Origin of the sequence: Botryobacter ruber (assembly GCF_003347595.2) — a bacterium.
In the GTDB taxonomy this organism is placed as follows: domain Bacteria; phylum Bacteroidota; class Bacteroidia; order Cytophagales; family Hymenobacteraceae; genus Pontibacter; species Pontibacter ruber_A.
Genome location: NZ_QCZK02000057.1, coordinates 57,672 through 110,165, shown reverse-complemented (window position 1 = coordinate 110,165; position 52,494 = coordinate 57,672). Strand labels below are relative to the sequence as shown.

Annotated in this window: 39 protein-coding genes; 14 read left to right on the top strand and 25 right to left on the bottom strand. The window is 51.6% G+C overall.

The genetic code is table 11. The features are described from left to right. Positions 1-259 precede the first annotated feature (259 nt). Complete coding sequence (locus tag DCW36_RS20185) at positions 260-1,129, top strand: DUF2911 domain-containing protein (protein WP_114782612.1); 870 nt, start codon at positions 260-262, stop codon at positions 1,127-1,129. Positions 1,130-1,182: 53 nt separating this feature from the next. On the opposite strand, the gene DCW36_RS20180 is transcribed toward DCW36_RS20185, so the two are convergent. The 6 genes from DCW36_RS20180 to mnmA form a co-directional block, all read right to left on the bottom strand. After that, positions 1,183-2,004, bottom strand: a complete 822-nt coding sequence (locus DCW36_RS20180) for a glycerophosphodiester phosphodiesterase (protein ID WP_114782607.1) — start codon at positions 2,002-2,004, stop codon at positions 1,183-1,185. A 204-nt stretch (positions 2,005-2,208) separates the two neighbouring features. Continuing rightward, positions 2,209-4,647, bottom strand: coding sequence for a TonB-dependent receptor (locus tag DCW36_RS20175; protein ID WP_114782606.1), 2,439 nt, complete (start codon positions 4,645-4,647; stop codon positions 2,209-2,211). Positions 4,648-4,665: 18 nt separating this feature from the next. After that, complete coding sequence (gene rpe / locus DCW36_RS20170; RefSeq protein ID WP_114782605.1) at positions 4,666-5,325, bottom strand: ribulose-phosphate 3-epimerase; 660 nt, start codon at positions 5,323-5,325, stop codon at positions 4,666-4,668. Positions 5,326-5,380: 55 nt separating this feature from the next. After that, positions 5,381-7,042 (bottom strand): S8 family serine peptidase, encoded by a 1,662-nt coding sequence (locus DCW36_RS20165; RefSeq protein ID WP_114782604.1) that lies wholly within the window; start codon positions 7,040-7,042, stop codon positions 5,381-5,383. 4 nt (positions 7,043-7,046) lie between these two features. Beyond that, complete coding sequence (locus DCW36_RS20160) at positions 7,047-7,784, bottom strand: hypothetical protein (protein WP_125185411.1); 738 nt, start codon at positions 7,782-7,784, stop codon at positions 7,047-7,049. Further along, entirely contained in the window at positions 7,781-8,908 is a 1,128-nt protein-coding gene (mnmA, locus tag DCW36_RS20155; protein WP_114782602.1) for a tRNA 2-thiouridine(34) synthase MnmA, read from the bottom strand. Before mnmA ends, DCW36_RS20160 begins: the two co-directional genes overlap by 4 nt. A 363-nt stretch (positions 8,909-9,271) precedes the next feature. Here mnmA and trpF point away from each other — a divergent pair, with 363 nt between their 5' ends. Together trpF and DCW36_RS20145 are read left to right on the top strand one after the other, a co-directional pair. Continuing rightward, positions 9,272-9,895, top strand: a complete 624-nt coding sequence (gene trpF / locus DCW36_RS20150; protein WP_240676255.1) for a phosphoribosylanthranilate isomerase — start codon at positions 9,272-9,274, stop codon at positions 9,893-9,895. A 17-nt stretch (positions 9,896-9,912) separates the two neighbouring features. Continuing rightward, complete coding sequence (locus DCW36_RS20145) at positions 9,913-10,893, top strand: alpha/beta hydrolase (protein WP_114782600.1); 981 nt, start codon at positions 9,913-9,915, stop codon at positions 10,891-10,893. Positions 10,894-10,969: 76 nt separating this feature from the next. Here DCW36_RS20145 and DCW36_RS20140 read toward each other — a convergent pair whose 3' ends face one another. Next, on the bottom strand, positions 10,970-11,458 hold the full coding sequence (locus DCW36_RS20140; protein ID WP_114782599.1) for a flavodoxin domain-containing protein: 489 nt from the start codon (positions 11,456-11,458) through the stop codon (positions 10,970-10,972). 451 nt (positions 11,459-11,909) lie between these two features. On the opposite strand from DCW36_RS20140, the gene DCW36_RS20135 reads away from it, so the two are divergent. Then, positions 11,910-12,788: a lytic transglycosylase domain-containing protein gene (locus DCW36_RS20135; RefSeq protein ID WP_240676254.1), complete on the top strand. Its 879-nt coding sequence runs from the start codon at positions 11,910-11,912 to the stop codon at positions 12,786-12,788. A gap of 196 nt (positions 12,789-12,984) precedes the next feature. Here DCW36_RS20135 and DCW36_RS20130 read toward each other — a convergent pair whose 3' ends face one another. Next, the gene (locus DCW36_RS20130; RefSeq protein ID WP_114782597.1) at positions 12,985-14,490 is read right to left on the bottom strand and encodes a Do family serine endopeptidase; all 1,506 of its coding nucleotides are present in this window, start codon (positions 14,488-14,490) and stop codon (positions 12,985-12,987) included. Between the two features lie 356 nt (positions 14,491-14,846). Between DCW36_RS20130 and DCW36_RS20125 the strand changes: the two genes are divergently transcribed. From DCW36_RS20125 to DCW36_RS20105, 5 genes are all read left to right on the top strand, one after another. Then, a complete protein-coding gene (locus DCW36_RS20125; RefSeq protein ID WP_114782596.1) occupies positions 14,847-15,560 on the top strand; it encodes a fasciclin domain-containing protein in 714 nt (237 codons plus the stop codon). 217 nt (positions 15,561-15,777) lie between these two features. Further along, the gene (locus DCW36_RS20120; RefSeq protein WP_114782595.1) at positions 15,778-19,170 is read left to right on the top strand and encodes a UvrD-helicase domain-containing protein; all 3,393 of its coding nucleotides are present in this window, start codon (positions 15,778-15,780) and stop codon (positions 19,168-19,170) included. A gap of 203 nt (positions 19,171-19,373) precedes the next feature. After that, positions 19,374-21,620 carry an ATP-binding protein gene (locus DCW36_RS20115; RefSeq protein ID WP_114782594.1) on the top strand — a complete coding sequence of 749 codons (2,247 nt, stop codon included), beginning with the start codon at positions 19,374-19,376 and terminating at the stop codon, positions 21,618-21,620. 16 nt (positions 21,621-21,636) lie between these two features. Next, positions 21,637-22,056 (top strand): VOC family protein, encoded by a 420-nt coding sequence (locus DCW36_RS20110; protein ID WP_114782593.1) that lies wholly within the window; start codon positions 21,637-21,639, stop codon positions 22,054-22,056. A gap of 333 nt (positions 22,057-22,389) precedes the next feature. Further along, positions 22,390-25,296 carry a PD-(D/E)XK nuclease family protein gene (locus DCW36_RS20105; RefSeq protein WP_114782592.1) on the top strand — a complete coding sequence of 969 codons (2,907 nt, stop codon included), beginning with the start codon at positions 22,390-22,392 and terminating at the stop codon, positions 25,294-25,296. A 103-nt stretch (positions 25,297-25,399) separates the two neighbouring features. On the opposite strand, the gene DCW36_RS20100 is transcribed toward DCW36_RS20105, so the two are convergent. The 6 genes from DCW36_RS20100 to DCW36_RS20075 form a co-directional block, all read right to left on the bottom strand. Beyond that, on the bottom strand, positions 25,400-26,518 hold the full coding sequence (locus tag DCW36_RS20100; protein WP_114782591.1) for an ABC transporter permease: 1,119 nt from the start codon (positions 26,516-26,518) through the stop codon (positions 25,400-25,402). Continuing rightward, complete coding sequence (locus tag DCW36_RS20095; protein WP_114782590.1) at positions 26,515-27,621, bottom strand: ABC transporter permease; 1,107 nt, start codon at positions 27,619-27,621, stop codon at positions 26,515-26,517. Before DCW36_RS20095 ends, DCW36_RS20100 begins: the two co-directional genes overlap by 4 nt. Positions 27,622-27,698: 77 nt before the next feature. Beyond that, positions 27,699-28,445, bottom strand: a complete 747-nt coding sequence (locus tag DCW36_RS20090; protein WP_114782589.1) for an ABC transporter ATP-binding protein — start codon at positions 28,443-28,445, stop codon at positions 27,699-27,701. Further along, positions 28,445-29,371 carry an ABC transporter ATP-binding protein gene (locus tag DCW36_RS20085; RefSeq protein WP_114782588.1) on the bottom strand — a complete coding sequence of 309 codons (927 nt, stop codon included), beginning with the start codon at positions 29,369-29,371 and terminating at the stop codon, positions 28,445-28,447. The genes DCW36_RS20090 and DCW36_RS20085 overlap by 1 nt, the downstream gene beginning before the upstream one ends. Then, positions 29,368-30,324 (bottom strand): HlyD family secretion protein, encoded by a 957-nt coding sequence (locus DCW36_RS20080; RefSeq protein ID WP_114782587.1) that lies wholly within the window; start codon positions 30,322-30,324, stop codon positions 29,368-29,370. The genes DCW36_RS20085 and DCW36_RS20080 overlap by 4 nt, the downstream gene beginning before the upstream one ends. A 17-nt stretch (positions 30,325-30,341) precedes the next feature. Next, on the bottom strand, positions 30,342-31,604 hold the full coding sequence (locus DCW36_RS20075; protein ID WP_164891200.1) for a TolC family protein: 1,263 nt from the start codon (positions 31,602-31,604) through the stop codon (positions 30,342-30,344). Between the two features lie 585 nt (positions 31,605-32,189). Here DCW36_RS20075 and DCW36_RS20070 point away from each other — a divergent pair. Both DCW36_RS20070 and DCW36_RS20065 read left to right on the top strand, forming a co-directional pair. Next, positions 32,190-33,245: an N-acetylmuramoyl-L-alanine amidase family protein gene (locus DCW36_RS20070; RefSeq protein ID WP_114782585.1), complete on the top strand. Its 1,056-nt coding sequence runs from the start codon at positions 32,190-32,192 to the stop codon at positions 33,243-33,245. 110 nt (positions 33,246-33,355) lie between these two features. Next, positions 33,356-34,111 carry a metallophosphoesterase gene (locus DCW36_RS20065; protein WP_164891199.1) on the top strand — a complete coding sequence of 252 codons (756 nt, stop codon included), beginning with the start codon at positions 33,356-33,358 and terminating at the stop codon, positions 34,109-34,111. On the opposite strand, the gene DCW36_RS20060 is transcribed toward DCW36_RS20065, so the two are convergent. Continuing rightward, positions 34,101-37,070: a T9SS type A sorting domain-containing protein gene (locus DCW36_RS20060; protein ID WP_114782583.1), complete on the bottom strand. Its 2,970-nt coding sequence runs from the start codon at positions 37,068-37,070 to the stop codon at positions 34,101-34,103. The genes DCW36_RS20065 and DCW36_RS20060 overlap by 11 nt on opposite strands. A gap of 47 nt (positions 37,071-37,117) precedes the next feature. Here DCW36_RS20060 and DCW36_RS20055 point away from each other — a divergent pair, with 47 nt between their 5' ends. After that, the gene (locus DCW36_RS20055; RefSeq protein WP_125185410.1) at positions 37,118-37,369 is read left to right on the top strand and encodes a hypothetical protein; all 252 of its coding nucleotides are present in this window, start codon (positions 37,118-37,120) and stop codon (positions 37,367-37,369) included. 1 nt (position 37,370) lies between these two features. Continuing rightward, positions 37,371-37,760 (top strand): DUF983 domain-containing protein, encoded by a 390-nt coding sequence (locus DCW36_RS20050; RefSeq protein WP_114782582.1) that lies wholly within the window; start codon positions 37,371-37,373, stop codon positions 37,758-37,760. 87 nt (positions 37,761-37,847) lie between these two features. On the opposite strand, the gene xylA is transcribed toward DCW36_RS20050, so the two are convergent. Both xylA and DCW36_RS20040 read right to left on the bottom strand, forming a co-directional pair. Next, positions 37,848-39,179 (bottom strand): xylose isomerase, encoded by a 1,332-nt coding sequence (gene xylA / locus DCW36_RS20045; RefSeq protein WP_114782581.1) that lies wholly within the window; start codon positions 39,177-39,179, stop codon positions 37,848-37,850. A 44-nt stretch (positions 39,180-39,223) separates the two neighbouring features. After that, positions 39,224-40,711, bottom strand: a complete 1,488-nt coding sequence (locus DCW36_RS20040; protein WP_114782580.1) for a xylulokinase — start codon at positions 40,709-40,711, stop codon at positions 39,224-39,226. Between the two features lie 238 nt (positions 40,712-40,949). Between DCW36_RS20040 and DCW36_RS20035 the strand changes: the two genes are divergently transcribed. Further along, complete coding sequence (locus DCW36_RS20035) at positions 40,950-41,966, top strand: LacI family DNA-binding transcriptional regulator (RefSeq protein ID WP_114782579.1); 1,017 nt, start codon at positions 40,950-40,952, stop codon at positions 41,964-41,966. 207 nt (positions 41,967-42,173) lie between these two features. Here the strand turns inward: DCW36_RS20035 and DCW36_RS20030 are convergent, their stop codons facing one another. The 8 genes from DCW36_RS20030 to DCW36_RS19995 form a co-directional block, all read right to left on the bottom strand. Beyond that, on the bottom strand, positions 42,174-43,199 hold the full coding sequence (locus DCW36_RS20030) for a UDP-glucose--hexose-1-phosphate uridylyltransferase (protein ID WP_114782578.1): 1,026 nt from the start codon (positions 43,197-43,199) through the stop codon (positions 42,174-42,176). Positions 43,200-43,240: 41 nt separating this feature from the next. Beyond that, positions 43,241-44,428, bottom strand: a complete 1,188-nt coding sequence (locus tag DCW36_RS20025; protein ID WP_240676253.1) for a galactokinase — start codon at positions 44,426-44,428, stop codon at positions 43,241-43,243. A 173-nt stretch (positions 44,429-44,601) separates the two neighbouring features. After that, the gene (locus DCW36_RS20020; RefSeq protein ID WP_114782577.1) at positions 44,602-45,807 is read right to left on the bottom strand and encodes an aldose epimerase family protein; all 1,206 of its coding nucleotides are present in this window, start codon (positions 45,805-45,807) and stop codon (positions 44,602-44,604) included. A 514-nt stretch (positions 45,808-46,321) separates the two neighbouring features. Further along, a complete protein-coding gene (locus DCW36_RS20015) occupies positions 46,322-47,257 on the bottom strand; it encodes a carbohydrate kinase family protein (protein ID WP_114782576.1) in 936 nt (311 codons plus the stop codon). 254 nt (positions 47,258-47,511) lie between these two features. Next, the gene (locus tag DCW36_RS20010; RefSeq protein WP_114782575.1) at positions 47,512-48,909 is read right to left on the bottom strand and encodes a carbohydrate porin; all 1,398 of its coding nucleotides are present in this window, start codon (positions 48,907-48,909) and stop codon (positions 47,512-47,514) included. 278 nt (positions 48,910-49,187) lie between these two features. Continuing rightward, complete coding sequence (locus DCW36_RS20005) at positions 49,188-50,066, bottom strand: sugar phosphate isomerase/epimerase family protein (protein ID WP_114782574.1); 879 nt, start codon at positions 50,064-50,066, stop codon at positions 49,188-49,190. Between the two features lie 58 nt (positions 50,067-50,124). Then, positions 50,125-51,420, bottom strand: a complete 1,296-nt coding sequence (locus DCW36_RS20000; protein WP_240676252.1) for a sugar MFS transporter — start codon at positions 51,418-51,420, stop codon at positions 50,125-50,127. 82 nt (positions 51,421-51,502) lie between these two features. Continuing rightward, complete coding sequence (locus tag DCW36_RS19995; protein ID WP_114782572.1) at positions 51,503-52,450, bottom strand: carbohydrate kinase family protein; 948 nt, start codon at positions 52,448-52,450, stop codon at positions 51,503-51,505. Positions 52,451-52,494: the final 44 nt, after the last annotated feature.

Genomic DNA, 52,494 nt, shown 5'->3' with positions numbered 1-52,494 from the left:
CTCTATCTCTGCTTTTGAAAAAACACCTCTTAATCAACTACTTAACAACACACAAATACAAATGCCGGAAAATAACATTTGTAACCAATTGAAAATCTTTTAATTATACTTGGACACTAATGATTTATACTATATAACATGTGCAGCAGGCAGTGCTTCAGAAAAGAAAAATGTTTTAATTTTGCATTTGGATTACGCTTAAAATCCGAATGGCATAGTTTTTTCTTTGTATATCCCGAAACCAGAGAACCAGATCTACATGAATAAGTACCTGTTAAGCTTTTTTTTACTTTTAATTTCGTTTGTAATCTCCACCACTGCTTCTGCGCAGTTGCAATTGCCGCAAGCCAGTCCGGCAGCCTACGTGCAGCAGACGATCGGCTTGACAGATGTTTCCGTGAGCTACCATGCGCCCGGCGTAAAAGGGCGTTCCGTTTTCGGTAACCTGGTTCCGTATGGCAAGTTGTGGCGGGCCGGTGCCAACGAAGCAACCCTGATAACTTTCTCCGACGATCTTTTCCTGAACAACGAACGTGTACCTGCCGGAACATATTCCTTTTTCATTATCCCCGAATCTGACAAGGACTGGAGCATTGTTCTGAACAAAGACACCACCCTCTGGGGACTCGAAGGCTACAGCGAACTGAACGATGTAGCCTACCTGAGCGTGAAGCCAAAGAAAGTCCCTTTCCAGGAAACGCTGCAGTTCTCGTTTTCCAACATCGGGACGAACACCGGGCAGCTGCACCTGGCCTGGGAAAATTCGCAGCTAACGCTGCACATCGAAACGGAGGTGGAGAAGAAAGCGCTCGCCAACATACACAAAGCCCTTGCCGAAGCCGCTCCCGATGACTGGTACATCTGGGCACAGAGCGCGGAATACATGATGCAGCGGAAAGAGTATCATAACGATGCGCTGAAGTGGATAAACAAATCCATCGCAATCAAAGAGAATTTTTATAACTCCTGGATCAAGGCAAGGCTGTATGCCTACAACAAAGAGTTCCAGGAAGCCGCAGCGCTAACCGCCAAGGCCATGCAACTGGGCAGTTCGGAACCGGAAGCCTATAAAACCTATGCCAAGGAAATTGAAACAGCCTACAACGACTGGAAGAAGCGGAAATTTTAGAAACTGAAAAGCTGTACAGGAACGCGATTGTAGTTGCCTGTAGAGCTTTTAAGTTACGGTACAGAAACGGGTGCTGTCTTCTGATTTAGTCTTTCGAACAGCAACTCCGGCTCATCTGTTGTAATAAAATCGAAATTATTTGCCAAAAACCAATCCATATCTTCGGCCTTGTTAACGGTCCATACATTAAGGGTAATTTTATGCTTTTTAGCGCTTTCTATCCATTCCGGGTGTTTTCTGTAAACATTCTGATTATAATCAGCCCCCTTGATTCCGTCAGCAGCTAATTGCTCCGGCGTTTTGTTCCCCTGCAGATATTGCGTTGTCGCCGTCGGGTTGAGTTCGACAATCTTCAGCAGGATACCATAGTCGAAACTAATGTATTCCACCTGCTGCTGCGCCCGAAGCTCATGCACCAGTTTCACAATTTTAGCTGCAACGTCTTTTCCCCGCTCCTTACTTATTCCGGAAGGCTTTATTTCGCAGACCAATTTTGTAGAGGCGTTGTTTTCCATTCCTGCAAGAAGGTACTCTCTTAAAGTAGGCAGCTTTTCCCCGTTTGACAGCCTGCTGCTGGCAACCAGTTCAGAATAAGTTGATTCCTCTACCGGCAGTTTATTAAAAGTTGCATCATGATGAAGAACCAGCGAATCATCTGCCGTCATGCGCACATCGAATTCTGCACCTCCGCATTTCAGTGCGATGGCTTGCCGGAGAGCTGCAATAGAATTATGAGGAAGCGAATTCTTCTTCCAGGCGCCACGATGGGCAACAACTACATTTTCCGGCAATGCTGTTCTTGCTTTACTTGCCTTTTCGGAACTGCTGCACGAAACAAAAGAAGCAGCAGCTAGCAGGATAGGTAATAGACGCATGGTGTTTCTTTATTTAACTGAACATTTCAAAGTTACAGCTTTGAAAAGAGGTTACAACTTATAGCTGGCTGTTTCTACATAATTGCCAGAATTGCTACATATATGGTATTGTAGCTTTTACCATTGAAGATGATGAGGCCGATACCAGGTAGCAGGTCGTAGGAAGAGCAGTGGCAATGGAGGCTGGTGCAGTAAAGTAAATTATCAGAATTTGGCGATAAAGCGCAGGTTAATCCTTCTGCCAGTCAGGTAATTCGGAACGGCATAGGTAACACCGTTCACATCGTTTACATAAGTGTAGGAGATGCGGTTGCGGGCATCGATCAGGTTCAGCACTTCCAGCCCCAGCCACAGGCTCTCCAGCGAAACCTTTTTCCGTTCTACCAGTTCGTCGCCTAACACAATAAGCTTGGAGAACCCGATATCGATGCGCTTAAAGGACCTGCCGGGAAAGGAATTCCGGTATTCGGGTATCCGCGGCGGGCTAAACGGTAAACCACTGCCATAAGCCAGGTTCAGGTACATCCGGACCGTCGGGTTGTTGGGCAGGTGGTCCTGGAAAAAGATTCCCACGTTGAGCAGCTGGTCGGATGGCCGGCGGATGTAGCCTTGTGGGGTCCTGCCTGTAATGTTTCCTTCGGCATCATACACAAAGGTGGAGTCCCCCTCGATATTCTCTTTGGTAGTGAGCAGACCCAGGCTAAACCACGACTCGGCTCCTTTTATGAATTCTCCGTTCACGCGAACATCAAACCCGGCGGCATAGGCTTTGGCATTGTTGGTGGCAAAATAACGCAGCCGCACATTGTCGATGTCGTATGGAATGACGTTGGTCAGGTACTTGTAATAGACTTCGGAGGTAAGTTTAAAATCGCGCTCCCACATTTTAAAGAGGTAGTCGCTCCCGAAGATGGCATGGAGCGAGCGCTGTGCTTTTATATCGGGGTTTAACACCCCTTCGTAATTGCGTAGCTCCCGGTAGAAAGGCGGCTGGTAGTACAGTCCTAAGGCAGCTTTGAAGGATAAATCGGGGTTGTGCCTGGTGATGAAGGAATACTGAATCCTGGGGGTAAACGTGAATTCGCGGTTAAAGTCCCAGTAGCTGACCCGGAAACCGTAGGTAAGCGATTTAAGCGAGTCCAACTGATAGGTATGCTGCACATAGGCATTGTAGCGCAGCGTGTTCAGGTTGAGGCCCGTGTTCAGGTAATAGGCTGGTGTTACATAATCCGCAGAATCCCGGAAGCCGTATTCGGCTATTTTGTCTTCAATCCGTTCGTTCCCCACCTTCACGCCGGCAATCACGTTGCTGCGCCTGCCCGGAACCCAGCGGTTACGTACTTCAAAGGTCAGTATCTGGGCCAGCAGCGTGTTTCGTGCATGGTCGAACTGGCTGCCAACGCCGCGCTGCTGCAGGCATTCGCCAAAGTTGTCGCCGTTGGCGGTGTTTACATCGCAAAGCCGGTAACCCGCTTCCAGGTCACGAAACTCCCGCTCCCGCGAATGAACGCCGGAAAGAATAAACTCCGACAGAAACCGTGGCGTGAACTTATGCGCCAGGTTTACCCCGACCTGGTAGGTCCGGTAATCCATCTGCTCCCGCCCGTCATACCCCACCAGCAGCCGGACCGGCGCCTGCCGGGTGCCGAAGGTGGTTACCCTTGTTTCGGGGATGGTGGTATAGTCGTTCTGCGCATAACTGGCTAATATTCCAAGGGTTGTGCGTTCCGGGTCAAGTGTGTCTTTAGAAAGATCGGCATGTACGTAGGCCTGGGCATCTGTGAAGCTGGGCAGGTACTGCCCGTCTACCTGCAGCCCTCCAAGTACATACTGCCCGTTCTTATGCCGCGCGCCAAACAGGTAAGAAACTTTTTTGTTTTTAGAAGCTGATTCGAGATGAAGCGAGCCGCCGGTGAGGCTGCCCGTTACGGAGCCGGCAAACTCCTGCGGCTTCTTGTACTCGATATTCAGCACCGACGAAAGCTTGTCGCCGAACCGGGGTTGCCAGCCGCCGGAAGAAAATTCGATGCCGCCTACCAGGTCAGGGTTTACAAAGCTTAGCCCCTCCTGCTGCGCATTCGATATCAGGAACGGACGGTAGATCTCGATGCCATTGACGTAGATCAGGTTCTCCTCGTAATTGCCTCCGCGCACCGAATAGGTAGAAGAAAGCTCATTGTTACTGGTAACGCCGGGCAGCGTTACCAGCACTTTACTGAAATCGCCGAAAGCAGAAGGAAGCATCCGGGCATTTTGCGGGTCCAGTTTGGTCATACCGGCCTGGTCGCGGGAATTCATATCGCGTTTTGCAATAACGTCTACCGTGTTGAGCAAACGCTGGTCCGGGGACAGTTTAAAATTAACCGTTCTCCTTTCATCGGGCTTCAACCGGAGCTTTGTCTCCTGCGGCAGATATCCCAGAAAACTGGCAACGATAACGATATCCTGCTCCGAAGGTACTGGCAGTATATACTTACCAGTTTCATCGGTCTGTACTGCGGTTTCTGTTCCCTTTATACCTACTGTCGCAAATTCTAACGGCTGGTTAGTAGTACTTACTACACTGCCGGTTATGGTCGCCTGTTGTGCAGACACCGCCAGGGGTACTACCAGAAGTAACCATACCGTTAAAAATCGAAGCATTGGTGCTTGTTGGTGGTGTTAAACAGAAGTCACGCTTTTAAGATCGGCTATTGTCTGTATTGGGTCGGCAGAAGTAAACACGAAGCTGCCTGCTACCAGTACATCCGCACCTTTTTCCAGCAAAAGAGGTGCATTCTGCTGATTTACGCCTCCGTCTATTTCAATTAACGCATGGGAGCCGCGCGCCAGTATAAGCTCTTTGGTTTTTTCGATGCGGCGATAGGTGTTTTGGATAAACTTCTGCCCCCCAAAGCCGGGGTTCACCGACATGATGAGTACCAGGTCCAAATCCGTGATAATATCTTCGAGGAGGTTAACGGGTGTGTGCGGATTCAGAGCCACGCCTGCTTTTGCGCCGGTGGCTTTAATCTGCTGCACCGTGCGGTGCAGGTGCGTACAGGCTTCGTAGTGTACGGTGATAATCTCAGCACCGGTTTCGCGGAACTGCTCGATGTAAAGCTCCGGCTCCACGATCATCAGGTGCACATCCAGCGGCTTTTTGGCGTAACATTGAATGGCCTGCAACACCGGAAAACCAAAAGAAATGTTGGGCACGAAGCGGCCGTCCATAATGTCGATGTGCAGCCAGTCGGCCTGGCTTCGGTTCAGCATCTCAGTCTCTGCTTGCAGGTTGGCAAAATCAGAGGCGAGAACAGATGGGGCTATTAGTGGGTTCATGCAGCAAATATACGTTTTTCGGCAAACTAACCTATAGCCAAAGCGAACAGAACAGCTACAGTTTCAGGAAACGTAAGGTGCTGATGTGCTTTCCGGAGCTGATCCGGCAGAAATAAACGCCCTGCTTCAGCACCTGGGGCTGCAGCTCAAGCTGGTGGCTGTATTGTTGCGACGGCAGCACAGCCTGGTAGATCAGCCTACCAGTTATGTCATACACCTGTACCGTGCTTTCCTGCTTTACCCACTTCTCGCCAAGGGTGAGCAAAACAGGCTGAGAGCTTACAGGGTTGGTAATAAAGAGATCATTTTCAACAAACTGAGGCAAGGAGGTTACAATTCGGCTGGCATTCGGAATGCCATAGCCCATTTCGTTGGTAGGATTGACTGCCAGGCTGCCGGACTGACGGATCATCCGGATAATTTCCTGGCTGGTTTTGGTGCTGTTCGCCTCCCACAGGATAGCAGCCAGCCCCGCCACAATCGGAGCTGAAAAAGAAGTACCAGTGCCTGCCGCTATGTTCCCCGCTGATCCATACACAAAGGCCCCCTGCCCCTGCGCCATTACATCCGGCTTGATGCGGCCATCGGCAGTAGGTCCCACCGAACTTGAAGCGGCACGTATGCCATCTTTATCTACCGAGCCGACGGTCAGGACAGAATCTGCATCGGCAGGCGTGGCAATATAGCGCCATTCCCTGGCGCCGTCGTTCCCGGCACTCACCACCACCAGCATACCGGTAGCAGCAGCATAGTCGGCTGCCTTTGTTACCAGGGCCGTGTTGCCATCCAGGTTGTTATAGGTATAGCTCGGCGATGGAGCTTGGAAGGTGGTGTAACCGATAGAAGAATTCAGTACATCGGCACCGGCACTGTCGGCATATTCGGCCGCCAGCAGCCAGTTTATTTCTTCAATTTTATGTTCAGAAGCAACATCTTCGGTACGCAGCAGGATAAAATTTGCGCCAAAGGCAGTTCCGATGTACTGGTTGGGCTGGTAAGCGGCCATGGTGGAAAGCACTGATGTTCCATGGGAATACTCGGCATAAACATTCTCCTGCTTCTTTACAAAATCGAAGGTGCCTTTTATTTTGTTGTTCTGGAAAAGATGCGCAAAGGCCGGAATCGTATTTACTCCCGGGAAACCGGCATCCAGCACCGCAATGGTCATGTTCTGCCCCGTAAAGCCCTTGTTGTGCAAATCCACGGCCCCTATCATGTTGGCCTGGTTAAAAGCCTGTCCGTAGGCGGCCTGGCTATAAGGGGCATCCATAACTGCGGCGGTTTGCTGCAAAGGCTCTACCACCGGCACTGTTGCTGCCTGTGGCAAGGTTCCTATCCTGTTTAAGGAGCCCGAAGTCTTTACAAAATCCAGCGCCTGTATCTCCGCCAGTTTCGCATCGGTGCACTGCACTACCGCCGCGTTAAACCAACGGGAGGTATACCACACCGTTACGCCTTCGAGTTGCTTCAGGCCGGCAACATAAGCTGGGTTTACCGGAAGGTCGCGGGTCGTCAGGGCAATCTGCTGCCTGGTGCGGCGGTCGATTGCCTTCTGCGACAGAAACTGCAACGGCTGCTGCAACGAATAAGGGGAGTTGGCCTTGTCTTTAAAGTAAACAATGCGTTTTTGCGGTTCAGCTGCTGTTCCGTTTGTCTGTTGTGCCAGTGCTGGTCCGATACAAATAAGAGTACCAAGTAAGAATAGCAGCTTTCGCATTATATCACATTTTTCCGTGAGACCTCAGGACTTCAATACGTTCGTGCCCGTTCAACTTGAACTTGTTTTCCGGATCAAAAGGACAGGTTATGGATTGTGAATCGTTACAATAGGTTACTTTATTAAAAATCCTGTAAACCAGCCCGATATCTTTTACATAAACCTCTTTCCGGTCGTCCAGGTTGATCAGGTTATCCGTGGGCCTGCCCTGGATTACCGTTAAGGACTCATCGTAGGTTTTGCCGCCGATGGTAACAGGTTCGCCTACGTTTGTCAGTTTAAACTTCTCCTTCCGGTCTTCCTCGTAGTTTACCTCGTTGGAATTGAAGGCATCTGCATTCCAGATTTTGCCGTTTTTTACCGGGAACACCAGCTTGATGCGCCTGGTGTTGTTTTTCATCTCCACAATGCTGTTGTTGGACTTGGTAACCAGCATCACCGAATCGTCTGCCCACGTACTGCCTTCGCCCGGCCTTACGGAACGGATTATTTTGTAGGTAGTTACGTTCGCCTGGTCCACATAAGCCGTATCCACCCGTTCCCGCACCTGAAAGCGCGTGGTATCGCCCACGTTGTTCTGAATACGAATATTGGTGACATCGTAAATTCGGTAGTTGCCCACCTCCAGCGGGTAATAGTTTAAACCTAACGCCTCTGGTGTAGGCTCCACAGGCTTTTCTGCACACCCGTACCAGAGTCCTGCTACAAGAAAAGCCAGCGCCAGTATGTTTCTTTTCATCATGAAAATATATCCAACTTATAGTCCAGGTTGTAGTTCGACTCGATCCAGCCGCCGCCTACTACATCATTTCCTTCGTAAAAAACAGCAGCCTGACCAGGAGCAATGGCATTCACGCCCCGCAGAAAGTGGACTTTCATTTTATCGCCCTCCTGCTCTATGATCGCCTCTGTGCCCGGGTCGTTGTAGCGCACCTTGGTAATGGTCGGAATCGGTTTTCCTATCAGGTCTGCATATTTCCCCATGCTCAATTTTCCAACGGTCATAGCATTTTTGGCCAGATCGTCGAAGTTGCCCAGCACCACCCGGTTCAGGTCCTTTTCGATACGGGTAACATAGGCCGGGAAGCCAAGGGCAATGCCCAGTCCCTTCCGCTGCCCGATCGTATAAAACGGATAGCCCTCGTGTTTGCCTACTACGGTGCCGTCTTCGAGCACAAATTCGCCGCCGGCCACGCTTTCTTCCAAGCCTTCTACCCTGCGCTTCAGGAAACCACGGTAATCGTTATCCGGGATAAAGCAGATTTCATACGACTCCGGCTTGTTTACCAGTTCGGTAAACCCTCTTTCCAGGGCCATCTGCCGGATCTCGGACTTACGCAGCCCGCCCAGCGGGAAAATGGTGCGGCTCAGGCTCTTCTGCGAAATACCCCACAGCGCATACGACTGGTCCTTGTGCTCATCCAGCCCTTTGGAAATCACATAACGGCCGTTCTCTTCGCGAATATTGGCATAATGCCCGGTGGCAATAAAATCACATCCTAACTGGTCGGCCCGGCGCAGCAGCGCATCCCATTTAATGTGCGTGTTGCACAGCACACAGGGGTTTGGCGTACGTCCGGCAATGTATTCGTCCGTAAAATGATTTATCACAAAGTCGCCAAACTCCTCCCGGATATCAATTATGTAATGCGGAAAGCCCAGTTGTACGGCAATATTGCGTGCATCGTTTATAGAATCGAGGCTGCAGCAGCCGGTTTCTTTCCTGTTTCCGCCACTCGAGGCATAATCCCAGGTTTTCATGGTCATGCCCACAACCTCGTATCCCTGCTCATGTAACATGACAGCTGCCACCGAGCTATCGATGCCGCCGCTCATGGCTACCAGTACCCTTCCAGATTTACTCATTTAATATATGTAAAATAATAAAAAAAGTTAAAACAAATTTTTTACAAATATACTAACATCAGGGCAGGAATAAAGATTCAGGCTGCCAAATAATACCTGCCCGGTTAACAGGCTGTGCTGCTGGCTTTTGTAATGGCAGGATGTTTGCCCGGCGAAAACGGTTGTTGCAGGCAATAATTCTGATTGCCCTTTGCAGAGGGCAGAATGGGAAAAGCAGGTACCTGCCGCCACCGCACGGCGTAGCTGCAAAAACTGCATCCGGTTAAAAAAATAGTTAAAATGGTAGCAAAGAAAGTAAAATGGGCTTTACTTTGAAGACATTTTTTTTGCAAGTGACCACTTAATCTTAAAGTTAAACATAATATGAGCCTACGTACTTCCGTAATAGTCAGCAGCCTAAACAACCTGAACGATGCACGCTATTGTGCAGGCATGGGGGTTGATGTGATCGTTTTTAACCTGAAGCTCGACAGCCCGGAACGTGTTTCGAATGAAGCTTTAAAAGAAATTATTGGCTGGCTGGCCGGTGTAAAGCTGGGCGGGCAGTTCGAAAGAGCCAAACCGGATGTCATTAACCAGTACGCCGAAGATTTTAACCTGGACTATATTCAGTTGGACACGCCGTACCTGATCGATGAGATAGAGGAGATCCGGGTGCCGGTTATTCTGAAAGTGTTCATCAACAAAGATACCGTGGAAAGCGAGCTGCTGGAGATGATGGAGCTGTACCTGCCGGTGGTGGATGCCTTCCTGATTTACTCCAACGATTTTACAACCATCGACGACACCAACACCAACCTGCTCAAAAAGGTGTGCAAGCAGTTCCCGGTGTACCTGGGCTTCGGGCTGAACCAGGACAATGTGAACAAAGTGCTCAAAACAGTAAAACCCAAAGGCATCTGTTTGCTGGGCGGCAGTGAACTGAAAACCGGTCATAAAAATTTTGATGAACTGCAGGACATCCTGGAGGAACTGGAGGAACAATAGGAAACAGCATAACGCATATGAAGAAAAAGGCATTTATGGTGGTGGCATTATCGCTCCTGAGCCTGGCACAGGTATACAGCCAGAAAGCACCGGTCGAGCTGCCCTTGTACAGCAGCAAAATTCCAAACGAAGTTCCCGGACCGGACCTGGAAGAAGCGGAACGGCGGGTGGAAGGCGAACTGCAGATTGAAAAGTCCCGGATAAAGAACATACGGAAACCGACGCTGACGGTATACCTGCCGCCCAAAGACAAGGCAAACGGCACCGCCGTGGTGATATGCCCGGGTGGTGGCTATGCGATAGTGGCAGCAGCGCACGAAGGACATGCGGTAGCCCGGAAGTTTAACGAACAGGGCGTGGCTGCGTTTGTGCTGAAGTACAGGCTACCGGACTCCAGCGTAAGTTCCAAACCCGAAGTAGCGCCCCTGCAGGATGCACAGCAGGCGCTGCTCCTGGTTCGGGAGCGGGCAAAAGAATGGAACATCGATCCGGACCGGGTGGGCATTATGGGCTTTTCGGCCGGGGGCCACTTGGCCTCTACCGCCGGCACGCACTTCCGGCAGGCGTATGTCGATAATCCGAATAACACCAACCTGCGCCCGGACTTCATGCTGCTGGTTTACCCGGTTATCAGCAGCAACAAAGAAATTGCGCATCAGGGCTCGTTTGAGCGTTTAGTGGGAAAAGATGCCTCTGAAGAGAAGCTGAAAGAATACTCGAACGAATTCAACGTGACGGCCCAGACCCCGCCTGCGTTTCTGGTACATGCCTCCGACGATAGGGGCGTGAAATCGGAAAACAGCATTGTGTTTTACCAGGCGCTCCTGCGCAACCAGGTGCCAGCCGAGCTGCACATCTACCAGCGGGGCGGCCACGGTTTCGGACTGCACAACACCTCCACCAAAGATTTGTGGTTCGACCGCGCCATCAACTGGCTCGACAGCAATGGGCTGTTAACGAAAAAACAGCACGATAAAGCCAGTACGTCAAAGCAGTAGACGTGCAGCGGGAATGGTGGCAGGTGCAGTAACCTTAAAATGTGCTCTGCACCTGCCACCACTCCCGCTGCTCCTGTTAAAGTACGCTAACCGGAGCCATCGCTTCAGCAAACCGGTCTATTTCGGCATATTTTATTTTAGAAACACTCTCCTGTTGTCCTGTTACTGACCGGATAACCATTTTCTCCCAGAAGCTCATCTTTTCAAACAGCAGCTCCCCTCCCATCACGCCTGTGGCCCGGGCATGGCGGCGCAGCGCTTCCGGGTAAGCATCCTGCATGACTGCTTCAGCCTGTTTTTCGTTCATACAGCAGATAAAAAGTCCGAGTTGTTTCCCGAGCAGCTCCTGCTGGTGCGTCCTGCAAAAGTCTTTGATGCCGGTTTGGATTTGTCCCGCGTAAACCGATCCTCCCACCACCACCAAATCGTAAGGCTGTAAATCCGGTGCAGGAGAGGCAGCATCCAAACGGTGCAGGTCCACCGGAAAAGGAAGTTGCTGTTGCAGATAAAGCGCCACTTTTTCGGTAGTGCCGTGCCGGCTCATATACAAGATCAAGGCTCTCATAAGACTGGGATTTGGGGTTTGAAGCTATCACATGTAAAGAAGCGCTGAACCGGGCCCGTTTTCAATGACTGTAGTCATGCTGCCGGCTGATCCTGGTCATCTGCAACCTGGTTCTTTCTCGCTAAACACCTGTAAGTTCTGCTGCAAAACTGGCATCGCTTCCCTTAATTTAGTACCTTTAACCGAAGAAAGAAACTACACCCACACCGGAACCGGTTGCGCAGACAAAAAGCACTGGTGCCCCACTTTCTTCGTACAATATTTTATATAACATTATCGGAGAAGCCGCGGGCATCGTAGAAATTTCAGAACAAAACAAGTCTGTTTTATTTAAACCAGTGGAAATAGCGTTCCACCTGCACCGTTATACAAGGGAAGGCAACATCAAGAAAGGAGGATAAAATCAATGTTTCAGCACGCATGGAAATATCTGTTAATTACACTGCTGCTGGTGGTATCACTGCACCTTTGCAGCCAGCAGCCCACGCAGTATTTAGCCGCTACGTCTGCCTCTGGCATTTCGAATGCGAATGTGGCACGGCCGGTATTCCGGGCGCCAACCTTACCTGCCTCCGCTACCTTTGCCGGTGAGGAAGTTCCGCTTCATATGCCCGATGTGGCAGAACGCCTCGACCGCGAACTGCTGACCAATTCCTACTACCACTCAGGCACCCTGCTGGGGCTGAAGCGGATGCAGCGGTACCTGCCGGAGATTAAGCGCCTGCTTCGCGAAAACGAGATACCCGAAGATTTTGTGTTCCTGGCCCTGGCCGAGAGCTTGTTCGGGCACGTGACCTCCCCCGCCGGTGCAGCCGGTTTCTGGCAGCTGATGCCCGATACCGCCCGTGGCTACGGCATGCTGGTAAACAACGAAGTGGACGAGCGGTTTCACCTGGAGAAAGCCACGCTGGCGGCCTGCCGATACCTGAAAACGGCAAAAAGCCGCTTTGGCTCCTGGACCAACGCCGCCGCCTCCTACAACAGAGGCATGGGTGGCCTGGACAGGGCACTGAAGCAGCAGGGCGTCACCTCCTACTACGACCTCTATTTGAACGATGAAACGTCGCGCTACATGTTCCGGATTCTGGCCCTGAAGGAAATTCTGAGCAACCCGCAACAATACGGTTTTGAACTCCCGGCAGAACAGGCGTACCAGCCCCTGCAGGCGCGTGAGATTACCATCAGTTCCTCCATTCCGGATTTACCACAATTTGCACTGGAACAGGGTATTAACTACAAACTCCTGCGCCTCTACAACCCCTGGATCAAGGGCTATAAGCTTACCGTACCTTCCGGAAACGAGTTTGTACTGCAGCTGCCGGAGAAGTAATAAAAAGTACAGTAAAAACAGGCAAACCCGCCGGCTTCATTATCGGAGCAGGCGGGTTTGCCTGTTTTAGGGCCCCACCAGTTCTGCTGCACCAGCCACCACAGCCACTGCTCCTCTACAGCCAGGGGAAGAGGCGAGGCATAAAAAAAAGCTCCTGCAAAGGCTGCAGAAGCTTTTCCCGGAAAGATCGTTTTTGTTATTTTTCAATTGGATAATAAGCCTTCAGGCCATCCGGGTATACCCCTTCGAGGTAAACCACGCCCCCATCGAAATTCTGCAGGTATTTTTCTACGTCAGCAGGCTGTTTTACAGGCTGTTTATCGATACGGGTAATGATAAAGCCGTCTTTCATGCCGGTTTCGCGGAACTTGCTGCCCCGAACGTTGGCAATTTTAGCCCCTCCGTTTATGCCCAGTTTGTTCATCTCCTGCTGGCTGACAGCTTCGAACGTAGCGCCTTCAAACTTCACGGAACTGGCTTTGCTACGCTTCACCAGTTCGGTGCTGTTGTTCATGTTTTTAAGTGTAACATGGGCTGTTTTCTCATTCCCGTCGCGCAGGAACGCAACTTTTACTTTGTCGCCAGGCCGGTAACGCGCCACCTGCTCCAGCAACTGCGACGATTTAGTTACGGCAACACCGTTGATGGCAGTAATTACATCGCCCGGTTTCAGGCCGGCCTCCTGCGCGCCGCTATTGGCCGCCACATTTGCCAGGTACACCCCATCCAGGGTTTTCAGATTTTTTTCTTTTGCAAAGGCAGCGTCAATCTCCCGGATCTCGGCACCTAACAAGGCACGCTGTACTTCACCATACTTCAGCAGGTCATCCACTACCTTACTTACAATAGAAGAAGGCACGGCAAACGAATAGCCTGCAAAGGAACCGGTCTGCGAGGCAATGGCGGTGTTGATACCTACCAGGTCGCCGTTCAGGTTAACCAACGCGCCCCCGCTGTTACCAGGGTTTACAGCTGCATCCGTCTGGATAAACGATTCGATGCTATACTTTTGCTCCGGGTTATTCGAGCGAAGCAGGTCAATACTACGGCCTTTGGCACTTACGATACCGGCAGTAACCGTAGAGGTAAGGTTCATCGGGTTACCCACTGCCAGCACCCACTCCCCTACACGCAGGTCGTCGGAATTTCCGTAGCGTACCACCGGCAGGTTTTCAGATTTTATTTTGAGCAGCGCAATATCGGTCGTTGGGTCCGTTCCGACGAGCGTCGCTTCAAATGTGCGCTTATCGTCCAGCACTACTTCTATTTTATCTGCTTTGTCGATTACGTGGTTATTGGTAACGATATAGCCGTCGGAGGCAATAATTACGCCTGAACCGGAAGCTCGTTGCGGTCCCTGGGGCGCCTGCCGTTCAAAGCCATCGCCGAAGAACTCGCGCAGGAAAGGGTCCATTTGCCCGCCACCACGACTGGCTGTTCTGTTGGAATTATACTCCGTCATGACGTGCACTACAGCCGGGGTTGCTGACTGTGCCGCTTTCAGAAAGTTCAATCCTTCCGGAACCACAGGCGTGCTGCTGCGCATGTCGCTGGTATAGCGCACCTGCGGAAACCGCATTTGCTCCTGTATCACCTGACTGAATTCCGTAGTACCTTCTGAGAGTTTATAACCGCCTACAGCAATACCGCCACCCAATAAGGCGGAAAGCGTAAGGCCGGCAAAAAATTGTTTAGATTTCATTTAATATAATATTTAAAATTTAATAATATAATTGAACCTGTTTGATATAGATATATAACTGATTATAAGTTTACTACATTGTTTACATTGGTTTCATAATTCTATTTTCAAATACTGTACCAAAATACAGGAGCTATTAAAAATTATATTCCTGCCATGAAAAAAGATGATAAATGTGAAAAGATATTTGAAAAACACTATCACCGGCAAATGATGGGTCTTAAAATGCAGGCAATAGGACTATATTGAGTGCAATAAACTGCAGTAGTTGTAACAAAATTGCTAAATATCAGTTAAGTATAAAATGACGATTAATTTTTGTCTTTATCTTTTAACAAGAACAAAACTATTAAGCTATGAAAAAGATGTTTTATAAACCTTTAGCAATAATGACGTTTGCCTCCTTTACCATGTTTGGCTGCGCCAGCTCTGACAGCACTGATACAACTGCCATGGACAGCACCATGAGCGAATCAGCAACGATGGCAGGTAGAGTGGATGAAAGTGAAGATGTGGATGCTCTTATTGTAGAAGAAAAAGTGGTGGTGCCTATTGCTACTTTATCTGTAACTGCCTTATCGATGGAAAATACCATTGAAGTTGATGATATGTTCGAAGACATTGACGATACCGAGCAGTATGATGTGATGTCGCTGGCCAGGACCAGTCCAAACCTGAGCACCTTTGTGAAACTGGTGGAACAGGCTGAGCTGGAAGAAGGCATAGAGCACCTGGAAAAAGTAACGCTTTTTGCTCCTACCAACGAGGCCTTTGCCAAAATGCCTAAAGCAGAACTGGAATCCCTGCTGATGCCTGAAAACAAAGCCATGCTTTCCAGGATGTTACAGGCCCATTTTCTGCCTTCAGAAGTATCTTCGCTGCGCTTGGCAGATAATGACCGCATCCGTATTTCTGAAGATTCCTACATTCCGATCTCAACCGATGCAGCCGGTACTTCCGCCACCGTTGGCGGCGCACGCCTGATCAAAAGCGATATCGAAGCCTCGAATGGCAGAATTCATATAATTGACAATGTAATAGTGCTAAGCCAGGATGTCCGTAAGGAATAAAACCAAAAGTAAGTAAGTTTATTATTTCCACCAACTACAAGAGAGGTTGCCCCAACAGGCAGCCTCTTTTTTGTGCCTTTTATTTTGCTGTACCAGCCTCCACTCCCGCTGCTTTGCGCCTTTCCCTTACCTGAGAACATATAATCCCCTGAATCCATTAGCACATTAAATCCTCCTGCCTTATCTTTATAAATCCTTCATAACTGGACCTCTGCCTATGCCATCTGTCTTTAAAATATACTCCTCCTCTGCCGGCTCCGGTAAAACCTACCACCTCACCAAGGAATACCTGAAACTGGCCCTGCACTCGGCCAACCCGGACTACTACCGCTCCATACTGGCCATCACCTTCACCAACGATGCCGCTGCCGAAATGAAAGAACGCATTTTGGGAGCGCTACGGGAGTTTAACGAAGAACACCTGCCCGAGAGGGCAAAGCAGAAAAGCGAAAACCTGCTGGAGGATATTACGGCCGACCTGCAGGAGGAGTACCCGGAGGAGCACCTGGACAAGGAGGAAATCAGGCAGCGGGCACAAAAGCTTTTCCGGCAGATACTCTACAACTACTCCGACTTCTCGGTGAGCACCATCGACAGCTTTGTGAATAAAATTGTGCAGGCCTTTGCCCACGAGCTGAAAATCCCGCTTAACTTCGAGGTGGACCTGGACTCGCAGACGCTGCTCAGCACGGCCGTCAGCCTGCTGCTCGACAAAGTATCGAACCGGAAAGACGACCTGCTGTCGCAGACGCTGGAGCAGTTTGCCCTCGAAAAAGCCGGCGAAGGCAAAAGCTGGAACATGCTGTCGGAAGAGCTGACCAGCTTTGCCAACAACCTGCTCAACGAGCAGGTGTACGAGGCGGTGACCGACCTGCAGCAGCTCTCGCTGGAAGATTTCAAAGCCATCCGGAAGCAGCTGTTCGGCCTAAAAGAAGAAATAGAGCAGGCGGTACAGGAGGCGGCCCGGCAGGCGCTGGACCTGATAGCACAAGCCGATGTGGCTCCCGAAGACTTCTTTCGCGGCAAGACCGGCATCTACAGCTACTTCAACACCTGGCTCAACAAAGTAGACCTGAATTATGGCAACAGCTTCGCCCGCACCACCGTGACCGACGACAAATGGTATGGCGGTAAAGCCAGCACCTATGCCAAAAGCCAGATAGACAGCATCAAACAGCAGCTGGCGGAGCTCTACGAGCACATCGAGGACATCAAGGAGAAGTTTTCCGGTACTTATTCGCTAATTCAGGCGGTGGTGCCGCACCTGTACAAGGTGTCGGTGCTGAACGAACTGGAGAAATGCCTGCAGGAAATAAAGCAGGACAAGAACACGGTACACATTTCGGAGTTCAACAAGCGCATCATCGACATTGTGCTGCACGAGCCGGTGCCTTTTATTTACGAGCGGCTGGGCGAAAAATACAACCACATCCTCATCGACGAATTCCAGGATACCTCAGTGCTGCAGTGGAACAACCTGCTGCCGCTCGTAGAGAACGCCGTGGCCTCAGGCCACTTCAGCATGGTGGTGGGCGATGCGAAACAGGCCATCTACCGCTGGCGGGGCGGCGAAATGGAACAAATCCTGCACCTCTACAAAGGCAGCACCCGCAACCTGTATGAGCACCGGCGGCAGCGCACGCTGCTGGAGGAGCGTTACGAGGGCATTAACCATGCGCTCTCCCCTGAAAACCTGCAGTTCAACTACCGCAGCCGCTCCGAAATAATTCAGTTCAACAACGAGCTGTTTTCCTTTATCAGCCAGGGCCACAAGGAGTACGGCATCTTCACTTCCATTTATGATGAAGGTTTTCAGCAGCGGGTACCGGAAAGCGGCCGCAGCGGCGGGCATATTCAAATCATGTTCACCTACGACGGCGACACCAACTACCGCTACAACCTCAGCAGCTGCCGCCGCACCGAAGAACTGCACGAAGGCTACACCCGCCCCGAAAGCGGCAGCTATGACGAAAACATGCTCAACCTGGTGCTGCAACTCGTGCGGCAGGCAGAATCAGACGGCTACAGCTGGAAAGATATCGCCATCCTGAGCCGCACCAACATCAAAAGCAGGCTTGTGGCCAACTTCCTGAAAGAAAAAGGGTTCGATATTATCTCACAGGACTCGCTCTCGCTGCAGTTTGCCGAGGTCATTAACCTGGTGGTGGCGATGTTCCGGGTATTCAACCGTCCTAACGATGCCCTGGCCAAGTCGGAGGCGCTGTACCTGGTGTGCAAAGTCGTGCTGGAAACCCTGCCCGACGTAACCATGACGCAGGCCATTGCCCGCATCGCCAACGAGCCGGACCCGGAGCCGTTTTTTGAGCAGCTGCGCGTTTTTGGTTTTGATGTGCAGGAGCGGGAAACGGGCAACCTCTCGCTCTACGAGCTCACCGAAAAGCTTATCCGGGTGTTCAGTTTGCTGGACCATAACAACGAGTGCGATTACCTGTTCCGTTTCCTGGACCTGGTGCTTGAATACAGCCTCAAGCACAGCAACAACCTGAACAACTTCCTCTCCTACTGGGACCAGCAGAAGGAGAAGCTCAGCATCAACACACCCAAAGACCGCAACGCCATCACCATCACGAGCATCCACAAATCCAAAGGACTGGCTTACCCGGTGGTCATCATCCCCTTCGCCGACTGGAGCACGCAGCCCAAAGCAGGTTCGCTTATGTGGAGCCAGCTGCCCGACGAGGTAAGCGTAACCGGAAAGCTGCGGAGCGTGGCGGTTAACATCAGTTCCAAACTGGAGACAACCGTGCTCGGCGAGCAGTACAGCACCGAAATCGAAAAGACGTTCATCGAAAACCTGAACATGCTCTACGTGGCCCTCACCCGCCCCATCGACCGGCTGTACCTTATCGGCAACGGCCGGGATTTGCAGGAGGAAAACAAAATGCCGAAACTCGACGGGCCTGTGCGCAATACCAGCCACCTGCTGTACCGCTACCTGGTGCACAGGGAGCTGTGGCAGCCGGAGCAATTCTGTTACCAACTGGCGCAGGGCGAGCCATTTGCGCAGCAGCACCGCAACACAAGGCACGATACGTACCAGCTGCAGTACCTCGTCGCTACCGACTGGGCACAGCGACTGCAGCTGAAACAACATGCCAACAGCGTGTTCGATTTCGAGACACAAGCCAAACAAAGAGCGGTCAATAAAAAACTGCATTACGCCCTTTCCCGTACTGTAACGGCGCCACAGCTGAACACGGTGCTGCGGCAGATGGTATACGAAGGCATTATCAGTGAGCGCGAGAAGCCTGCCCTGCATAAACGCCTGCAGGAAGTTATCCGCCACCCGAAACTGAAGCATTATTTTTCGGACAAGGTAATAGTGGAGCACGAGAAAGAGCTGCTCGATGCCCGCGCCTACCTCTACAAACCCGACAGGGTGGTGTTTGACGGTACGCAGGTGGTGCTGCTGGAGTTTAAGCTCCCGCCACCAGCGCCTGAGCACCGCTTTAAGCTCGACCATTACGCCGTTCGGTTTAAGCAGCTGGGCTACGAACAGGTAAAGTGCATCCTCTACTATTTCGATACCGAGCAAGTGATGGAGTGGAAATACGACGGTAAATCAAAGCAGATAGGACTGGCCCTGTAGCCGGCACGGCAGCGTATTTTCACGTCAATTAAAAGATATTTACCCATCTTTACGTTTACAGGCTGTATAGCCACCCCTTTTTAGTTTAAATCATTTTAAGGTAAAGCAACTGCAAGCTGCTGTTTTACCTATTGTACCACAACAACATAGGAGCCGCCTCCTGCACCAGGCATACAGGTGTCAGGAGGCAAAATAACACCAGCATGCAAAATTATCAGAACCTGAAAGTTGACCTTTCTAACTGCGATGTAGAGCCTATCCACCTGATAGGCAGAATACAGCCGCACGGTTTCCTGCTGATACTCAGCCAGGATACCCTGGCGATAGAACAGGTAAGCGAAAATATTGAGGCATATTTTGGAGTAGCACCGGAAAAATTACAGGGCCGCACGCTCGGCCAGATCTGCACCCCGGAAGAATACCACACACTGGAAATCCAGCTTCGCAATGCCGATAAAATGAACCCGCAGCTCCTCACGCTGCAGGGTAAGCTGTATTTTGGTTTTATCCATCCATCCGAAGATAAGATTGTAGTAGAGTGCGAGCCCTATACGCAAAGTACCGAAAAACAGCGCCTGGAAAGCACGTTCATTTTTTCCGAATTTCAATCAAAGCTCAACAGCCTTAATTCGCTGGAAGAGCAGGCTAACCTGCTGGTGGAGTACGCGCAGGCCATACTCGATTACGACCGGGTAATGCTGTATGCCTTTGACCCGGAGTGGAACGGTGAAGTAATTGCCGAAAAAATAAAACCTGGCGTCACTTCTTACCTGCACCACCACTTCCCGGCTACCGATATTCCGGCGCAGGCCCGGGCGCTGCTGGTGCAAAAACATGTGCGGCAGATTCCGGATGCCAATGCGCAACCCCTGAATATTGTGCCGTACCTGAACCCTGCTTCCGGAAAACCCAGCAACATCCTGCGGTCCGAGCTGCGCAACCCGTCGGAGCTGCACCTGGAGTTTCTGCGCAACATGAACGTACGCGCCACCCTGTCGGTGTCGGTTATGGTGAAAGGAGAGCTGTGGGGGCTGATAAACTGCCAGAACGAAACGCCGGTTTTAAAGAACTACTGGCAACGCCAGACCTGCAACCTGGTAGCCAAGGCTTTTTCAAATGCCATCCTGGCCAGCGCCGAAAAACGCGACCTGGTAACGCTGGAGAAGTACAGGCAGGCTGAAAACAAACTGATGGAACAGGTACATAAAACCGGAAACATCTGCGAAGGACTGCTCAAGCAGCAGCTCACACTGCTCAACATTTCGGAAGGTACCGGTGCTGCCCTGTTTTTCGAAAATGAATTGTTCCTTATCGGCAGTACGCCTTCCGAAGTTCAGGTGCTGGAACTGCTGGCGTGGCTGCAGGAGAACCGGGATGAGCAGATTTTCCATACCAGGCAGCTGTCGAAGGCTTTTCCTCCTGCTGCCGCTTACCAGGAGCAGGCTAGCGGGCTGCTGGCCCTTGAAATATCGCGGTTCAGCAAATCCTTCATTCTTTTCTTTAAGCCTGAAATAAAAGAAACCCGCATCTGGGCAGGCAACCCCGAAAAACCGGTAGCAGGTGCCGACCAGCTCATCCACCCGCGCAAATCTTTTGAAAAATGGGTGGAAGTGGTGAAAGGAAAATCTGTGTCCTGGAGCCTGAGCGAAATCGAAATTGGCCAGTTGCTGCAAAAGGATATCATTGCTTACGTGCTGCGTAGTCAGGCAGCCAGGTTACGTGAATTAAATTCCGAATTGCGTACCTCCGCCGAAGAGTTGCATCTAAAAAATCAGCGTCTCGAAGATTTTGCCCACATTATTACCCACAACCTTCGCTCGCCCATGAGCAATATCCGGGGCCTCTATAATTTATACCAGGCAGAACCCGACCCGGAAACAGGCGCTGAAGTGATGAAGCGCATGCATGTGGTCATCAACAACATGGCAGCGACCATCGACGACCTGAACCTGATTTTACGGGCGGCGCTCGAAAAGCAGCTCCCCAGCCAGCCCGTGCGCCTGCTAGAAGTTATCGAAAAAGAAAAGCAGAACCTGGAGGCCGTTATCCGCGAAACGAACGCCGACATTCAAACAGACCTGGAGGTGCAGGAAATCACAGTTCCCAAAGTTTACCTCGAAAGCATTCTGCACAACCTGCTCTCCAATGCGCTCAAGTACCGCGCCGATAACCGGAAACCCGTTATCCGGATTAAGTCGTGGCGGGAGCAGGACTGCTGCTGCCTGTCTGTGTCGGACAACGGGCTGGGCATGGACCTGCAGAAAGTGGGAAACAAGGTATTTGGCCTCTACAAAACCTTTCACGCCAACAAAGACTCCAAGGGCCTTGGCCTCTACCTCACCAAGCTGCAGGCCGAAGCGCTGGGTGGTAAAATTGAAGTTACGAGCGAGCCGGACAAAGGCACTACCTTTACTTTAAAGATAGGCGGCAAAACAAATAAGGAACAATAAGTTACAAATCAGAAGAATGGAACAGCGCTTAACCCTTATCACCCTCGGCGTAAAGAACCTGCAGCGGTCGAAGGCTTTTTACCAGCAGGTGTTTGGCTGGAAACCAACAGCAGCCAGCACCGAAGGTGTCGTGTTTTTCCAGCTCAACGGCATACAGCTGGCCCTGTTCCCGCAGGAGTCGCTGGCCGACGATGCGGGAGTGTCTTCCGAAGGGAAAGGCTTCAGGCGATTTGCGCTCGCGCACAACGTACGATCGGAGCAGGAAGTGGACGAGCTCGTAACGCTGCTGGAACAAAAAGGCGCCACCGTCCTGAAACGGCCTGAAAAAGCCTTTTGGGGCGGCTACTGCAGCTACATTGCCGACCCGGACGAAAACCTCTGGGAAATAGCCTACAACCCGCACCTGCCCCTGGATGCGGCGGGGAATGTGCTTTAGTTATTGGCAAGGACATAATTGCGTATCGTAGGGGTACCCTTTACGGGTACCCAATCGTTAGTGAGTTGGAAAGTTTATCATTGTTCTGCTCCTGTCTCCATTGCCTCACCACTACTTATTAATCCTAAACTATAGCGATTCCAAAGAGGCAAATAGACCATGTAACAAATATCAAACAAAAATAATTTTTAACCGGGAGTAGTAGCAATGGAGACTGGTGCAGAATAACTTTTAAACGCCTCACCAACAATTGGGTACCCGTAAAGGCTACCCCTACGATTTTCAAACATGACCTCCCCAATAACGAATAACCAGTAACTAATAACCAAACACGTGCAGACATTCCTGGAGCTAACGGCGAAATACGTTTACGAGAAGTACAAAGAAAATATCAGCGAACTGTGCATTGTGCTGCCATCGCGGCGGGCGAGCTTTTTCTTTAAGAATGCGCTGGCGCAGGCAGCACCGGAGCCCATCTGGTCGCCGGAGGTGTCGGGTATGGAGGATTTTATTTGCCGGCTGGCGAAGACGGATGTGCTGGAGCCGATCAACCTGCAACTGGAGCTGTTTGACCTGATGCGGGAGCAGGACCCGCTGCTCGACTTTGACCACTTCGTGACCTGGGGCGGCACCCTGCTGGAGGACTTCAGCCGTATGGACCAGAACCTGGTGAACACCGACAAGCTGTTTGACTACCTGACCGAGGCCAAGGCGCTGGAGCGCTGGGACCCGAAATTCCTGGGGAAAGAATTTTCGCCACGCATCAAAAAGTACTTCAGCCTCTGGGACAACATTGGCAAAACCTACACCAACCTGAAAAAACGCCTCCAGCAGCACAAGCAGGCTTACCCGGGCATGGCTTTCCGGAAAGTAGCCGAAAACATCGACAGCATCGCACGGGAAGGCGGCTGCTACCAGTATATCTTTATCGGCCTGAATGCCCTCACCAGGTCGGAAGAAGTCATCATCAAGGCGCTGCTGCGGCACAACAAAGCGGAGGTGCTGTTCGACTCCGACGATTTTTACATGGAACCCGACACGCCCAACCGAGCCGGAAGCTTCCTGCGCAAGTACAAAAGCACCTGGAACCTGCCGGAGTGGCGCTGGCAACAGAACCTGCTTTTAACGGATGCGAAAGAAATCAACGTGATCGGCGTGGCCAATGCCAGCATGCAGGGGAAGCTGGCGGGCCAGCTGCTGCAGGAGATTCGCCGCGAGCAGAAGCACGCACAAACCGCCATCATTCTACCTGACGAAACGCTGCTGCTGCCCGTGCTGCACTCCATCCCCGACGAGGTGCCGAATTACAACGTGACCATGGGCCTCAGCTTTAAAGGCACTTCGCTGTTCAACCTCATCGACCTGCTGTTCGAGGTGCACCTGACGGGCGTGACGCAGCTGCAGGAAAGCGGCTACAAAGTGTACCAGTACCACCATATGTCGGTGAGCAAGCTGCTCTCCCACCCTTTTATTCGCCGCTACGAGCTGTACCTGAACGACCAGCCGGAGCAGGCCAGGTACCATGGCTTTGTGCAAAAGGTCCTGCAGCAGATCGTGGATGATAACCGGGTGCTGGTTACGGCGCAGGATCTGCTGGAACTGGGGCAACTGCATCCGCTGTTTGAGACGCTGTTTAAAACCTGGCGCGACTGCGACGACATCCTCGCTGCCCTGTACCACCTCATCGATATGCTGCGCGAGGTCTACAGCCACCAGCCCAATACCATCGAAACCGAGTACCTGTACATTTTCTACACGCTCGTTAAGCGCCTTGATACCATTTTTGATTGCCGCGAACACAAGATTGGCGTACGCAGTTTCCGGAAGTTCCTGTATGAGCTGATTGGCTCTACCCGCCTGCCCTTCAGCGGCGAACCTATTTCGGAAGTACAAATCATGGGGATGCTCGAAACGCGTGCGCTCGACTTTGAGAACCTGATCATCCTGTCGGTAAACGAGAATACACTGCCGGCGCCCAAGCGCCACGAGTCGCTGATGCCGTACGATGTGCTACGGGAATTCGGGCTGCCAACCTATTCCGAAACCGAAGGGGCTATGGCTTATAACTTCTACCGCCTGCTGCAACGCGCCAAACGCATCAACCTGCTCTACGTGCTCCCCTCCGATACCTATGGCTCGGGCGAGAAAAGCCGCTTTATCCTGCAGCTGCAAAACGACCTGGCCCTGCGCAACCCGAACATCCGGTTCCGTGATCTGACTGCCGCTGTAGAGCAAAAGCAACTGAAGGCGTATGAGGAAGACATCCGGATAGAAAAAGACCAGCAGACGCTGGAGCAGCTAAAGAATGAGCTGAAAAAAGGGCTCTACCCCTCGCACCTGAACATGTACATCAACTGTTCGCTGCAGTATTACTTCAGCCGCATTGCCAAAATACAGGAGACGGACGAGGTGGAAGAACAGCTGGGCACCGACAAATTCGGAACGCTGGTACACCAGGTGCTGGAAGATTTCTTTAAGCCTTTTGCCGAAAGCGGAAAGCCCATTGAAGTACGCGACGTGGAGCAGATGCTGCAGCAACTGCCCGGACAGGTACGGAAGGAATTTATCAGCGCCACCCGCGGCGCCACGCCCGACCGCGGCATGAACTACCTGCTCTACAAAGTAGCCATACAGGTGCTGGAAAAATATCTGAACAACCTGAAAAATTCGAAAGAGTTGCCGCTCTACGTGCTGCGCCTCGAAGAAACATTATCGGCCACCCTGCCGGTGCAGGTAGGTGACGAAGAGATCATGGTGAAGGTAGCAGGAAAAGCCGACCGCATCGACCTGACGGGCAACGAGCTGCGCGTGATCGACTACAAAACCGGTAAAGTGGAGCGCAGCCAGCTGGTGATCAAACCCGAAGACGCGGAACTGCATTTCACCACCGACCCCAAATACGACAAAGCACGGCAGCTCTGGCTGTATGAGTACATCCTGCAGCGCACACTGCAGCAGTCACCACAGTCGCTGCTGCGCAACGGACAGCTGGACCAACTGCCGGGCCTGCGTCCGAAGTCGGGTATTCTCTCGTTCCGCAACCTCGATGCGGGCGTGTTAACCTCTGAGTTTAATTTTGTGGAAGCGGATGGCGCCACGCCCAAAGAATTTTTAGCTGCCTCCGAAGCGCTGCTCTCCGATTTTGTACGCCGTATCCTGGACCCGGAGGAGCCCATCCGGAAAACGAATGACCTGGATGTGTGCCAGTGGTGCGCCTACAGGGGCATCTGTGCACGGTAGTGCCACAGCGAAAAGGCAGCGGCATCTTTTGTCAGCTGCACTGCGCCTGAAACTTCCGTTAAAATCTGCTGCACCTGCCACCAAAGCCGCTGCACCACATTTTCTATGACCGCTTCTGATAGCTTAGCACAGCCCATGTATTCAGTACCACGGCAAAGCCCAGCATGATCAGCAGCTGCTGCCTGATCTCGTGCAGCCCTGCCCCTTTCAGCACCACCAGCCGGATTACCTCGATGAAGTAGGCAACGGGGTTGAGGTAGGTAATGTAATGCGCCCATTTCGGCATACTTTCGATGGAGGTGTAAAGGCCGCTGAGCAGCACAAAAACCATCATCAGGAAAAAAGAGATCAGCATGGCCTGTTGCTGACTATCGGCGTAGGTAGACACGATCAGCCCCAACCCCATTAAAGCCAGCAGGTACACAGCAGCAAACACGTAAATTGTAAAAAAACTGCCTACCGGCGTAATGCCATAAAGCGCCCAGGAAATGATAAGCCCCGTCGTGAGTACGACCAGCCCCAGTATCCAGAACGGGATAAGCTTGCCAAGTATAAAAAGATGCTTCCGTATCGGCGTTACGTTTATCTGCTCCATTGTACCCACCTCCTTCTCCCGCACAATATTGAGCGACGACAGAAACGACCCAACCATCGTTACCAGGATCACCAGGATGCCCGGAACCATAAAGTTTTTGTAGTGCATCAGCGGGTTATACCAGTTAGTGGGCGTAACCTCGATCCTGGTTTCGGGGCTGAAGCGTGGCTGCTGTAACCATTTCAGGCGTATTTCCTGGTTGTAATCCTGGATGATGGTGCGGAGGTAGGCGCCCCCCAGGTTGGCTTTTACCCCGTTAATGGCATTGATCGACATGTACAACATCGCTTCATTTTCCCGTACCAGCGTCCGCTCAAACCGGGCCGGAATCTCCAGGATCAGATCTGCCCGGTCTTCTTCCACCTCGTGCATGGCCTCGGTGTAGGAGGCAGTATAGGAGTTCAGCAGAAAATAGCCGGAGGCGGTGACCTTTTGCACCAGCTTCCGCGAGTACTCAGAACGGTCATGGTCTATCACGCTCAGGCGTATGTTCTTCATCTCGTAGTCGGCGGCCTGGGGCAGTATGATCAGCTGTATCATCGGTATTGCAAAAATTATCCGCAGGATAGCCTTGTCCCGGAAGATCTGCCGGAACTCCTTCTGAAGCAGAAACAGCAGTGTTCTCATGCCAGCCGGATTTTAAATGTTTTGATACTCATAAACAACAGAAACAGCAGCATACCAAACAGGATAAGCGTTTCCTTCCACACCGTTGCCAGACCGGTTCCCTTTATCATGACGGAACGCACAATGATATAATACCATTTGGCAGGAACCACATTGGAGATATACTGTAAAATACCGGGCATGTTCTCGATAGGAAACATAAAGCCACTGAGCATGATGGTTGGTAAAAACATGCCGGTTAGAGAAATAAACATGGCTGTCTGCTGCGAATTTGTTACGGAGGAAATAAACAACCCGAATGCCAGCGAGGTGAGCGTGAAAAGGATGCTTTCCAGCACCAGCAGCAGGAGGCTTCCGTTGATGGGCACATCCAGCACAAACACGCTCAGGAGCAGGATGGTAGCGATGTTTACCATGGAAAGCAGCATGTAAGGAACGGCCTTCGCCACTACTATTTTTAAGGGCTGCACCGGCGATACCAGCAGTACTTCCATCGTGCCTGTTTCCTTTTCGCGCACAATGGTAATGGCCGTCATCATGGTGCAGACCAGCATCAGCACCATCGCCATAACACCGGGCACAAAATTATAAGCTCCTTTCATCTGGGGGTTGTAGAGCATGCGGTATTCGGTTTTAATGGTATAAGGCAGCTTGCGCCCGTCAGTAATCCGCTCCAGGTAATCCATGATAATGGCAGAAGCATAGTTGGTAAGGGTGTTGGCCATGTTGGGATCGGAAGCATCGGCTATGAGCTGCACCTGTGCTGTATTCAGGTGCAACAGATCCGAGCTGAAATTCTGCGGCAGGATCACCGCCATGTGAATTCTGCCTGTCTTAAACTCCGCCTCCACCTCCTGGTAAGAGAGCAGGTATTTTTCTATCTCAAAATAGCGGCTTGCCTCCAGTTCGTTTATAAGCGAAGCAGAGGCCTCATCCTTGGCCATGTCTAGCACGGCAATCCGGGAGTTCTTTACTTCGTTGGTCAGGGCAAAACCGAAGATGATAATCTGCACCACCGGCATGCCCAGCAGGATGAACATCGTCCGGTGATCGCGGAAGATGTGGTAAAACTCTTTTTTTACAAAAGACAAGAACTGTTTCATCGGTTTACACTAAATTAAAGCCCTGAAAAATCAGCAGCACCTGCCACCACTGCCTCTGCACAGCTTCTACACAGCTTCTACTCCCCCGCCCGGGTGGCTTTCCTGGCAAGTTTTAAAAAAACCTCATCCATGGTGGATGCCTCAAACTGCTGCTTCAGGTTCCGGGGCGTGTCCAGGGCATCTATCCGGCCATCTACCATTATCGAAACACGGTTACAGTATTCGGCCTCGTCCATGTAGTGGGTTGTTACAAAAATGGTGATTCCTGCCTCAGCCGCTTCGTAAATCATGTTCCAGAACTCCCGGCGGGTTACGGGGTCCACGCCACCGGTTGGCTCATCCAGGAACACAATCTCCGGCTCATGAAAAATGGCTACCGAAAAGGCCAGCTTCTGTTTCCAGCCCAGCGGCAGCGACTTTACCAGCTTGTTTGCCTCCTCCTGCAGGTGTAGTTGCAGCAGCAGCCGCTCTGTTTTATCCTTGATAAACCGGTTGCTTTTGCCGTAAATCCCGGCATAAAACCGGATGTTCTCGCGCACCGTCAGGTCTTCGTAAAGCGAAAATTTCTGGCTCATGTACCCGATGCTGCGTTTGATCTGCTCGGTTTGCCGGTAAACATCAAAACCTGCCACGGTGGCCTTCCCGTCAGTCGGGATGGAAAGGCCGCACAGCATGCGGATGGCTGTGGTCTTGCCGGCACCGTTGGCACCCAGGAAGCCGAAAATCTCCCCTTTCTCCACCTCAAACGAGATGGCATCCACGGCTGTAAAATCTCCGAAGCGCTTGGTCAGCCGGTCTGTCGTAATCACTTTTTCTCTTTCCATCAGGAGGTTGTCTTCATCAGGGCAATAAAACAATCTTCTATATCGGGCTTTGCTGTTTTAAGCTCAGGCTGCCCGTGCCCCTGTTGCTGTAAATAGGCCAGCAGCGCTTCCTCCGTCGTTCCGGGTTTCAGCACGGCGTGGTGGTATTCGCCAAAAGGATAGCTATCGACCAGCCCCGAAAACCCTTTCAGGTCCTTGAGCAGGCGAAACATGTTTTCTGCCTTCACCGCCACCAGGGCTTTACCATAGTTGCAGGTAATGCCTTCGGGCGTGTTAATGGACATAATGGCGCCGTTTTGTACCAGTGCCACGCGGTCGCAGCGGCTGGCTTCGTCCATGTAAGGTGTGGAAACCAGGATGGTAATGCCCTGGCTCTTAAGCATGCGCAGCATTTCCCAGAACTCCTTCCGCGACACGGCATCCACACCCGTCGTGGGCTCGTCGAGGAACAGCACCGTGGGCCGGTGGATGAGCGCGCAGCTGAGTGCCAGTTTCTGCTTCATGCCACCGGAAAGCTTTCCCGCCCTCCGGTTTTTGAATGGTTCGATGTGCGCGTAAATATCCTTTATCAGATCATGGTTTTCCTCGATCGTGGTGTTGAAGATGGTTGCGAAAAACTCAAGGTTTTCTTCCACTGTCAGGTCCTGGTAAAGCGAGAAGCGGCCCGGCATGTAGCCTACCCGGTGCCGGATGTCTTCGTAGTTCTTTACCACATCAAAACCGTCTACCTCCGCCCTTCCGCTATCAGCCAGGAGCAGCGTTGTCAGGATACGGAAGAGCGAGGTTTTGCCGGCACCGTCAGGACCGATGATGCCAAACAATTCCCCGGGCGCCACTTCAAAGGAAACGCCTTTAAGCGCCTGCGTCACTTCCTTTTTAGTGCCATAGGTCTTCACCAGGTTTTCGGCTATCACAGCTGCTTTCATTTCTCCTCCTGTGCTTGCGGAAATACAACTTCGCCGTACATGCCTATTTTCAGGTAGCCGTCATTTTTCACCTGTACCTTCATGGCATACACCAGGTTGGCCCGTTCGTCTTTTGTCTGGATGGTTTTGGGGGTGAACTCTGCTTTATCCGAGATCCAGGTAATGGTACCGGGAAACTCCCTGTACCCTTCTTCCTGGTCTATAAACACCTTTACCTGCTGCCCCAGCCGCACCTGTGGTAACTGGCTGCCGGTAATGTAGGCGCGCAGCGTGAGCGTGGTAAGGTCGGCAATCTTGTAAAGGGCTTTTCCTGCAGCCGTAATTTCGCCCTGCTCCGCATACTTATCTAGCACGGTGCCGCTGATGGGGTTGGTGATGCTGGCATTGCCGAGCTGGTCTTCTAACTGCGCTACGCGTTTCTCCAGTGGTTTCTGCTCGCTCAGGATTCCCCGGTTCTGGGTGGAGGTAGTGGTATGCTGCACCCTGATCTGTTGCTGCGTAACCTGCATCTGCCCTTTCAGCACCTCTATCTCTGCTTCGATATCGTCGAGCTGCTTGCCTGTGGCGGCATCGGCAGCCAGCAGGTTCTGTATGCGTTGCTGTTCACGCTCCAGGGTAGCCAGCTGCGATTTTTGCACGGCCAGCTGGTCCCGCAGCAGTTTTAGCTGCGGCTGCACATCCATCGTTTTTTCCTGCAGCGCGCCAATGCTTGCTTCCACCTGCTCCTTCTGCAGTGCCAGGTTCAGCGCATCAATCCGCCCGACAACCTTGCCTGCCGGCAACTGCTGCCCCTCCTCCACCGACAGCGAATCGATCCTGCCTGCCAGTTCAGCGGAAACAATCACTTCGTCCGCCTCAAAGGTACCTGTAGCATCAAATTCAGCGTCTTTATTGCCGCAGCCGGTAAGGGAAAGCCCGAATAGCAGCATAAATATAAGCGGTGTATTCTTCATAAATGTATACTTTCAGTTTAGTAGCCAAGCGTGGTTTTATAGTTGATTTTTGCCTGTAGCAGTTGCAGTTGGTGCAGGATAAGCGTTTGCCTTGCCTGGTCTTCGGCGTAGACTTCGCGCAGGTAATCGTTGGCGGTTATCACACCGTTCGTCAGTTGTGCGTTGGCGGCAGTTTTTACCTTTTCCCGCAGGGTAACTATTTCCCTGTCAGCTTCCAGCAGCTGCTGCAGTTTGTCTATCTCTGAAAGCTGCTGCGTTAGCTGTGCATTGGTGTTCAGCAGGAAAGTTTCGCGCTGCAGCTCTGTGAGTTGTTGGCTTACATCGATCAGGTTTTTATCGTTGCGGTAAGTATAGAAGTTGCCGAGGGACCAGTTCAGCCGCAGGCCCCCTATATACCACCAATCCGCCTTATTCAGCAGGAAGTTAAGGCCCGGCTTGCCGTAGCCGCTTTGCCCGAACAGGCTGGTTCTTGGCATGTTGCGGGCCAGCAGCAACTTATTCTGCTGCTCCAGCAATGTCTGTTGGCTGGCATATAGTTTAAGTTCGGGCCGCTGTATCTGCTTGTGATCATACACTTCTGTTGCAGCAGGGGTGGCAAGTACAACGTTTTCATCAAGCGGCTCTCCCAGGTACAGCCCAAGCGTTTGTAAGGTAGCGTTACGGGATGCCTGAAGTTCTGCAAGGCGCTGGTTGTTCTTCAGCAGTTCAGCCTGCAGCAGGTATAAATTAGACATAAAGCTGACACCATTCTTTACCTGCGCTTCCACTTTCCGGATGCCTGTCTCCAGGTCCTGCTGTACCAGTTTTACCTGTTCCAGCTGCCCGTCGAGCAGCAGGATGCCCAGGTAGAGCTGGTTGACGTGGTCGCGGAGTTTGTGCAGTTCTACTTCTACTTTCTGCTCTTCCAGCACTGTATTGAGCTGTTCTACTTTCTTCTGCTGCCGTATCAGGCCACCGTCATACACTACCTGGCTCACATCGGCGGTTAGTTTATACTGTTCTTTAGGGGGCGTGGGAATCTCCAGGTTCGGCAGTCTCACGGGCACCTCCGTTACATCTGACTGGTGCGTGGCCTGTCCGATGAAGGCCAGTTGCGGCAGATAGCCTCTGTTCAGGTTCTCAAGCGTATACTCCTCTGCCTGCCGGAGCAGGGCGCGCTGCCTGGTGATGGGGTAATTTTGCTGTGCCAGTTCCTGTGCCTGCTCCAGGGTAAGCAACTGGATTTGTTGCGCTCGGAGTGCACCCGGCACCAAACCTGCAAGTAAGAATAACAGTTTCACTATACTGCTTAAAAAAATGTATAACCGCACCATATCTTCAGAAGGAATTGATTAATTATACTATTCACTTTTACGCAGCTCTTGCGTTAGAGCATGTTTAAATAAGAGGAAACTCAGCCAAAATATACCTAATGCCGGATAATGGCAGGACCTGCCGTAGTGATGTTGTTCTACCGCTCCTGCGGATTTCCGCCAGCCTGGTTTAACTGGGTTAAGCGAACTACTTTTGTTTGAGCCAGGAAATCCAGCATGGCAATAGCAATAGCCTCCTTACCCGTGACATGATGGTAAATGGCACTTTCAGCAGCATTTAAATCTTGATATCAATTAAATACTATTTTAATAATAAGCTTCTGTGTTGTTTATGGAAATTAGGCCTTTATTCCTTCCTGCTTCAGCGCTTTTGTGTAAATTTGTGCAAAGCCAAACGTTCTGCAGAATTTTCGTCAGAGAATATTTGCCTAACAGATTCGTTCAGGCTATAAACCGGTACTGCCCGGGAAGCAACCTTACGGCAGCTTTCGTTGCTTTGTATTTCACGCTTAATTGATTCTTAGTACGTACGCCAGTTTTGACGTTATGCCCATGAATTCCAAGTTGTTACGTTTCTTTTTTTTCCTGTTTTTCTTTTCTTTTGTCAGCTTTCAGTCCTTCAGCCAGTCCGACTATTTAGAAGCAGTTGCCCAAAAAGGCGATGGCATCTTTAGCATCCTGCGGCGGCACGGGCTGGACTTTGCACAGTACCAGGAGGCCTTTTTGAAACTGAACGAAGACAAGTTGGGCAAAAACAAGGGATTGATTGCGGGTAAAAAGTACCTCCTGCCCCCAAAAGAGGCGGCTACCAGTTCTGCTGCAGCTGCCACCAAAGCCTCTGCTGCTGCTACAAAGGCGGCAAGCCGCAAAGGCATGGACCCGTCGCTCTTCGGCAAAAAATACGAGCAGGTGACCGTGCGAAACCAGCAACTGCAGGGGGCTGTCTATTACCTTTCAGCCGGCCATGGCGGACCCGACCCGGGAGCTGTCGGGAAATACGGTTCTTATTCGCTTCCGGAAGATGAATATGCTTACGATGTAACGCTGCGGCTGGCACGCCGCCTGATGGAACACGGCGCCACGGTTTACATGATCATCCAGGACCCGGACGATGGGATTCGGGATGAGGCCATCCTGAAGCTGGACCAGGACGAAGAAACGTACCCGGGCAAGACCATTCCGCTGAGCCAGAAGTACCGCCTGCGCCATCGCATCGATGCGGTAAACAAGCTGCACGCGCAGCACAAGGGCGCTTACCAGCGCATGCTGGCCATTCACGTAGACAGCCGCAGTGCCCGGAAAAACATCGATGTTTTCTTTTACCATTACGAAACCAACCCGCATGGCAAACGGCTGGCCGATAACATCCACCAGACCTTTACCGATAAATACAAACGCTACCAGCCCTACCGCGAATATTCCGGCAATGTATCGCACCGCAACAACCTGTATGTGGTAAAGTACTCACAAGTTCCAACTGTTTTTATTGAATTGGGTAATATCCGGAACAGCTTAGACCAGCGCCGCTTCGTGATTGCCGACAACCGTCAGGCGCTCGCCAACTGGATATGCGACGGCATTATAGCAGATTATAAGTCCCGTGATTAGTACTGTACAATAAACACAGCAGCAGCGGCTGTGGTGGCAGCTGCTGCAGATAGTGGAGGCATCCTAAGCGTCGTCAGACGAGTATGAAGTACAACAACCGGTACTTACGCATGAGACGATTTGTGACATCCGACAGCCATGGCGGCTGCAAAGCCCTGCAGCAGTGCCTGGAAAAGAGCGGGTTTGATAAGGAGCAGGACCTGCTCATTTTCCTGGGCGATGTGGTGGATGGCTGGCCTGAAACAAAAGAAAGCATCGACTTGTTGCTCACGGTCCGCAACCTGGTATACCTGCTGGGCAACCACGATCAATGGGCCATGAATTACTATGCGGGTAAAATGGATGATGTGGCGTACGAGCAGGAGCTCTGGCTAAGCCAGGGAGGAGAAGCAACAGTAGCCTCGTATGGAGTGGGCAAGCAAATGCCACAGGAGCACCTGACCCTGCTGCAGCAGGCAAAGCTGTTCCATCTTACAAAAGATAACAAGCTTTTCGTACATGCCGGCTTCGATACCCATAAGCCTCTTGAAGCCACCGATGCCCATTACCTGCTCTGGGACCGCAGTTTTGTTTCGCATTACTACAAACTGCACCGCGACAACATGCCCTTCACCATTGCAGCTTACCAGGAAGTGTACATCGGCCACACCCCTACCATCGCCCTGAGCAGCCAACAAACCCTGCCGCTCCGGATGGGAAACATCATCCTGACAGACACCGGAGCCGCTTTTACCGGCCGCCTTTCCATCCTGGACATCGACAGCAAAGAAGTGTGGCAGTCGGATCCGGTGATGACGCTCTACCCGGATAGTCCTGGCCGAAATGGCATCAGCTGGAATGAACTGAAGGGAAAAGCTAGCGCCTGATTACCAGCTTCCGTGTCTCGGATACCGGCTGCCCCGCCAGGTCGAATGCCTGCAACAAATACAAGCCAGGCGGCAGCTGAGCGGTAATAAGTTCTGCCTGCTGCCTGAATACCTGTTGCCGGAGCAGCTGGCCATTTGCATTGAGTAATTTAACCAGCACTTCTTTGGCCGGATCGGCGAAGCTCAGGCGGACGGAGCCGTCTGCGGGAACAGGTGAAACCGACAAAAGTTGCGATGCCGCTTTGCCCAGTATGGCAATAACGGGAGAGAATGTATAAGTTCCATCGTGGTCGAGCTGCTTCAGGCGGTAATAAGCAGTAGTTGCCGGTGCCAGCACATCTGCAAAGGTATAGGTTTGAAGTACCGAAGAAGTACCTTTCCCATTTACAAAGCCAATTATTTCAAAGTTATCCGCACCTTCGGCTTGTCGCCAGATCTCAAATCCCTGGTTGTTGGTTTCAGAGGCTGTTGTCCAGTTTAATAGCACCTGCCCGGTTTGTCGCTTGCCGCTGAACTGTGCCAGCCTTACCGGTAAGGGATTCTGTATGCCCAACACCGTTCCGCGGACTGTTACCTGAAATTGAGCCGGACCGCTGAACGTGATGGCCAGGGTGTTAGTGGCTGTATCAAAAACCTGGCTGCTGATAGTACTCCCGGTAACGGTAAGAGGCTCCTCCTCCAGTGGCACCGTCAGTACGGTAGCCCGGCTGGTATAGCCGTTGAACTCGGTATCACTCTTCTTTTGCCAGCTGATGGTGGCCCGCTTCGTGGACTGAAGGATGGACCTGGTGCCATACTGCAGACTCCTGCCCTGCTCCACGAACGCCTGCGCAAAATTTCCTGCCGAATCAAGCGAGAAAAAAGTGAGCAGGGCATCAGATGAAACAGTTTCCGGGAGGCTGCTGTGCACAACGGTGCTGCTGTCGTCCTGGGCAAATGCCAGATCCTGGTAACCTCCTTCTGCCGCACGAAGGGCGGCCGTTTGCGCATTGCTCACCGTTTTTACTGAAGCTGTTTCTTCCGTAAACGGGTGGAGCAGGGACAAAAACTGTGTCTGCGCCACATTGCTTTTATGCACCTGGTAGGTGGTGTGGCTTTCGGTGGTGTTGTAGGTAAGCTCGTGGGCACCGGTTACTTTGCCGTAAGACGACGCGCCTCCTGTTGCCGTAACATGGGCCTTCAGGTTTACACCGTTCTTCTGCCAGATGCCTTTGTGGGTGGCAAGGCTGTCGGTAAAGGTGCCGGTGGCGGCTGTGCCTCCTTCCAGCCCGTAGCCATGCAACTGCCAGGTAAAGGTACGTGAGCTGGAGGAACTGACGAAATCTGCCATCAGGTAGTAAGCGTTGCGCACAAAAATGGTCTTCCGGGTAATATTTGCCGATTGGTAAGCCGTGCGTACTTCCCCATAGCTCAGCTTCTCGGTGCTGAAGGTGTTCTGGATAAAAGCCTCGGCATCGTTAGTACTCCCTGAACTTCCGATTACTGGTCCTGCGCCGTCTGCCAGAACCAGGTTATGATGTACACCGTCTCCTACTTCGCCACGGCGGGTACTGCTAAGGTATCCCGGGTCCAGCGCCAGCAGCTGTCCTTTGGCCTGCAGGATAAAACTGCCGGCATCGCCGTGGTTGTGGCCACCGGTAACCGTTTGTGCAAGTCCGTTTTTCCCGTACACGTGCAGGTAGTTGGCCAGCGAGTCGTTGCCGGAGCGGAAAACAAGGTTACCGCTTACCGGCAAGGCTGTGAGGCGTGCGTTTTCGGGCGTTGTAAAATCCAGATTGGCAGCCAGGAAAGCGGCGCGCATATCCACGGTAATGCTTCGCAGCTGCGCCACCAGCGAGTTGAGCTGTGTGGGTGCCAGGTTAGAAAAGTACATCGGATTTACATAGCGGCTTTTCCCGGTAAGGGCAAGCTCGGGCATTCCCATGTCGATGTAGGAGTCTTCCAGCGCCGGGTAACGGCCATCGGGCATCTGAATTGCGGTTATCCAGTCGTAGAGCAGGTCGTAGGACGGATCGTAATACGGGTTCCGAATGCTGCGGGAGCTGCTGTTGTAGGTGTAGGTCAGGCTGCCGTCCGGCAGAAAATTGCCCATCGACCGGATGAACGGCAGGCAGTTCAGGAAAGCATATTTAAAGTAGTACGGGCCTTCGGCGTACCCCGCTACAGCACCAGGATTGGACTGACGGCTGGCATCACGCCACAGCACATTATCCATGTTATACAAACCGGTGTTAATCCAGTTTGTCGGTTGCAGCCATGCATCTGTTCCGCCCACATCATTTAAAACTACGGCCGATAATCCCAGCGCAGAGGATGTCATAAGGGAATGGTTGTTCTTTATGACATTAAAGAAATAGAGGCCCCAGGAGGCAGTAGTAGCATTTTTATACAAATTACCAGCAAAGGCCTGCAGTTTAGTCCGGCTTATTTCCAGCGATTCGACCGGCTCTCCTGCTCCACGTAACAGATCATAGGCTACCATGTAATCAATCAACTCTTTTGAGCGCCACTGCCATTCGGTATAGGAAGAGCTGAAAACAGAATAGGTTTCGACAGCGGTATTGATATTTTCGAGCAATAACTTTACGTTGCTTACAAACTTATCGCGATCTGTAGCAGAGAGTGTGGTGAGAGCGCCAGCAGAAGGTTTCCGGTCCATGAGCAGGACAAAAGCTGAGTTCTTGGCGAAAGTGGCACGGTTCCGTCTTTCGCTGGACGAGGTATTGCCGGCAGGGGGTGTCCCGTTGATACTGCTGTACAGGCCCGCGTAAATGGAATACCGGATCGGGGTGCTTAAGGAGGTTTGTACAGCTTCTACCTGCGTGGCTTTGAGCAGCGTGCGCGGGAAACTCAGATCTGCGCCCGGTGGATTCCAGCTACCGGTCTGGGCACAGGCCAGGCTCCAGCAGAACAGGCAAACCAGCAGCGCAGAAAGCCGGCGGTAAAGTGATGATTTCATGGGCTAAAAGTCGTAAATTCCTTAATCAGCAGTTACGTAAATGGTGAATGAAATATCGCCTTTCAGAGTTCCTTTATAGTGCTGAAAATCAGCAGAATTGCATTATTACCTTTACACAAGAGCTACACAAGAGCAAAATATTTCACAAAAGCCTGTTGTATTCTACACCTCCTGCCACCATTCCCTCTGCACAACAGCAACATGCCGAAAGCAATGAAAACAGGAGAAATTTTATCTTTTTGAGCCATAACAACCCGAACTTTGCTAACTTGTCGGCCACAGCTAAACCAGTCTTGTAACATGAGTTGGAAAGAAACAAAACTCTACAGCATACTTAATTTCAAGTGCCCCCGCTGCCACGAAGGCGATATGTTTGAAAAAGGCACCCTGTTCAATTACCGCAGGTTTTCCCGGATGAACGACAAATGTTCCTGCTGCGGCCAGACCTTTGAGCCGGAACCGGGATTTTACTACGGGGCCATGTTTATCAGCTATGGTTTCAGTACGGCTCTTTTTGTGCTTGTCTGGATCATGCTCAGTTTTCTGGTGGAGGAGGTAACGCTGACGATGATGGTTCTTACGCTGATCATTATTGTAGTAGGTTTGCTGCCCCTGACGTTCAGGCTATCGCGAAGCATCTGGCTTAACATCTTTGTGAAATACCAGGGGCCCTGCCAGCCGCAGAAATAGGCAAACCTGCCGGTATAAACCAAAAGAGGATCAATGCCTGTGGCACTGATCCTCTTTTGTTAAGCGATACCTTTATCTGGCTGAAAACTAGATAAACCGGTTGATGATGTTTTCCAGGTATTCCTGTTTTCCGCTTCTTACTTCCGGCTCTCCGTTTTCGATAGCAAAAGTACGAAGATCTTCCAGCGTCATCTTTCCTTCTTCAAAGGCTTTGCCTTTGCCGCTGTCGAAAGAGGCGTAGCGCTCTTCTCTGATCTTTTTGTAGTCGGAGTTCTGCAGTACCTTATCGGCTGTTACCAGTGCCCGGGCAAACGCGTCGGCACCACCGATGTGGGCGTAGAACAGGTCGGCCGGGTCGGTGGAGTTTCTCCTGATTTTGGCGTCGAAGTTCACACCACCGCCCTGCAATCCGCCGGCCTGCAGGATGATCAGCATCGCCTCTGTCAGTTCGTTGAGGTTGTTGGGGAACTGGTCGGTGTCCCAGCCGTTCTGGTAGTCGCCACGGTTGGCGTCGATGGAACCCAGCAGTCCCGCATCTGCCGCCACCTGCAGCTCGTGCTCGAAGGTGTGACCGGCCAGCGTGGCGTGGTTAACTTCAATGTTTATTTTAAAGTCGCCCAGCAGGTCGTACTGACGCAGGAAACCGATTACGGTAGCTGAATCGAAATCGTACTGGTGCTTGCTTGGCTCGGCTGGTTTTGGCTCGATGAAGAAGGTGCCTTTAAAGCCGTTTTTGCGGGCATAGTCGCGGGCGGTGTGCAGGAAGCGGGCCATGTGCTCCTGCTCGCGCTTCATGTTGGTGTTGAGCAGGCTCATGTAGCCTTCTCGTCCGCCCCAGAATACGTAATTCTCACCACCTAAGGCAATGGTGGCATCCAGAGCAGCCTTCACCTGTGCGCCGCCATGGGCTAATACATGGAAATCAGGGTTGGTAGAGGCGCCGTTCATGTAGCGTTTGTGCGAGAAAAGGTTGGCGGTGCCCCAAAGCAGCTTCACGCCACTCTCCTGTTGTTTCTGCTTCGCATACTCCACCATGGTCTGCAGGCGGCGCTCATTTTCCCTGATGTCGTCGGTATAATCCACCACGTCCACATCGTGGAAGCAGTAGTAGGGCAGGTTGATCTTGGTGATGAACTCAAAGGCAGCGTCCATTTTGTCTTTGGCACGCTCTACGGCGTCTGCTTTCTCATCCCAGGGGAAGACGTGGGTAGGGCCGCCGAAAGGGTCGGAGCCATTGCCGTTGAAGGAATGCCAGTAGGCCACGGCGAAGCGCAGGTGGTCTTTCATGGTTTTGCCAGCCACCACGCGGTTTTCGTCGTACCAGCGGTAAGCCAGCGGGTTACCCGACTCCAGGCCTTCGAACTTAATCTGCCCGATGCCTTTAAAATACTCTTTTTCTCCTAATACGATGTTTGCCATTTTCTTTCTTATGGTTATTGATGATGTTATAATTTTTATCTTTTTTATTTGCTGCCGTTGAGCTTTTGGAGCAACTGCTCCTTCCAAACCTGGTAAGCGGCTTCGTACTGCCCGGTTGCTTCCGGCTTCACGAGTTCAAGCGGCAGACTGTTGCTGAAGGCTTCTTCCCCGGATTTAAAGGTGCCGGAACCTATCCCTGCACCCAGTGCTGCCCCTACGCTTCCATCGGACTGGTAAAGTTCAACCGGCACATTCGTTGCGCCCACAAAAGCCTCCCGGAACAAAGGACTTAAGAACATGTTGGCCCTGCCCGCCCGGATAATACTGGGGTTCATGCCGTTCTCCCGCATAATGTCCAGCCCGTAGCGGAAGGCAAAAGCAATCCCCTCCTGCACGGCCCGGAAGATGTGCGCCTGGGTGTGTTTGTTCAGGTCGATGTTTTGCAGATGCGCGCCAATGAGCTTGTTGTTGAGCATGCGTTCTGCCCCGTTCCCAAATGGAAGTACGCTCAACCCGTCGCTGCCGATGGGCACCTTGCGGCCCAACTCGTTCATTTCGGGGTAGCTTACGCCGGGAGCAAAGTTGTCGCGGGCCCAGCGGTTCATGATACCGGTACCGTTGATGCACAGCAGCACCCCTACCCGCTTCTCGTCGCCGGCATAATTCACGTGCGCAAACGTATTTACCCGCGACTGCTTATCGTATACCAGCTGGTCACTCACGCCATAGATAACACCGGAAGTACCTGCCGTGGCGGCTACCTCACCCGGGTTCAGCACGTTCAGCGACAAGGCATTGTTTGGCTGGTCACCGGATTTATAGGCAACCGGAATACCGGGCTGCAGCCCCAGTTTCTCCGCCACATCGCGTTTAACAGAGCCATGCTCCGAGAAAACCGGCTTAATTTCGGGTATCAGGTTTTTGTCTATTTTATAATAGCCCAGAACGTCCTCCGACAGCTGGTCCTCTTTAAAATCCCAGAAAACGCCTTCCGACAACGCAGAAACACTTGTCGTTACCTCACCGGTCAGTTTCATGGCGACAAAATCGCCTGGCAGCATCACTTTGTCGATTTGCGCATACAGTTCCGGCTCGTTTGCTTTTACCCAGGCCAGTTTGGAGGCGGTAAAATTGCCCGGCGAGTTGAGCAGGTGCGACAGGCTTCTTTCTTCTCCGATCGCCTCAAAAGCACCATTACCCAGTTCCACGGCGCGGCTGTCGCACCAGATAATGGAATCGCGCAACACCTGCTGCGCCTTGTTTACCACAACCAGGCCGTGCATCTGGTAGGCAATACCGATGGCGCCAACAGCTGTTGGGTTGTAGCTGCCGGAAGCGTTAAGTTTAAGGATTGCCGCCTGTACGTGCTCCCACCACATGTCGGGGGACTGCTCCGCCCATCCTGCCCGGTGCGAGATAATGCCCGTTTCCGTTTCGGGATATTGTGCGGAGGCCAGGCTCTGCTGCGTTTCAGCATCTACAACCGACACTTTGATGGATGAAGTGCCAACATCTATTCCAAGTAAGAGCATAGGCAATGGATAGTATGGTATGGTTAAGTTAACAATCGTTTGTTTCTGATGATGTTGTTCGTGCCCATTAAGAACAGCAAGTGCCAACGTTGGCATAATATTATCATAAACTTTTGACATCTAAAAATTTATTTGCTTTTTTGTAATAAAATGTCGCTATTTTTAACCAAAAGATAAGCAGCAGCGCTTTCTAAATTAATGGCTGTACACTGACAGCTGGTATGAAACAATAAAAATTTTGCAAAAGCCAACCATACACGACATCGCCCGTGAGTTAAATGTCACGTTTTCGACCGTGGCGCGGGCGCTGAACGATCATCCTGCTATCAGCATCGCTACCAAAGAGGCTGTCAGGGAAACAGCGAAGCGCCTGGGTTACCGCCAGAACAAACTTGCCTCTTCGCTCCGCTCCGGGCGCTCCAACATCATCGGCATTCTTGTCCCAAGCCTCGACGTTACGTTCTTCAGCTCCGTGGTGCATGGTATCGAAAACGTGATGAACGAGAATGGTTACAACATCCTGCTTTACCAGTCAAATGAATCTTTTAAACAGGAATCGAAGGGGATTGAGACCTTTTTGCAGGCACGGGTGGATGGGATTATTTCTTCTATTTCTGCCGAAACGACCAAGGATGAATTTTATGCCGAGATCATAAAAAAAGGAGTTCCGCTGCTTTTGTTTGACCGCGTGCTCGAAAACCTTCCGGTTCCATCGGTCACGATTGATGATTACAAAGGGGGATTTATCGCAACCGAGCACCTGATTAAAAAGGGGTACCGGCAGATCGTACATATTACCTCGGAGCAGAAGCTTAAAATATTTGCTGAACGTTTCAGGGGGTATGTGGATGCTTTAAAGCAATATGGTATTCCTTTCCGGGAAGAGCTTGTTTTCCGGGGAAAAGTGTCGCTTGAATTTGGCAGGCAATGTATACACGAGTTGCTGCAGCAGAGAATAGCTTTCGATGCCGTGTTTTCGATGGAAGATTACACGGCGCTGGGCGCGATACAGGAGCTGATGGCAGCCGGTATTTCGGTGCCGGAGCAGGTGGGCGTTATCGGGTTTGCCAACGAGGCGTTTGGCGCATATATCACTCCAACCCTCTCCACCATGGACCAGCAGACGGTACGGATGGGGCGGGAAGCAGCCCAGCTCTTCCTGAAGCTGCTCAAGAAGAAGAATTTTTACGAAGCGGCACCCGAAAAAATTGTGCTGGAGCCCTTGCTGATGGCACGGCAGTCGACCAACAGGTAAAAAATTAAGGCCCGCAGCTCAGAATGTGAACTGCGGGCCTTTTTTTAATATTGAATCAGTTACTACAGGAGCAGTGGCTATGGTGGCTGCAGCAGCTAAATTTTCACAAGGCAAAATGGGTGATTTCCATCTTTAGTTGCTGCTGTGTTCCTGTTGCAGCCACTTTTACCTTTCTGCAGCTGCCACCACAGCCTCTGCTCCTGGTTTTTACACCAAACTTCTTAAGCGACCGGCGCTGGTTTCCGGAGTGATGTCGCGCTGCGGGTCGCCCAGCATTTCGTAACCTACCATAAATTTCTTCACCGACGCCGAGCGCAGCAGCGGCGGGTAGAAGTGCATGTGCAGGTGCCAGCCCGTGTGCTCCTCCCCGTCCGTCGGCATTTGATGGATGCCGGCAGAGTAAGGGAACGACACGTTGAAGAGCTGGTCGTACACCTTGGTCAGCTTTTTGATGGCGTCGGCAAAAGCGTCTTTCTCCTCCTCCGTCATCTCGCCCAGGTGCCGGATGTGTCGACGGGGCAGCAGCATGGTTTCGAAGGGCCACACGGCCCAGAACGGTACCAGCGCCACAAAATGCTCATTGCTGTACACAATACGTTGGTTCTCTTCCAGTTCCAGCTCCAGGTAATCCTGCAGCAGGCTCAGGCCGTTTGCCTCGAAATACTCCTGCTGCATCTTCGTCTCGCGTGCCGGACCGGCTGGTACCGAGCTCTGCGCCCAGATCTGCCCGTGCGGGTGCGGATTGCTGCAGCCCATCACGGCTCCCTTGTTTTCGAAGATCTGCACGTGGTTGATGAAGTCGATCTTGCTCAGCTCCAGGTATTCCCGCTCCCACAGGTCCACCACCTTGCGGATGTCGGCCACTTCCATGTCAGGAAGGGTGAGGTCGTGGCGGGGCGAGAAGCAGATAACTTTACAGATACCGCGCTCGCTCTCGGCCCGCAGCAGGCTGTTTTTGGTATAGGAACCTTCGGGCGTGGAGGCTTGTAAGGCTCCAAAGTCGTTTTCGAAGACGTAGGTGGAAGGATAATCCGGATTCTGCTCGCCGTTGGCCCTGGTGTTGGTGGGGCACAGGTAACAGGTGGGATCGTACTCGGGACGCGCATCTTTCTGCACATCCTCCTGTTGTCCCTGCCAGGGGCGCTTGGCCCGGTGCGGCGATACCAGCACCCACTCCCCCGACAATGGATTGTAACGGCGGTGCGGGTGTTCTGCTAAATCAAATGAACTCATAATACTTTTAATGGCACAGCTAGTGCTGTGGCTTTTATTAATTAGTTAACTGCTATTTCCTGTTGTGCAAGGCTGCTGCCGTCTACGATCTGTGCTACATAAATCTGGGGCTTTCTGCCGAACTGCTGCTCGTAAGCGGCTTCTATTCTCCGGGAGAAATTCTCCAGCTCAGCGAGCTTTACGATATTGATGGTGCAGCCACCAAAGCCGCCGCCCATCATGCGGGCGCCCAGCACATCGTCATCGTTTCGGGTCTGGTCCACCAGGAAATCCAGTTCCGGGCAGCTCACTTCGTAGTCGTGCTGAAGGCCGGCATGGGAAAGGTACATTTTTTCGCCGAAGGCCTGCAGGTCGCCCTGCTCCAGGTTGTGGCAGGCTTCTTCCACCCGGTTGTTCTCGCTTACCACGTACAGGCAGCGCTTGTAAATAACCGGCTCAAACTCGTCTTTGTGCTGCTCCAGCATCTGTAGCGTCACGTCGCGCAGGCTTTTTACCTGCGGGTAGTGCTTGTGCAGGATGGCTACACCGGCTTCGCATTCCTGGCGGCGGGTGTTGTATTCTGACGAAGCCAGCGAGTGCTTCACCTGCGTGTCGCAGAGCACGATGCGGTAGCTATCGAGGTCGGAGCTGTAGTACTGGTAGTCGAGGGAGCGGCAGTCGAGCTTAACTACATGCCCTTCCTTGCCGAACATGCTGGCAAACTGGTCCATGATGCCGCACTTCACACCTGCATACTCGTGCTCGGCCCGCTGCGCCATCTTCACCAGTTCAAATTTCTCCACGTTAAACCCGAAGATATGATTAAGGGCAAAGGCAAGGCCGCATTCTACAGCTGCCGAAGAAGAAAGGCCCGCGCCAATGGGAATGTTGCCGCCAAAAACAAGGTCGAAGCCCTGCACCTGGTGTCCTGCCTTCTGGAACTGCGCCACTACCCCCAGCAGGTAATTGGCCCAGGCCGTCTGAGAAGGTCTGATCTGGTTCAGGTCGAAGGAAGCATCCTCCTTCATATCGTAGGAATAAGCCCGGAAGGTATCGGTATTGGTGGGGGCAATGGCAAAGTAAACTTCTTTGTCGATGGCTGCCGGTAACACAAATCCTTCGTTATAATCGGTATGCTCCCCAATCAGGTTTACCCGCCCCGGCGAACGCACTACTACCGGCTCCTGCTGGTATAGTTCGTTAAATTTTGCTACTATTTCGTTAATCATCATGTCGTTACTGTTATGCATCCCGGTTGTTTGCCAGCTCCGGTACTATTTCATTCGCGGGCTGGTACTCCTGCACCTGGTAAAAGTAAATCAAACGGGTTGAATCAAATTTAAAATAAGCTGTATTGCAACGGATACTATTCAATAAAGGGCTTATTTGAATCAAATCAAATAAGCCCTTTATTGTGTTTTTATTATTGAGGTAAATTCTCCTCGGGAGCACTCTCTTTTACAGAGAATTTGTAGGTTGTAGAGGAGGTTAACTTTTCTCCCGGTCTGAGTATGGTAGAAGGGAAGTCATTCTGGTTTGGCGAATCCGGGAAATGCTGTGTTTCGAGGCAGAAACCGTAGTGCTTGCTGTACGTGGTATTTCCTTTGCCGGTCAGGGTGCCATCCAGGAAGTTACCGGAATAAAACTGGATACCAGGCTCTGTGGTAAATACCTCCATGTAACGGCCGGTGGTTGGCTCGTAAACGGTAGCAGCCAGTTTAGAGTCTCCTTCGCCATTATTCAGCACATAGTTGTGGTCGTAACCACCTTCCACGGCACTGATGCGCTCGCCAATTACAGTTGGTTTGGTAAAATCCATGGGCGTACCCGCCACAGCACGGTTTTCGCCTGTTGGAATAAGTGTTTCGTCAACAACTGTGTATTTGTCGGCGTTGATCATGAGTACGTGGTCCAGGGCATCTTTGGCCTGGCCTGCTGCCAGGTTGAAATAAGCGTGGTTGGTTAAGTTAACCGGTGTTGCCTTATCGGTAGTAGCTTCATAATCGATTTTCAGCTCATTGTCGTTGGTGAGCGTATAAGTCACCGTCACGTTCAGGTTGCCGGGGTAGCCTTCTTCCATATCCTTGCTCAGGTAAGTCATGCGAAGAGCATTCTGTCCTGGCACTTCCTCGGCATTCCAGAACACTTTATCATAGCCTTTGTTACCGCCATGCAGGTGGTTGGGGCCGTTGTTGGTGGCCAGCGTATATTCGGTGCCGTCGATGGTAAATTTACCTTTGGCAATCCGGTTGCCGTAACGGCCTACGATAGCGCCAAAGTACGGATTGCTTTTCGTATAAGCTTCGCTCTGGAAACCTCCCAGGCTATCAAAGCCCAGGACCACATCGCCCATTTTGCCGTTTTTGTCCGGTACCATGATGGACGTAATGGTTGCTCCGTAGTTGCTTATTTTCACCTCCATCCCCTTCTCGTTCGTCAGGGTATACTGAAAAGCTTCTTCGCCCTCTTTTGATTTCCCAAAAGATTCCTTTTTGATTTTCATAGATTCTGTTTCTTGTTCGGTTGTTTCTTCTACTGTCCGTTGTTCGGAGCAGCTGGCTAAACCTGATAAGCTGAGGCTACCTGCGAGTGCCAGCGTTAAGAGGTTCCGGGAGTTACTTTTTTTCATAATAATTTATTCTTGTTGATAGTTTGGCTGTTTAGGTGCTTCGGTGGCAGGTAAGAAGTTGGCGGCCACTCCAATTTAGCGGCCCAATATATAGAAATTGTACAGTGTTTCAAACACCGGCAACCGGGAATTAAAATTAGAGGCAAAGCAGCTTTGGCTGCAGTATGTAAGTAAAACTTAAACCGATTACGCTTAATTTACTGAGGGTATCTAATTTATCAAAAGGCGCGTTTTTAAAATTTCATATATAAACACAGTATTTATCCTGCGGTAGTGCTGTTATTTACTTACAAAGGTTGATTATCTGCGGAAGCAGCATGCACGCGCATGCTCGCCGCCTACCTGAAACAAGGTACAGCAGTGGCTGTGGAGGCAGGTGCAGTAATGTTTTAAACAGGATGTGTAGCAGCTAAAGGAGCGTAACGGAAATGATGTGGCATACATATAAAAAAAAAGGCCCCGACTGCTACGTCCGGGCCTTCTTTTTTATAGGTGAAAACAAGCTGGATCTGATTCAGGCAGATTTTATCGCAGGCACAGGCAGCTTTTCCTTACCTGCCAATAAGGTATCCAGCTCGCTGGTGGTGTACGGGGGGCAGGCACCGTGCTTCGACGTAACAAGTGCACCTAGCGCGGCTGCGTACGCCAGTGCTGTTTCTGCTGATTCGTTCTGCAGCTTTTTAGCCAGGAAGGCAGCCAGGAAAGCGTCGCCGCTGCCAACAGTGTCTGCCACTTCTACCGGTAGGGCTGCACAATCCAGGCGTTTTCCGGGGATAAAATAAGAAGCTCCTTTGCTGCCCCTCGTTACAATAATTTCCCCGATGCCGAACTGCTCGTGCAGCAACCCGATACGGGCTGCCTCCGACGTAATGCCGCCACCAAACCAATCCGTAAGCAACTCCAGCTCCTGCTGGTTTAGCTTTAACAGGTTGGTCTTATGCAATAATTGCCGGATAACAGCGGGAGAGTAATGCGGCGCCCGCAGGTTAACATCGAACACGTTAAAGGCGGACTCCTCTAGTAACCTGAACAAGGTTTCCCGGGATGTCTGGTTACGGGTAGCCAGGCTTCCGAACACAAAGGCATCGGCCCTCCTGAGTAAGCTCGCAGCCTCCGTGTTGTAGGATATAAAATCCCAGGCCACCGGGTATACGATTTCGTAAGTTACCTCATGGTTTTCACCTACCCTGGCGTGCACTTCGCTGGTAGGATAAGCTGCATCTGCTTCACATAAGGCTGTCGACAGTCCCCAGCTTTTCAGCGTATTTAACAAAATGTCGCCGGCTACGTCCTCACCTACCCTGCTTAATAAATGAGCTTTTACCCCCATTTGTTGCAGGTGGTACGCCACATTCATCGGGGCTCCACCCGGGTTGGGACCAGTGGGCATGATATCCCACAAAACTTCACCAAAGCAGATAACGGATGTTGTTTCAGGTAATCTGGTCATAATGCTGTCATTTTATACATGATGCTTTGCAAGCCTGATCAATTTACTCTCTTCACCGGTAACCGGTTATTCTGCGCGTCCTATTTGTAAAAAAGGATGCTAATCAGGTTTGCTTTAACGTTTAAGCAAATTAACAGCAATAAAGTTCCCTTAATTACGGGTATCGTACAAAACCTGCTTCCATGGAAGAGCAGCAGCGGGTATGGTGGCAGGTGCAGCAGAACTAACCAAGTAAAAAAAGCGCATGAAAACAGCTAAAACAGCCACCATTCCGATCTGACACCTAACGTGACTCCCCAGTTTCTGCCGGCAGCCTGCTGCAGGTAGTCGGAACTGGTATTTTCAGAAGCGAACGTGTTATATTTTGCTGTGCTTACCACCAGCCGGATATGGGGTCGTGCCCATGGGTCGCGGGAGGCTGTTGGCACCAGGGTGGGCGCAATCGTAAATTTGATCATTTCTGCAGCGGGCTGGTCGCCGTCAGTACGCGACGTGTAGTGCAGCTCGTTTAACAGGTGGAACCAGTCCGTAAGATAAACAAAGCTACGGAAGCCCACAGCCAGGTCGGTTTTGCTGTTATACACGAAGTTGCCTGCCTGGTTCCGGACCTTACCAGTGGCCGCGGCTCCTCCCCTGCTGTTGGTATACAACGCATACCCGTTCAGGCTGAATTTATTTGATAGATTCAGCAGGAAATGCTCTACAACGGCCAGTGAACGGGCGTTGGTAAACTGCCTTGTTTCCGTGTCGGGAGCGCCGTATGTTGCCCAGGTAAAGGTGTTGCCTCCATCGCCGCCGTTGGCAATGCCTTTGCCGTACCTGACAGCCAGCTGGTTGAATGATCCTTTTTTAGTTGTTGGCAGGTCCGTGCTCAGTTTTGCTCCAATTACCCAGCCCTTATCTTCGGGGTAAGCAATGGAATCGCTTCTAACAGCCGGCAAGCTATGGTATTCACCCAGGAACTTGACGCGGTTTTGGTAAGGCAGGTTTATGGTATGCTCGCCTATGACGATGGTACGCTGCCGGATGGCTGTCTGTGTACTGCCCTTTCCTGCTGCAGGATAGGCATAAGGCGTGGCGGATGCGCCGCCATCTGAGAACGCCGGGAAGAGCACGGTAAGTTCTGTCTGTTTCCGGCCAATGCCAAAGCCCTGCGAGGAGTGGTCGTCAAAATAAAAGTAATCGTTGATGTGAATGTCATCGTAGCGCCTGTACCGGGCACCTGCCCAGGCAGACCAGTTACTGCCCACGATGTTACGTGCCTCTACATAAGCTTCGGGCATGGCGATGGTAAGTCCGTCGGTAGAGCGGGAGGTTACGTTTCCCAGGAACTGGCCGCCCGACGGGTACACGCCCATTCTTACCTGAAAGTCAATATACGTGGTATCTTCCTTTACAGTAACAGGGGTAAAATGAATGCTGGGCATCAGGTCAAAATAATCGCCTTGCTCCAGTCTACCTCCGATAGAACCTTGTCCGTGCAGATTCAGCGGTTTACCTGTTTTGCCTGCGATTCCCGGCGAAACGATGGCGCCTATTCTGCCGGTTGTCCCCAACGAAAAATGTTTGTTTGTTACGACTTGGGCATTACTAAAGCCAATGCTCAACGGCAACAGCATACCTGTGAGCAAGATTTGTCTGATTGCTTTCATGATAAAATAAGAAATAAAAATGATAACCTGAAGCTGAGAGAGGCAAGCGTTCAAAGGATGACGGAAGCCTTACGACACCCGCCTCCTTACGAGGAAGTAAAAACTGTGTACCCTTCCTGGCCACCCAGGCAGATTGCCGGAACAGCTTAAGAAGCCAGGAAGAGGAGTTGATCAGCCGGTGTTAGGGTAAGTAGTGCAGCAGCAGCAAGTATGTTCCGGTTCTGTTTCAGCCGGCAGGTAGAGGATTCGGACGGCGGGCAGTGCAGGTACGTTCCTTGTTACAGCAGGGCCGGTGCTGTTGCACAATCCTGCCGGAGTCCCCATTTTTCTGCCATTTGTTGCATAAAAGCCAGGCTCCCTTTTGCCAGCTCTTCGGGCGTGTAGCGGGACGGACGCCAGAGCGAGGTGGGACCAACCAATTCAGTAATATGAGATGAGAAATTTTCCAGTACCAGCGGACCGGCATAGTGGATTTCCTGTAGTCCCCGGAACAGGTCATCCCAGCGCACGTTGCCTTCTCCCAGCATGCCGCGGTCGCTTTCTGTGATGTGTACATGCTGCAGCAGGTCTCCGGCCAGTATTACCGGGCTATAGAAGCTGCTTTCTTCGATGTTCATATGAAACGTGTCGAGGTGAAGCGCCAGGTTCTTTAGGTTCATACGTTGCAGCAGGTAAAGCACTTCAGCAGCCGACGTGAACACATAGCTTTCATAGCGGTTAATAGGTTCCAAGGCGACCGTAATGCCGCGCGCTCCGGCGTAGGCAGCTACCTCGCCCAGCACATCCTCCACGATGGTTAACTCGGTTCCTGTGCAGGGATTTCCGGTAAAAGTGCCGATAGAGGAATACAGCACGCCCCCCAGAAAGTCGCCTTCCATTGCCTCTACTTTGTTTAAAGCTGCTTTTAGTAGCCGGGCAGCCCGGGCTGGGTGCGCGGGTAAATGGCAATCGGACGGAAGTATGAATGAGCATCTTCCTTCCAGCCCATGCAGGGTTAATTGTTTTTTTACCTTTCCGGCATCGAAATCCAGGGAGGCGGGCAACAGGATTTCAAGCATATCAAAGCCGCAGGCGGCAGTTTTCTGAATGGCATACAGTCCGCCCTCCGGCGACCAGGCCGGGATCCAGGAAAGTATTGAAGCTCCGTATTGTATCATGACTGAAATAAATTAACTGTAAAAATGAATTCGACAGGAAGTGCAGACAACTTGTAACCTATTTCCTGACTTTGTAAAGGGTGTAGCCAAACAGGAAAATGATGGCATAGCAAATAACAGGCAGGTAATACGCGGTAGCCACATCGTGATTGGCCACGATACCCATCACCGGCGGAAACAAAGCGCCACCTACTACGCCCATCACCATAAATGAAGATGCCTGCTGCGTGTGTACACCCAGGTTCTTCAGGCCCAGGCTGAAAATAGTGGGATACATAATGCTGAAGAAGAAGTTAAGCATCATGAGGGCAACAAAAGAAGTCCAGCCCCAGCTTTGCGCTACTACCACGCACAACACAATGTTGATGAGCGCATTAACGGCCAGCAGTTTGTTGGGAGCCACGAAGCGCATGACAAAGGTGCCAATAAAACGGCCCACCATCATCAGCACCATGCTGAAGGCAAAGTAATAGGCCGCACGCTCGTCGGTCAGGCCCGGAATCTTTTCAACGCCATAGTTGATGAAGAATGCCCAGGTACCTCCTTGTGCAGCCACATTAAAGAACTGGGTTACCACCGCCCAAACAAAGTGCCTGTGCTGGTGTAATTTTTTAGGCGTTTGTTGGGATACAGCCATGGCACCGGTCTCACTTGTTTCATCATCGGAAGCATCCGTTGCATGTGGGTCGGTAAGGGCAGGCACTTTAACGAAAGAAAACGCGATGGCAATGAGGGCGATAACGGTGCCGATGGCCATGTATAATAACTTCACGGCATCTAAACCGCTCTCCACCCCATTGGCTACACTAAGAATGAAAAAACCGCCGATCAACGGGCCCAACACAGCACCCAGCCCGTTGAAAGCCTGGGCAAAGTTCAGGCGCTGGTCGCTGGTGCGCTGGTCGCCGAGGCTAGCCACAAACGGGTGCGCCACAGCCTCTAAGGTGGCCAGTCCGCAGGCCAGAATGAACAAGGCAATTCTGAAAAAACCAAAGGAAGCCGCATCCGCTGCAGGTATAAACAGGAAGGCGCCGCTGGCATAGAGGAACAGCCCCAGCAACACGCCTTTTTTATAGCCAAAGCGTTTCATAAACAGACCCGCCGGAATACCCATGATGGCATAGGCGCCGAAGATCGAGAATTGTACCATCCCGGATTCAGCTTTGGACACATGCAGAACATTCTGGAAATGGCGGTTCAGGACATCGCCCATGGTAATCGCAATTCCCCAGAGCATGAACAGGGAGGTAACAAAAATGAGCGTAACAACATACTTCCTGTCGGTGAACGAAGGTTTGTTCTGTACCGCTTGTGTGGCAGCCTGCTTGCGCGGCATTGTCATTAACTGTGGCATAACCGTAAAAATTAAAGATGAAACATGTAACCGTTTTTTATAGATATTTCTGGATTTGATAAGGCATTTAACGTTGCCGGGGCTAAAGCACCTGCAGTAGTGTTTCCGGGCAGGTAAGCTTAGCTGCCTCCTGGCTTTGCTTAAATTCCTCCAGTTCGGAAAGCGTATAGTCCGGGCAGGCGCCGTGGTTCCTGGTAACAAACCCGCCTAATGCAGCAGCGTAAGCCAAGGCCACCTCAGCCGTGTTGCCTTGTAAGCGTTTCGCCAGAAAAGCCGCCAGAAAGGCATCGCCGCTGCCTACAGTGTCTGCTACTTCTACTTTACAGGCTGCACAATCTAACTGCGCATGCGGTGTGAAGAAGGAGGCGCCCCTGCTGCCTTTTGTGACAATTATTTCCTGGATGCCGAATTTTTCCTGCAAAAGCTGTATGCGGTCTGCCTCGGAAGAACAGGAGCTGCTCAGCCAGTCTGTGATAAGTATTAGCTCATGCTCGTTCAGTTTCAGCAAATCGGTGGCTTGCAGCAGCTGCTTTACATGTTCGGGCGCATAGTGGGGTGCACGTAGGTTCACATCAAACACGTTGTACCCGGATTTTTCCAGCAGCTTAAAGAGGGTGGCGCGTGAGGTTTCGTTTCGGGTAACCAGGCTTCCGAACACAAGGGCATCGGCGCTGGCAAGTAAATCGCTGTAACGGCTCTGGTAAGAGATAAAATCCCAGGCCACCGGGTACAGAATCTCATAACTTACCTCATGGTGCGCGTTAACGCGCGCATGCACCTCACTTGTCGGATAAACCGCATCGGTTCCGCAGTAGGTTACGGGCAGCCCCCATTCCGTTAGCAGGTTCCTTAGCTGTTTCCCTGGCTCGTCCTGTCCGGTCCGGCTGACCAGGTGGGCCTGCACCTGGAGTTTGTTCAGGTGATACGCCACATTCATAGGGGCACCACCGGGTTGGGCAGAAGCGGGGAGAATGTCCCATAAGATTTCTCCAAAACAAATGACGTTTTTTCGTTCGGTAGTTTTTTTCATGACACTTATCTTTTGATGGTGAGTGAATAGTTGTCTGTACACGG

What these genes read in the sequence shown, in the direction of transcription:
- DCW36_RS20185 (WP_114782612.1), top strand. Translation starts at nt 260, where the DNA reads ATGAATAAGTACCTGTTAAGCTTTTTTTTACTTTTAATTTCGTTTGTA.
- DCW36_RS20180 (WP_114782607.1), bottom strand. Translation starts at nt 2,004, where the DNA reads ATGCGTCTATTACCTATCCTGCTAGCTGCTGCTTCTTTTGTTTCGTGC.
- DCW36_RS20175 (WP_114782606.1), bottom strand. Translation starts at nt 4,647, where the DNA reads ATGCTTCGATTTTTAACGGTATGGTTACTTCTGGTAGTACCCCTGGCG.
- rpe (WP_114782605.1), bottom strand. Translation starts at nt 5,325, where the DNA reads ATGAACCCACTAATAGCCCCATCTGTTCTCGCCTCTGATTTTGCCAAC.
- DCW36_RS20165 (WP_114782604.1), bottom strand. Translation starts at nt 7,042, where the DNA reads ATGCGAAAGCTGCTATTCTTACTTGGTACTCTTATTTGTATCGGACCA.
- DCW36_RS20160 (WP_125185411.1), bottom strand. Translation starts at nt 7,784, where the DNA reads ATGATGAAAAGAAACATACTGGCGCTGGCTTTTCTTGTAGCAGGACTC.
- mnmA (WP_114782602.1), bottom strand. Translation starts at nt 8,908, where the DNA reads ATGAGTAAATCTGGAAGGGTACTGGTAGCCATGAGCGGCGGCATCGAT.
- trpF (WP_240676255.1), top strand. Translation starts at nt 9,272, where the DNA reads ATGAGCCTACGTACTTCCGTAATAGTCAGCAGCCTAAACAACCTGAAC.
- DCW36_RS20145 (WP_114782600.1), top strand. Translation starts at nt 9,913, where the DNA reads ATGAAGAAAAAGGCATTTATGGTGGTGGCATTATCGCTCCTGAGCCTG.
- DCW36_RS20140 (WP_114782599.1), bottom strand. Translation starts at nt 11,458, where the DNA reads ATGAGAGCCTTGATCTTGTATATGAGCCGGCACGGCACTACCGAAAAA.
- DCW36_RS20130 (WP_114782597.1), bottom strand. Translation starts at nt 14,490, where the DNA reads ATGAAATCTAAACAATTTTTTGCCGGCCTTACGCTTTCCGCCTTATTG.
- DCW36_RS20125 (WP_114782596.1), top strand. Translation starts at nt 14,847, where the DNA reads ATGAAAAAGATGTTTTATAAACCTTTAGCAATAATGACGTTTGCCTCC.
- DCW36_RS20120 (WP_114782595.1), top strand. Translation starts at nt 15,778, where the DNA reads ATGCCATCTGTCTTTAAAATATACTCCTCCTCTGCCGGCTCCGGTAAA.
- DCW36_RS20115 (WP_114782594.1), top strand. Translation starts at nt 19,374, where the DNA reads ATGCAAAATTATCAGAACCTGAAAGTTGACCTTTCTAACTGCGATGTA.
- DCW36_RS20110 (WP_114782593.1), top strand. Translation starts at nt 21,637, where the DNA reads ATGGAACAGCGCTTAACCCTTATCACCCTCGGCGTAAAGAACCTGCAG.
- DCW36_RS20100 (WP_114782591.1), bottom strand. Translation starts at nt 26,518, where the DNA reads ATGAGAACACTGCTGTTTCTGCTTCAGAAGGAGTTCCGGCAGATCTTC.
- DCW36_RS20095 (WP_114782590.1), bottom strand. Translation starts at nt 27,621, where the DNA reads ATGAAACAGTTCTTGTCTTTTGTAAAAAAAGAGTTTTACCACATCTTC.
- DCW36_RS20090 (WP_114782589.1), bottom strand. Translation starts at nt 28,445, where the DNA reads ATGGAAAGAGAAAAAGTGATTACGACAGACCGGCTGACCAAGCGCTTC.
- DCW36_RS20085 (WP_114782588.1), bottom strand. Translation starts at nt 29,371, where the DNA reads ATGAAAGCAGCTGTGATAGCCGAAAACCTGGTGAAGACCTATGGCACT.
- DCW36_RS20080 (WP_114782587.1), bottom strand. Translation starts at nt 30,324, where the DNA reads ATGAAGAATACACCGCTTATATTTATGCTGCTATTCGGGCTTTCCCTT.
- DCW36_RS20070 (WP_114782585.1), top strand. Translation starts at nt 32,190, where the DNA reads ATGAATTCCAAGTTGTTACGTTTCTTTTTTTTCCTGTTTTTCTTTTCT.
- DCW36_RS20065 (WP_164891199.1), top strand. Translation starts at nt 33,356, where the DNA reads ATGAGACGATTTGTGACATCCGACAGCCATGGCGGCTGCAAAGCCCTG.
- DCW36_RS20060 (WP_114782583.1), bottom strand. Translation starts at nt 37,070, where the DNA reads ATGAAATCATCACTTTACCGCCGGCTTTCTGCGCTGCTGGTTTGCCTG.
- DCW36_RS20055 (WP_125185410.1), top strand. Translation starts at nt 37,118, where the DNA reads ATGAAATATCGCCTTTCAGAGTTCCTTTATAGTGCTGAAAATCAGCAG.
- DCW36_RS20050 (WP_114782582.1), top strand. Translation starts at nt 37,371, where the DNA reads ATGAGTTGGAAAGAAACAAAACTCTACAGCATACTTAATTTCAAGTGC.
- xylA (WP_114782581.1), bottom strand. Translation starts at nt 39,179, where the DNA reads ATGGCAAACATCGTATTAGGAGAAAAAGAGTATTTTAAAGGCATCGGG.
- DCW36_RS20040 (WP_114782580.1), bottom strand. Translation starts at nt 40,711, where the DNA reads ATGCTCTTACTTGGAATAGATGTTGGCACTTCATCCATCAAAGTGTCG.
- DCW36_RS20030 (WP_114782578.1), bottom strand. Translation starts at nt 43,199, where the DNA reads ATGAGTTCATTTGATTTAGCAGAACACCCGCACCGCCGTTACAATCCA.
- DCW36_RS20025 (WP_240676253.1), bottom strand. Translation starts at nt 44,428, where the DNA reads ATGCATAACAGTAACGACATGATGATTAACGAAATAGTAGCAAAATTT.
- DCW36_RS20020 (WP_114782577.1), bottom strand. Translation starts at nt 45,807, where the DNA reads ATGAAAAAAAGTAACTCCCGGAACCTCTTAACGCTGGCACTCGCAGGT.
- DCW36_RS20015 (WP_114782576.1), bottom strand. Translation starts at nt 47,257, where the DNA reads ATGACCAGATTACCTGAAACAACATCCGTTATCTGCTTTGGTGAAGTT.
- DCW36_RS20010 (WP_114782575.1), bottom strand. Translation starts at nt 48,909, where the DNA reads ATGAAAGCAATCAGACAAATCTTGCTCACAGGTATGCTGTTGCCGTTG.
- DCW36_RS20005 (WP_114782574.1), bottom strand. Translation starts at nt 50,066, where the DNA reads ATGATACAATACGGAGCTTCAATACTTTCCTGGATCCCGGCCTGGTCG.
- DCW36_RS20000 (WP_240676252.1), bottom strand. Translation starts at nt 51,420, where the DNA reads ATGCCACAGTTAATGACAATGCCGCGCAAGCAGGCTGCCACACAAGCG.
- DCW36_RS19995 (WP_114782572.1), bottom strand. Translation starts at nt 52,450, where the DNA reads ATGAAAAAAACTACCGAACGAAAAAACGTCATTTGTTTTGGAGAAATC.